The 55,177-nt window shown below is 50.0% G+C and carries 72 protein-coding genes and 4 pseudogenes (2 of these 76 cut by a window edge); 43 read left to right on the forward strand and 33 right to left on the reverse strand.

Going from position 1 to position 55,177, the window contains the following annotated elements; genetic code table 11:
* A protein-coding gene (locus MKQ70_RS34190) for a nucleotide exchange factor GrpE (protein WP_248079744.1) crosses the window boundary here: on the reverse strand, nt 1-462 show its 5' portion. Its footprint begins 18 nt before the window's first position; the window shows 462 of its 480 coding nt (coding positions 1-462); it begins with the start codon at nt 460-462; its stop codon lies off the left edge, out of view.
* Between the two features lie 125 nt (nt 463-587).
* Between MKQ70_RS34190 and MKQ70_RS34195 the strand changes: the two genes are divergently transcribed.
* The 3 genes from MKQ70_RS34195 to MKQ70_RS34205 are packed head-to-tail and all read left to right on the forward strand — an operon-like array spanning nt 588 to nt 1,758.
* Nucleotides 588-782 carry a hypothetical protein gene (locus tag MKQ70_RS34195; protein WP_248079746.1) on the forward strand — a complete coding sequence of 65 codons (195 nt, stop codon included), beginning with the start codon at nt 588-590 and terminating at the stop codon, nt 780-782.
* Nucleotides 770-1,537: a class I SAM-dependent rRNA methyltransferase gene (locus MKQ70_RS34200; RefSeq protein ID WP_248079748.1), complete on the forward strand. Its 768-nt coding sequence runs from the start codon at nt 770-772 to the stop codon at nt 1,535-1,537. The genes MKQ70_RS34195 and MKQ70_RS34200 overlap by 13 nt, the downstream gene beginning before the upstream one ends.
* 5 nt (nt 1,538-1,542) lie before the next feature.
* The gene (locus tag MKQ70_RS34205) at nt 1,543-1,758 is read left to right on the forward strand and encodes a hypothetical protein (protein ID WP_248079750.1); all 216 of its coding nucleotides are present in this window, start codon (nt 1,543-1,545) and stop codon (nt 1,756-1,758) included.
* A 65-nt stretch (nt 1,759-1,823) separates the two neighbouring features.
* Here MKQ70_RS34205 and MKQ70_RS34210 read toward each other — a convergent pair whose 3' ends face one another.
* The 7 genes from MKQ70_RS34210 to MKQ70_RS34235 form a co-directional block, all read right to left on the reverse strand.
* On the reverse strand, nt 1,824-2,177 hold the full coding sequence (locus MKQ70_RS34210; RefSeq protein WP_248079752.1) for a T9SS type A sorting domain-containing protein: 354 nt from the start codon (nt 2,175-2,177) through the stop codon (nt 1,824-1,826).
* 131 nt (nt 2,178-2,308) lie between these two features.
* The gene (locus tag MKQ70_RS43055) at nt 2,309-2,563 is read right to left on the reverse strand and encodes a redoxin domain-containing protein (RefSeq protein WP_372490168.1); all 255 of its coding nucleotides are present in this window, start codon (nt 2,561-2,563) and stop codon (nt 2,309-2,311) included.
* The gene (locus tag MKQ70_RS43060) at nt 2,493-2,777 is read right to left on the reverse strand and encodes a redoxin domain-containing protein (RefSeq protein ID WP_372490058.1); all 285 of its coding nucleotides are present in this window, start codon (nt 2,775-2,777) and stop codon (nt 2,493-2,495) included. Before MKQ70_RS43060 ends, MKQ70_RS43055 begins: the two co-directional genes overlap by 71 nt.
* Before the next feature lie 241 nt (nt 2,778-3,018).
* Nucleotides 3,019-3,858: a PorP/SprF family type IX secretion system membrane protein gene (locus MKQ70_RS34220; RefSeq protein ID WP_248079754.1), complete on the reverse strand. Its 840-nt coding sequence runs from the start codon at nt 3,856-3,858 to the stop codon at nt 3,019-3,021.
* A gap of 19 nt (nt 3,859-3,877) precedes the next feature.
* Nucleotides 3,878-5,356: a PKD domain-containing protein gene (locus tag MKQ70_RS34225; RefSeq protein ID WP_248079756.1), complete on the reverse strand. Its 1,479-nt coding sequence runs from the start codon at nt 5,354-5,356 to the stop codon at nt 3,878-3,880.
* Complete coding sequence (locus MKQ70_RS34230; RefSeq protein ID WP_308199589.1) at nt 5,302-6,546, reverse strand: PKD domain-containing protein; 1,245 nt, start codon at nt 6,544-6,546, stop codon at nt 5,302-5,304. The genes MKQ70_RS34225 and MKQ70_RS34230 overlap by 55 nt, the downstream gene beginning before the upstream one ends.
* Before the next feature lie 311 nt (nt 6,547-6,857).
* Nucleotides 6,858-11,702, reverse strand: coding sequence for a PKD domain-containing protein (locus MKQ70_RS34235; protein WP_248079760.1), 4,845 nt, complete (start codon nt 11,700-11,702; stop codon nt 6,858-6,860).
* Between the two features lie 182 nt (nt 11,703-11,884).
* On the opposite strand from MKQ70_RS34235, the gene MKQ70_RS40450 reads away from it, so the two are divergent.
* The 4 genes from MKQ70_RS40450 to MKQ70_RS34250 all read left to right on the forward strand — a co-directional run bounded on the left by MKQ70_RS40450 (nt 11,885) and on the right by MKQ70_RS34250 (nt 13,215).
* Nucleotides 11,885-12,223 carry a methyltransferase domain-containing protein gene (locus tag MKQ70_RS40450; RefSeq protein ID WP_282456949.1) on the forward strand — a complete coding sequence of 113 codons (339 nt, stop codon included), beginning with the start codon at nt 11,885-11,887 and terminating at the stop codon, nt 12,221-12,223.
* Between the two features lie 26 nt (nt 12,224-12,249).
* Complete coding sequence (locus MKQ70_RS40455) at nt 12,250-12,378, forward strand: hypothetical protein (RefSeq protein ID WP_282457874.1); 129 nt, start codon at nt 12,250-12,252, stop codon at nt 12,376-12,378.
* A gap of 158 nt (nt 12,379-12,536) precedes the next feature.
* The gene (locus MKQ70_RS34245) at nt 12,537-12,893 is read left to right on the forward strand and encodes a rhodanese-like domain-containing protein (RefSeq protein ID WP_248079762.1); all 357 of its coding nucleotides are present in this window, start codon (nt 12,537-12,539) and stop codon (nt 12,891-12,893) included.
* A 13-nt stretch (nt 12,894-12,906) separates the two neighbouring features.
* Nucleotides 12,907-13,215, forward strand: a complete 309-nt coding sequence (locus MKQ70_RS34250; RefSeq protein WP_248079764.1) for a thioredoxin family protein — start codon at nt 12,907-12,909, stop codon at nt 13,213-13,215.
* Between the two features lie 150 nt (nt 13,216-13,365).
* Here MKQ70_RS34250 and MKQ70_RS34255 read toward each other — a convergent pair.
* Nucleotides 13,366-14,861: pseudogene (locus tag MKQ70_RS34255) on the reverse strand (carboxypeptidase M32).
* 54 nt (nt 14,862-14,915) lie between these two features.
* On the opposite strand from MKQ70_RS34255, the gene MKQ70_RS34265 reads away from it, so the two are divergent.
* From MKQ70_RS34265 to MKQ70_RS34315, 11 genes are all read left to right on the forward strand, one after another.
* The gene (locus MKQ70_RS34265; RefSeq protein ID WP_248079769.1) at nt 14,916-15,674 is read left to right on the forward strand and encodes a Nif3-like dinuclear metal center hexameric protein; all 759 of its coding nucleotides are present in this window, start codon (nt 14,916-14,918) and stop codon (nt 15,672-15,674) included.
* The gene (locus tag MKQ70_RS34270; protein WP_443657983.1) at nt 15,565-16,014 is read left to right on the forward strand and encodes a Nif3-like dinuclear metal center hexameric protein; all 450 of its coding nucleotides are present in this window, start codon (nt 15,565-15,567) and stop codon (nt 16,012-16,014) included. Before MKQ70_RS34265 ends, MKQ70_RS34270 begins: the two co-directional genes overlap by 110 nt.
* Nucleotides 16,015-16,017: 3 nt before the next feature.
* Nucleotides 16,018-16,617: a zinc ribbon domain-containing protein gene (locus MKQ70_RS34275; RefSeq protein WP_248079773.1), complete on the forward strand. Its 600-nt coding sequence runs from the start codon at nt 16,018-16,020 to the stop codon at nt 16,615-16,617.
* An 8-nt stretch (nt 16,618-16,625) separates the two neighbouring features.
* Nucleotides 16,626-16,760 carry a zinc ribbon domain-containing protein gene (locus tag MKQ70_RS34280; protein WP_248079775.1) on the forward strand — a complete coding sequence of 45 codons (135 nt, stop codon included), beginning with the start codon at nt 16,626-16,628 and terminating at the stop codon, nt 16,758-16,760.
* 167 nt (nt 16,761-16,927) lie between these two features.
* Nucleotides 16,928-17,911, forward strand: coding sequence for a hypothetical protein (locus tag MKQ70_RS34285; RefSeq protein WP_248079776.1), 984 nt, complete (start codon nt 16,928-16,930; stop codon nt 17,909-17,911).
* Nucleotides 17,908-18,177 (forward strand): hypothetical protein, encoded by a 270-nt coding sequence (locus tag MKQ70_RS34290; RefSeq protein ID WP_248079777.1) that lies wholly within the window; start codon nt 17,908-17,910, stop codon nt 18,175-18,177. Before MKQ70_RS34285 ends, MKQ70_RS34290 begins: the two co-directional genes overlap by 4 nt.
* Entirely contained in the window at nt 18,135-18,413 is a 279-nt protein-coding gene (locus tag MKQ70_RS34295) for a hypothetical protein (protein WP_248079778.1), read from the forward strand. Before MKQ70_RS34290 ends, MKQ70_RS34295 begins: the two co-directional genes overlap by 43 nt.
* Before the next feature lie 77 nt (nt 18,414-18,490).
* Nucleotides 18,491-19,222 carry an AAA family ATPase gene (locus tag MKQ70_RS34300; RefSeq protein WP_248079780.1) on the forward strand — a complete coding sequence of 244 codons (732 nt, stop codon included), beginning with the start codon at nt 18,491-18,493 and terminating at the stop codon, nt 19,220-19,222.
* A complete protein-coding gene (locus MKQ70_RS34305) occupies nt 19,174-19,431 on the forward strand; it encodes a hypothetical protein (RefSeq protein WP_248079782.1) in 258 nt (85 codons plus the stop codon). The genes MKQ70_RS34300 and MKQ70_RS34305 overlap by 49 nt, the downstream gene beginning before the upstream one ends.
* Nucleotides 19,388-20,143, forward strand: coding sequence for an AAA family ATPase (locus MKQ70_RS34310; RefSeq protein ID WP_248079784.1), 756 nt, complete (start codon nt 19,388-19,390; stop codon nt 20,141-20,143). Before MKQ70_RS34305 ends, MKQ70_RS34310 begins: the two co-directional genes overlap by 44 nt.
* Before the next feature lie 156 nt (nt 20,144-20,299).
* Nucleotides 20,300-21,037 (forward strand): enoyl-ACP reductase FabI, encoded by a 738-nt coding sequence (locus MKQ70_RS34315; protein WP_248081822.1) that lies wholly within the window; start codon nt 20,300-20,302, stop codon nt 21,035-21,037.
* A 110-nt stretch (nt 21,038-21,147) separates the two neighbouring features.
* Here MKQ70_RS34315 and MKQ70_RS34320 read toward each other — a convergent pair whose 3' ends face one another.
* A complete protein-coding gene (locus MKQ70_RS34320) occupies nt 21,148-21,369 on the reverse strand; it encodes a DUF2795 domain-containing protein (protein ID WP_012794455.1) in 222 nt (73 codons plus the stop codon).
* Nucleotides 21,370-21,468: 99 nt separating this feature from the next.
* Here MKQ70_RS34320 and MKQ70_RS34325 point away from each other — a divergent pair, with 99 nt between their 5' ends.
* Nucleotides 21,469-22,125, forward strand: a complete 657-nt coding sequence (locus MKQ70_RS34325) for an ABC transporter ATP-binding protein (RefSeq protein WP_248079786.1) — start codon at nt 21,469-21,471, stop codon at nt 22,123-22,125.
* Nucleotides 22,126-22,159: 34 nt separating this feature from the next.
* Here MKQ70_RS34325 and MKQ70_RS40460 read toward each other — a convergent pair whose 3' ends face one another.
* The 13 genes and pseudogenes from MKQ70_RS40460 to MKQ70_RS41750 all read right to left on the reverse strand — a co-directional run bounded on the left by MKQ70_RS40460 (nt 22,160) and on the right by MKQ70_RS41750 (nt 28,143).
* Complete coding sequence (locus tag MKQ70_RS40460; protein WP_308199337.1) at nt 22,160-22,540, reverse strand: SDR family oxidoreductase; 381 nt, start codon at nt 22,538-22,540, stop codon at nt 22,160-22,162.
* Between the two features lie 16 nt (nt 22,541-22,556).
* Nucleotides 22,557-23,024, reverse strand: a complete 468-nt coding sequence (locus tag MKQ70_RS40465; protein ID WP_282456950.1) for an SDR family oxidoreductase — start codon at nt 23,022-23,024, stop codon at nt 22,557-22,559.
* A gap of 14 nt (nt 23,025-23,038) precedes the next feature.
* Complete coding sequence (gene rfbC, locus MKQ70_RS34335; RefSeq protein WP_308199590.1) at nt 23,039-23,545, reverse strand: dTDP-4-dehydrorhamnose 3,5-epimerase; 507 nt, start codon at nt 23,543-23,545, stop codon at nt 23,039-23,041.
* Between the two features lie 62 nt (nt 23,546-23,607).
* Nucleotides 23,608-24,402: a dTDP-glucose 4,6-dehydratase gene (locus tag MKQ70_RS34340; protein WP_443657864.1), complete on the reverse strand. Its 795-nt coding sequence runs from the start codon at nt 24,400-24,402 to the stop codon at nt 23,608-23,610.
* Nucleotides 24,403-24,430: 28 nt separating this feature from the next.
* A pseudogene (locus MKQ70_RS43555) lies at nt 24,431-24,664 on the reverse strand (GDP-mannose 4,6-dehydratase); the annotation flags it as partial.
* A 79-nt stretch (nt 24,665-24,743) separates the two neighbouring features.
* Nucleotides 24,744-24,977: a Rossmann-fold NAD(P)-binding domain-containing protein gene (locus MKQ70_RS34345; protein WP_248079788.1), complete on the reverse strand. Its 234-nt coding sequence runs from the start codon at nt 24,975-24,977 to the stop codon at nt 24,744-24,746.
* Nucleotides 24,978-25,018: 41 nt separating this feature from the next.
* Complete coding sequence (locus MKQ70_RS40470; protein ID WP_308199338.1) at nt 25,019-25,510, reverse strand: NAD-dependent epimerase/dehydratase family protein; 492 nt, start codon at nt 25,508-25,510, stop codon at nt 25,019-25,021.
* Nucleotide 25,511: 1 nt separating this feature from the next.
* A complete protein-coding gene (locus MKQ70_RS40475; RefSeq protein ID WP_282456951.1) occupies nt 25,512-25,667 on the reverse strand; it encodes an NAD-dependent epimerase/dehydratase family protein in 156 nt (51 codons plus the stop codon).
* Between the two features lie 31 nt (nt 25,668-25,698).
* Nucleotides 25,699-27,009 carry a UDP-glucose dehydrogenase family protein gene (locus tag MKQ70_RS34355; protein ID WP_248079790.1) on the reverse strand — a complete coding sequence of 437 codons (1,311 nt, stop codon included), beginning with the start codon at nt 27,007-27,009 and terminating at the stop codon, nt 25,699-25,701.
* Between the two features lie 7 nt (nt 27,010-27,016).
* Nucleotides 27,017-27,519, reverse strand: a pseudogene (locus tag MKQ70_RS41735) (DegT/DnrJ/EryC1/StrS family aminotransferase).
* Nucleotides 27,456-27,626, reverse strand: coding sequence for a hypothetical protein (locus tag MKQ70_RS41740; RefSeq protein ID WP_308199339.1), 171 nt, complete (start codon nt 27,624-27,626; stop codon nt 27,456-27,458). Before MKQ70_RS41740 ends, MKQ70_RS41735 begins: the two are co-directional and overlap by 64 nt.
* Nucleotides 27,623-27,991: a DegT/DnrJ/EryC1/StrS family aminotransferase gene (locus MKQ70_RS41745; protein ID WP_308199340.1), complete on the reverse strand. Its 369-nt coding sequence runs from the start codon at nt 27,989-27,991 to the stop codon at nt 27,623-27,625. The genes MKQ70_RS41740 and MKQ70_RS41745 overlap by 4 nt, the downstream gene beginning before the upstream one ends.
* Complete coding sequence (locus tag MKQ70_RS41750) at nt 27,988-28,143, reverse strand: hypothetical protein (RefSeq protein ID WP_308199341.1); 156 nt, start codon at nt 28,141-28,143, stop codon at nt 27,988-27,990. Before MKQ70_RS41750 ends, MKQ70_RS41745 begins: the two co-directional genes overlap by 4 nt.
* 106 nt (nt 28,144-28,249) lie before the next feature.
* Here MKQ70_RS41750 and MKQ70_RS34365 point away from each other — a divergent pair, with 106 nt between their 5' ends.
* Complete coding sequence (locus MKQ70_RS34365; protein ID WP_248079792.1) at nt 28,250-29,581, forward strand: 3-deoxy-D-manno-octulosonic acid transferase; 1,332 nt, start codon at nt 28,250-28,252, stop codon at nt 29,579-29,581.
* Here the strand turns inward: MKQ70_RS34365 and MKQ70_RS34370 are convergent.
* Entirely contained in the window at nt 29,574-29,957 is a 384-nt protein-coding gene (locus MKQ70_RS34370; RefSeq protein ID WP_248079794.1) for a DUF8457 domain-containing protein, read from the reverse strand. The genes MKQ70_RS34365 and MKQ70_RS34370 overlap by 8 nt on opposite strands.
* A 142-nt stretch (nt 29,958-30,099) precedes the next feature.
* Complete coding sequence (locus MKQ70_RS34375; RefSeq protein ID WP_248079796.1) at nt 30,100-30,396, reverse strand: hypothetical protein; 297 nt, start codon at nt 30,394-30,396, stop codon at nt 30,100-30,102.
* A 91-nt stretch (nt 30,397-30,487) separates the two neighbouring features.
* Here MKQ70_RS34375 and MKQ70_RS34380 point away from each other — a divergent pair, with 91 nt between their 5' ends.
* Entirely contained in the window at nt 30,488-31,057 is a 570-nt protein-coding gene (locus tag MKQ70_RS34380) for a thymidine kinase (protein WP_248079797.1), read from the forward strand.
* Here the strand turns inward: MKQ70_RS34380 and MKQ70_RS34385 are convergent.
* The 3 genes from MKQ70_RS34385 to MKQ70_RS34395 form a co-directional block, all read right to left on the reverse strand.
* A complete protein-coding gene (locus tag MKQ70_RS34385) occupies nt 31,039-31,572 on the reverse strand; it encodes a GtrA family protein (protein WP_248079799.1) in 534 nt (177 codons plus the stop codon). The genes MKQ70_RS34380 and MKQ70_RS34385 overlap by 19 nt on opposite strands.
* A 67-nt stretch (nt 31,573-31,639) precedes the next feature.
* Entirely contained in the window at nt 31,640-32,074 is a 435-nt protein-coding gene (locus tag MKQ70_RS34390; RefSeq protein ID WP_248079801.1) for a biotin carboxylase domain-containing protein, read from the reverse strand.
* Between the two features lie 59 nt (nt 32,075-32,133).
* Complete coding sequence (locus MKQ70_RS34395; protein ID WP_248079803.1) at nt 32,134-33,114, reverse strand: acetyl-CoA carboxylase biotin carboxylase subunit; 981 nt, start codon at nt 33,112-33,114, stop codon at nt 32,134-32,136.
* A 60-nt stretch (nt 33,115-33,174) separates the two neighbouring features.
* Between MKQ70_RS34395 and MKQ70_RS34400 the strand changes: the two genes are divergently transcribed.
* From MKQ70_RS34400 to MKQ70_RS41755, 9 genes are all read left to right on the forward strand, one after another.
* Entirely contained in the window at nt 33,175-33,837 is a 663-nt protein-coding gene (locus MKQ70_RS34400) for a heme exporter protein CcmB (RefSeq protein ID WP_248079805.1), read from the forward strand.
* A gap of 178 nt (nt 33,838-34,015) precedes the next feature.
* Nucleotides 34,016-34,681, forward strand: a complete 666-nt coding sequence (gene ccsA, locus MKQ70_RS34405; protein ID WP_248079808.1) for a cytochrome c biogenesis protein CcsA — start codon at nt 34,016-34,018, stop codon at nt 34,679-34,681.
* Complete coding sequence (locus tag MKQ70_RS34410; protein WP_248079809.1) at nt 34,674-34,904, forward strand: CcmD family protein; 231 nt, start codon at nt 34,674-34,676, stop codon at nt 34,902-34,904. Before ccsA ends, MKQ70_RS34410 begins: the two co-directional genes overlap by 8 nt.
* A gap of 39 nt (nt 34,905-34,943) precedes the next feature.
* On the forward strand, nt 34,944-35,507 hold the full coding sequence (locus tag MKQ70_RS34415) for a Glu/Leu/Phe/Val family dehydrogenase (protein WP_248079811.1): 564 nt from the start codon (nt 34,944-34,946) through the stop codon (nt 35,505-35,507).
* Between the two features lie 52 nt (nt 35,508-35,559).
* Nucleotides 35,560-35,916: a Rossmann-fold NAD(P)-binding domain-containing protein gene (locus tag MKQ70_RS40480; protein ID WP_308199343.1), complete on the forward strand. Its 357-nt coding sequence runs from the start codon at nt 35,560-35,562 to the stop codon at nt 35,914-35,916.
* Nucleotides 35,879-36,382: a Rossmann-fold NAD(P)-binding domain-containing protein gene (locus MKQ70_RS43560; RefSeq protein ID WP_504909816.1), complete on the forward strand. Its 504-nt coding sequence runs from the start codon at nt 35,879-35,881 to the stop codon at nt 36,380-36,382. Before MKQ70_RS40480 ends, MKQ70_RS43560 begins: the two co-directional genes overlap by 38 nt.
* Nucleotides 36,383-36,614: 232 nt before the next feature.
* Complete coding sequence (locus tag MKQ70_RS34430) at nt 36,615-38,366, forward strand: PKD domain-containing protein (protein WP_248079816.1); 1,752 nt, start codon at nt 36,615-36,617, stop codon at nt 38,364-38,366.
* A gap of 7 nt (nt 38,367-38,373) precedes the next feature.
* Nucleotides 38,374-39,456, forward strand: coding sequence for a PKD domain-containing protein (locus MKQ70_RS34435; RefSeq protein WP_248079818.1), 1,083 nt, complete (start codon nt 38,374-38,376; stop codon nt 39,454-39,456).
* Between the two features lie 5 nt (nt 39,457-39,461).
* Entirely contained in the window at nt 39,462-41,483 is a 2,022-nt protein-coding gene (locus MKQ70_RS41755) for a PKD domain-containing protein (protein ID WP_248079820.1), read from the forward strand.
* 55 nt (nt 41,484-41,538) lie between these two features.
* On the opposite strand, the gene MKQ70_RS34445 is transcribed toward MKQ70_RS41755, so the two are convergent.
* Nucleotides 41,539-41,982 carry a type I restriction enzyme HsdR N-terminal domain-containing protein gene (locus MKQ70_RS34445; RefSeq protein ID WP_248079822.1) on the reverse strand — a complete coding sequence of 148 codons (444 nt, stop codon included), beginning with the start codon at nt 41,980-41,982 and terminating at the stop codon, nt 41,539-41,541.
* 64 nt (nt 41,983-42,046) lie between these two features.
* Between MKQ70_RS34445 and MKQ70_RS34450 the strand changes: the two genes are divergently transcribed.
* The 5 genes from MKQ70_RS34450 to MKQ70_RS34465 all read left to right on the forward strand — a co-directional run bounded on the left by MKQ70_RS34450 (nt 42,047) and on the right by MKQ70_RS34465 (nt 46,429).
* Nucleotides 42,047-42,559: an AMP nucleosidase gene (locus MKQ70_RS34450; protein ID WP_282456952.1), complete on the forward strand. Its 513-nt coding sequence runs from the start codon at nt 42,047-42,049 to the stop codon at nt 42,557-42,559.
* A gap of 23 nt (nt 42,560-42,582) precedes the next feature.
* On the forward strand, nt 42,583-42,816 hold the full coding sequence (locus MKQ70_RS40500) for a phosphorylase family protein (protein WP_282456953.1): 234 nt from the start codon (nt 42,583-42,585) through the stop codon (nt 42,814-42,816).
* 39 nt (nt 42,817-42,855) lie between these two features.
* A complete protein-coding gene (locus tag MKQ70_RS34455; RefSeq protein ID WP_248079824.1) occupies nt 42,856-44,565 on the forward strand; it encodes an ABC transporter ATP-binding protein in 1,710 nt (569 codons plus the stop codon).
* A gap of 66 nt (nt 44,566-44,631) precedes the next feature.
* Nucleotides 44,632-45,681, forward strand: a complete 1,050-nt coding sequence (queA, locus tag MKQ70_RS34460; RefSeq protein ID WP_248079826.1) for a tRNA preQ1(34) S-adenosylmethionine ribosyltransferase-isomerase QueA — start codon at nt 44,632-44,634, stop codon at nt 45,679-45,681.
* Nucleotides 45,682-45,850: 169 nt separating this feature from the next.
* Nucleotides 45,851-46,429 carry an IspD/TarI family cytidylyltransferase gene (locus MKQ70_RS34465; RefSeq protein ID WP_248079828.1) on the forward strand — a complete coding sequence of 193 codons (579 nt, stop codon included), beginning with the start codon at nt 45,851-45,853 and terminating at the stop codon, nt 46,427-46,429.
* 4 nt (nt 46,430-46,433) lie between these two features.
* Here MKQ70_RS34465 and MKQ70_RS34470 read toward each other — a convergent pair whose 3' ends face one another.
* The 3 genes from MKQ70_RS34470 to MKQ70_RS34480 form a co-directional block, all read right to left on the reverse strand.
* Nucleotides 46,434-47,831: a glycoside hydrolase family 140 protein gene (locus MKQ70_RS34470; RefSeq protein ID WP_248079830.1), complete on the reverse strand. Its 1,398-nt coding sequence runs from the start codon at nt 47,829-47,831 to the stop codon at nt 46,434-46,436.
* A 376-nt stretch (nt 47,832-48,207) separates the two neighbouring features.
* Nucleotides 48,208-48,906, reverse strand: coding sequence for a Gfo/Idh/MocA family protein (locus MKQ70_RS34475; RefSeq protein ID WP_248079832.1), 699 nt, complete (start codon nt 48,904-48,906; stop codon nt 48,208-48,210).
* Nucleotides 48,907-49,100: 194 nt separating this feature from the next.
* On the reverse strand, nt 49,101-49,775 hold the full coding sequence (locus MKQ70_RS34480; RefSeq protein WP_248079834.1) for a JAB domain-containing protein: 675 nt from the start codon (nt 49,773-49,775) through the stop codon (nt 49,101-49,103).
* Between the two features lie 133 nt (nt 49,776-49,908).
* Here MKQ70_RS34480 and MKQ70_RS34485 point away from each other — a divergent pair, with 133 nt between their 5' ends.
* From MKQ70_RS34485 to MKQ70_RS40515, 6 genes and pseudogenes are all read left to right on the forward strand, one after another.
* Nucleotides 49,909-50,856 (forward strand): ribose-phosphate pyrophosphokinase, encoded by a 948-nt coding sequence (locus tag MKQ70_RS34485; protein ID WP_248079836.1) that lies wholly within the window; start codon nt 49,909-49,911, stop codon nt 50,854-50,856.
* A gap of 43 nt (nt 50,857-50,899) precedes the next feature.
* Nucleotides 50,900-51,244 (forward strand): hypothetical protein, encoded by a 345-nt coding sequence (locus MKQ70_RS34490; protein ID WP_248079839.1) that lies wholly within the window; start codon nt 50,900-50,902, stop codon nt 51,242-51,244.
* A complete protein-coding gene (locus MKQ70_RS34495) occupies nt 51,222-51,482 on the forward strand; it encodes a hypothetical protein (RefSeq protein ID WP_248079841.1) in 261 nt (86 codons plus the stop codon). The genes MKQ70_RS34490 and MKQ70_RS34495 overlap by 23 nt, the downstream gene beginning before the upstream one ends.
* A 71-nt stretch (nt 51,483-51,553) precedes the next feature.
* Nucleotides 51,554-52,123, forward strand: a complete 570-nt coding sequence (gene pth / locus MKQ70_RS34500; RefSeq protein ID WP_248079843.1) for an aminoacyl-tRNA hydrolase — start codon at nt 51,554-51,556, stop codon at nt 52,121-52,123.
* 200 nt (nt 52,124-52,323) lie between these two features.
* Nucleotides 52,324-52,790, forward strand: a pseudogene (locus MKQ70_RS43065) (fumarylacetoacetate hydrolase family protein).
* Nucleotides 52,736-52,933, forward strand: coding sequence for a fumarylacetoacetate hydrolase family protein (locus MKQ70_RS40515; protein ID WP_282457890.1), 198 nt, complete (start codon nt 52,736-52,738; stop codon nt 52,931-52,933). The pseudogene MKQ70_RS43065 and the gene MKQ70_RS40515 overlap by 55 nt, the downstream one beginning before the upstream one ends.
* Nucleotides 52,934-52,990: 57 nt before the next feature.
* Here the strand turns inward: MKQ70_RS40515 and MKQ70_RS34505 are convergent, their stop codons facing one another.
* A complete protein-coding gene (locus tag MKQ70_RS34505; protein ID WP_308199592.1) occupies nt 52,991-53,371 on the reverse strand; it encodes a MarR family winged helix-turn-helix transcriptional regulator in 381 nt (126 codons plus the stop codon).
* A 166-nt stretch (nt 53,372-53,537) separates the two neighbouring features.
* Here MKQ70_RS34505 and MKQ70_RS34510 point away from each other — a divergent pair, with 166 nt between their 5' ends.
* Complete coding sequence (locus MKQ70_RS34510) at nt 53,538-53,924, forward strand: thiamine pyrophosphate-dependent enzyme (protein ID WP_248079845.1); 387 nt, start codon at nt 53,538-53,540, stop codon at nt 53,922-53,924.
* A 49-nt stretch (nt 53,925-53,973) separates the two neighbouring features.
* Nucleotides 53,974-55,177 carry the 5' portion of a thiamine pyrophosphate-dependent enzyme gene (locus tag MKQ70_RS34515; RefSeq protein ID WP_248081842.1) on the forward strand. The gene runs 467 nt beyond the window's last position, so 1,204 of the gene's 1,671 nt are visible here — the first part of the coding sequence; the start codon lies at nt 53,974-53,976; its stop codon lies beyond the right edge, outside the window.

Raw genomic sequence — 55,177 nt, forward strand, 5'->3', positions numbered from 1 at the left:
AAATCCGCCGCAGGAGCGGGTTTCGGTGATTGCCTCATGTAAGTCGGCATCAAATTCTTTATGTATGGTCTCCATTGGTTTCAGGCCTTTGGAAGACATGGTGCTTTTCAGTTTATTGAACACCAGGTTTACGCCCTCTTTCACCGCGTTCACGTCAGCCGCCGTATCCAGCTGCTTCTGTGCCCGTTCCATATCATCCAGTACGTCCAGCATGGCGATGATTACCTCTTTGTTGGCAGTCTGGATCAGCTCCAGGCGCTCTTTTGCGTTCCTCTTTTTGAAGTTGTCGAACTCTGCTACCAGGCGCAGGTACTTGTCGCGCATTTCTGCCGCTTCTTTTTCTGCTTTTTCCAGGTTGCTTTCGTCTGTCAGCGCATCATTCAGGTGAGAAGTGCCACTCATATTCTCATCCGTGTTAATATCTGGAGTGTTATCCTGTATATCTTTGTCTTTGTCTGTCATAATCGGTAATAATTGTCTGCAAAGGTACGATGGACAATAATTTTGCCAAGCATACGGAGCAGACAATTTGACACGATACGCGAAGGACCTCATTTTTCTTACCTTTGCGCATCGAATTATCATACATGACGAAAGTTTTTTTAAAGAAGAAGATACAAAGCCGCGTACTGACCGGGCATCCGTGGATTTTCGGGAACGAAGTAGGGGAGATGGACGGTCCGGTAGAGCCCGGCGATATCGTATCTGTATTCACCCATAACGGTATTTTCGTGGGCAAGGGGTACATTAACCCTAAATCCCAGATCTGGTGCGCTTGCTGACGCGTGACAAGGATGAGGAAATTAATGACGACTTTTTCCTGCATCGCCTGCAAAAGGCCTGGGAATACCGCAAAAAGCTGGGGTATGTGGAGAATTGCCGCCTGGTGTTTGGTGAGGCCGACGAATTGCCCGCCCTCATCATCGACAAATTCAATGACTACCTGGTGATCCAGACACTCGCCCCGGGCATCGACCGCTGGAAAGATGCGATCAAACGCGCACTGGAAAAGATCTTTAACCCGAAAGGCATCTACGAGCGTAACGATGTTCCGGTACGCGAGCTCGAAGGCTTGGAACAGCAAAAAGGCTTTCTCAGCGATCCTTTCGACACCAATGTGATCATCAATGAAAATGGGCTGAAGTTCCATGTGGATATCGTAAATGGCCAGAAGACGGGTTATTTCCTGGACCAGCAGGACAACCGCCGGGAAATTAAACATATTGTACAGGGCGCCGACGTATTGGAAGCATTCTGTTATACCGGCACTTTCTCCTGCCATGCGGGTCACTATGGCGCTAAAAGCGTGCTCGGGCTCGATATCTCCGAGAAAGCCGTGGAAACAGCCCGCCGCAATGCGGAGTTGAATAACCTGCAGGACATCTGTAAGTTCCAGGCCGTAAACGCGTTCGACGTGCTGAAACAATGGAGCCGCGAAGAAAAGAAGTTCGATGTGGTGATCTGGACCCGCCGGCGTTCACAAAAAGCCGCGAGAACATCCAGAAAGCGATCACGGGTTACAAAGAGATCAATTTAAGGGGCATGAAATTGCTGAAGCCCGGTGGTTTCCTCGTAACAGCTTCGTGTACCAACCTCGTGCCGCCGTCCCTGTTCCTCGAAATCATCGATATGGCCGCTAAGGACGCCCGCAAAAAGATCCGCCAGGTAACGTTCCAGACCCAGGCGAAAGATCACCCGATCATGTGGAACATCGACAATACCACCTATCTCAAGTTCCTCATTGTAGAGGTATCCTGATAAAAACAAAAAGGCCTTCCGGAATGGAAGGCCTTTCTTTATCTATACTATGTTGTTTGCTGAAACTACTTTACTACGTTGAATTTACCCGATTCTATCAACCCACCCGTGACCTTGTCGCGCAGCTGGAAAATATAGATGCCACCATAGTAATTATCCAGTTGAACCTCGTTCTTGGGATTGAGGTTTTTAAAGTGGTCCATTTTCTTGCCCAGCATATTGAACACAATAAGTTCATATCCCTTGCCGTTATTATCCTGAATTTCAAAATTCACCTTGGAGGTAGCAGGGTTAGGATACAGCTTAACGACCTTCACCTTCTCTTCCGATCCGGTTGGGCCGCTTTTGATTTGTGACCAGGCCGGGGCGGCGATGGTACAAAGGATGAGTAAAAGTATAAGGGTAAAGTTTTTCAACATAGTATTTCAAAGATAATGATTTTTTTGAATATTTGACAAAATAATTCGAACCATAGTTCTATGTAAAAATAACAAACGGCGAGCCAATTTGATGGATCGCCGTCGGTTTTTTTATAAATTTTAACACGCTTTTAATTCAGTCCCTCAAGGGTTGTCTTAACTGCTTGAAAATTAGGAACATCGCTGGCTTTTTCCAGTACTTCCGCGTAGCGAATTACACCGTCTTTGTCCAACACGAAGGCAGAACGTTTTGAAACGCCTTTCAGGTCGAGCACAAAATTCTCGTAAATAGCGCCATAAGCAGTAGAGGCTTCTTTATTGAAGTCGGAGAGCAGGGTGAAGTTCAGGTTCTGCTCTGCCTTGAATTTGCGGGGTAAACGGAGAATCCACGGAAATGCCGAACACTTTGGCGTTCAGGCCATTGTATAAGGAAATGTTATCCCTTACTTCGCACAGCTCCGCGGTACAAACGCTGGTGAATGCCATCGGGAAGAATAGCAATACTACGTTCTGGCCCTGCAGATCGCTCAGGGAAACTTTATTTTTATCAGTATCGTACAGCGCAAATTCAGGTGCTTTAGAGCCAATTTCCAGTTTCATGATGAATGTTTTTGTAGAATTAACGAATGGCCATAAAAGTACAACATTCATGTTAAAACCTGGGGCAGTTGGTGGCGTCTAAAGTGGAATTGCGGCTATTCAGGAAGTTTTTGAACACAAATGACAGCTCGAACCCGCCAAAGAGCGGCTGGCGCTCCGCAGCGTAGATACGTTTATGTCGTAGCTCATCGCCAGTTCATAAGCACCCATATCTACTTTCACCACTGGCACCAGCGCATCGTTAACGGAAAAACATGCCGCCATATATACCGTGGTCCGATTCCAATCCCTCGTCATACAGGCTGTACCCGATCAGCGCTCCGCCGATGTATTCGTTGTAAGTGCCCTGGTGCATCTGGTTATACTGTGCGATCATCCTGAATTTTTCATCCAGTGGAATAGTGATACCCGCGTTAAACGACCATTTCTTGGCCAGCTCTACACCCTTGTCTCCATAAAAAGAAACTTTAGGGCTGGTTAAATGGTACAACGCTGCGCCTATATAGTACGGCACATCTTCGCCGATCGTGCTGTTGTAACTAAGGCCCACACCGGCATCGAAGTACGTGTACCCCTGTTTGGTCAGGCGGCCCTCCTCGCCCGTAGGCGCGGCGGCGTCAAAACGGCCATTGGTGTACTGGTTATTGAAAGTCAGGTGAGTAGGATCAAACTGTCGCTGTACAAAGCCGCCCATCACTCCCAAAGACAAATAGCTGCTCTTATCCGCACTCAGTGATTTATGATAGTTCACCGCCGGCAATGCTTGTACGGACTGCAATTGTGACTCGCCTGCACGGTCGAACGACATCTGCAAGCCAGTGGTTACATAGTCATAGTATTGCCCTACGGGGAACTTCAGTTCGCCACTGAGTGTGCCGGTCTGGTAGGCGGTGGTCATACTGTTCCACTGGTTGCGGTATACGGCCTGCACGCGCACATCCCCGTTAAAAATACCGATCAGCGCAGGATTTCGGAGAATAGGCGTTTCGTAGAACTGCGACATGTGAATGTCCTGTGCGCCTGCCCTTAGCGAAGCTGCAAGGCACATCGTTGCTGCCACTATATTCCTCAAGGTTTTCATCGGTGTCACTGGTTAAGATTTAGCGTATTAAGGATATGTTGCCTTTCATCTGGAAAATGTCGTTACTGTCGCAAATCGCCTCTATCATGTATATGTATACATCGTTCTGCAGCTCTTTTCCCTTCATCATGCCGTTCCAGCCGGCGTTAATATCGTCGATGTTAAAATGCTCACGTTTAAATACTTCCTGGCCCCAGCGGTTAAAGATGCGCAGGTAGCGGATTTGTTTTACGCCTTTGCCACGAATGTAAAAGATGTCGTTTTGTCCATCACCATTGGGCGTAAAGCCGGTGGGGATAAACACCACGCTCTGGTCGCACAGCAGGCGCACATCCAGTACATCAGTTTTCGTACAGCCTGCGGCGTTAGTCACCGTCATGCTGTACGTCATGTGCTCGCGCGGCGCGGCCGTGGTAACAGGGCAGGTCGCACAGTCGATATAGGTAGCCGGCGTCCATTGCCATTTTACTACATCGGGGCTGTAAGTAGCATTCAGGTTGATAGTGCTGCCTACGGTCACAAACTGGTTGCGCCCGGCATCCAGTGTGGGAACAGGCTTCACATCCACGATTATATCCGCCGTAACGGCCGGGCAGGATTGATCATTTCTTGCTGCCACGGTATACATTGTTTTTTGCGATGGTGTCACGATCGGTGTGGCAGCACTGGCGCCGTTGATCTCACCCTGGTCAGATGTCCAGGCGTAAAGGCTGGCGCCTGTAGCGCGCAGCTGCACAGAAGCACCGGCGCAAACCGCGGTGTCCGCATTCACCGTGAGTGTTACCGCGGGCACTACGGAGATCGCAACGGTATCTGCGGCAGTACAGCCCGCGGCATTGGTGGCGACCGCGATGTATTGTGTATCGCGCAGCGGTGTAATTACCGGGTTGGTACAGTTGGTGCAGCCGATGTTGTAGTTGGTGGTCCACTGTAACGGCGCGTCCGTTACTGCCGGGAGGTTAATGCTCGCGCCCTCACACACTTTGGTGCCGCCGGCGTATACCTGCAAAAACGGTACGGAGTTGATTGTTACCTGTTGTGTTACGGAGTCGCGGCAGTTGCGCGCATCGGTCACTATCAGTTTTACGGTAAATTGTCCGCTATTGTTGTACCTCGTTGCAGCAGGCGTTTCAAGTGCCGAAACGCTGCCATTGCCCAAATCCCATGACCAATTGGTAAAAGGAATGCTCGGCGAAGGTTGCGAGGTGTTGGTAAAGTTCACATTTTGTCCCTCGCAAGCCGGTGTATTCACTGTAAATGCAGCCACCGGCGCAATCACATTCACATGATTTCTTTTGATAACAGTGTCGGCGCAATAAGCCGCATCGTTGTAAGTAACAATCAGGGTATCGGTATAAGACCCGACAGCGTTAAAGGTTTTAATGATGTCTACCGCCGTGGTGGTGAGTTTGCCGCCATCGCCAAAGTGCCAGTTATAGGCCGTTACCAGCGACGAGGAACGTGCACCACGCCAAAAGGTACACTGGTGCCGCGACACACCGTACTCACACCGGTGTTGAAGTCGGCGATAAACACGCGCACGGTCTGGAATGTAGTGTTTACACAGCCGTTGCCCGCATTACGTACGCTGAGCCTTACTGTGTAAGTGCCTTCGGCAGTGTACACGTGTTGCGGACTGGCTATCGTTTCCAGCGGACTGCCATCTCCGAAATCCCATTCATAGGTATCGGTGGCATCGCCGATAGCGGTATTGTTAAAAAGGAACAGGCGGCGGTTATTACAGCTGCGCGTAAAACTGAAACTAGCGACCGATGGGCCTATCTGCACATTTACGGGAGCAGCGTTTACATAACAACCGTTGTTGCCTGCGCGGAGGTTCACCGTCAGGCTGCCTGTCTGCATAAAATTCCTTGTAATATCAAATTCCGCCCCCGTTCGGGTCACACCATCGCCGAAGTCCCAGCTGTAACTGTTTGCATTGGATGCGGAGGCCAGCAAGCGCACGGGTGTGGCTGCGCAGGTGTTGGAGGGCGTGGCAGTGAAGCTAACGCCGGTCGGTGGCGTGCCGGTACGGATATGTTGAGCGTAAGACCGTGTAGCCGTACAGCCCTGTTGGGTGGTCACGGTCAGGTTTACATTGTAGTTGCCGGAATTCGTGTATATATGACTTACGGTTGGCGTAGCGGTGTTTTGTGTCTGGCCATCGCCGAAAGTCCAGGCGTAATTGCTTACCGGGTCGCTGTCAATATTGGAAGAAACCGCTGTGAGCGTAGCGTTGAACGGAATGCAACCTTCGGTGAGGTTGTTCACCAGGCTCAATTGCGGGGCAGCGATCATGATGTACCCGTCTTTCCGTACTGTTTTCGTACATCCCGCTGCGTTAGCTGTCGTGAGTACCACATCGAAGGTATCAATACTGGTGTATTGATGCGTGACAGTGGCTGCAGCGGTGGTCGTACCGGTACCATCGCCAAAATCCCAGGTGCTTGAAGTGGCGCCGGGTGTGAGGTTGGTGAAGGTAACCGTGTAGGGGCCGCAGCCGGTGCGGTCGTTGGCGGAAAAGTCGGCGCTGGCCAGGCCATTTACCGTTACGGTAGAAGTGATATTGCTCGTCGTTGTCTGGTAATATGCCGTTAGCGTAATAGTATACGTGCCCGCCGTGTTGTAGGTAATCACCGGGTTCTTTTGCTTGGATGTGCGGCCATCCCCAAAGCTCCGGTATAAGATATGGGACTGCCGGTGCTGGTATTGTTAAACGTAAAAGTCGCCGGCGCACAATTGCTGGCTGGGCTTGCCGTATAGGTAAACCCGGCTTGCTGACTGAGGGCTTTAGATCCCAGCAGCGTAAATCCCAGCAGGGAAGTGACAACTTTACACATAACCATTAGGTTTCTCATAGGTATCCGAGGTTTTTCCGGTTCGGGATAGGTCTTACTGTAATATATGAATTATACAAATATATAATATCGTTACCTGATAACCTCTTTTTTAATAATGTTTATTGACAATCAATTTTTTAGGTTGATACATGCCGCCTTTTACCTTAGTAATGTCACATTGCCGCGCAGCAGGATCGATTCATTGTTATCACACACGGCCTGCACATAATACACGTACACATCGGGCGGCAACGGCTGCCCGCCGTGTTTGCCATCCCAGCCGTATGCAATATCATCGATGTTGAAATTTACTCTTTCAAATACCAGCTCGCCCCAACGGTTAAATACCCGGAAAGTACGGACGGATTTTACTCCCCGGCCGCGCACATAAAATACGTCGTTCTGCCCGTCGCCGTTCGGTGAGAACGTGTTGGGCAGGAATGTTACGCTATTTACACATTGCAGGCGGATGGCAATTTCTTCCGTGCTCGTACAACCATATACGTTAGTCGCCCTCACGTTGTAAGTAATATTTTCTCTCGGGGTAGAGGTGGGTTGCGCGCAGTCGTAGCAATCCAGGTATTTCGCCGGCGACCATTTCCAGGTGATGATATCCGGACTGCTCTGGATATTGAGCGGCACTACGGAACCTGCTGGCACGCTGCGGTCGCCGCCCGTTACCATTTTGGGTTTCGGATGTACTGTTACCGTGGCCCAGGCCGTGTCGGTGAAGCAGGCGTCTTTACCATATCCGACCACGCCATACACGGTCGTCTCGCGCGGATTTACCATCGGATTCAGTACGTCGGTCCGGTCAATTGTAGCCGAAGGCAGCCACTGGTAACGGGCTGCATTACCGGTAGCGCTCAGTTGCGTCACATTGCCCTCGCATATCGTGGCATCACCCGTACGCACTTCGTGGGGTTGTGTTACCGCTACGCGTACATAATCTTCGCTCATGCAGCCAAATTCGTTTACGGCCACTACACGGTACATGGTGTCGGTTACAGGGTCCACCACCGGCGTCTGGCTTTTGTTATTGGAGATGCGGTAGTTCGTCCAGGTAACATCGCTGCCCGGAACGTTCGCATTCAATTGCAGCGATTCGCCGAGGCATACTTTTGCATACTCGGGGGTAGCTGCCAGTGCTGGTTTCGGATTTACCCGCAAATTGACGATGGTGGTATCGCTACAGGTGTTTTCCTGGTTGTTGATCACTAATTTAATTTCAAACACGCCTGCTTCCGGGAAGTTAAGAGAGAGTTGTTGCTGGTTCGCATACGTGTTGTTGCGGTATAACCATTTCCAGCTGGTATTGGGCAAATTCTTCGCATCGCTGCCGGTAAATGTGATCGTGTCGCCCGGACAAATAGCCGTTCTCGAAGCTACATTGCCATCGGGTTTTTCATCTACCCGGATGGAAGTAGTAGTACTGTCCGTACAACCGTACACGCTCGTTACTTTCAGCTTCACTTCATAGGTACCGAATTTGTCGTACTTGAAAACAGCGTTTGGTGTGTTGGCCACGTCGTCTGTCCGGCCGGCTACACCAAAATCCCAGGCATATTTGAAAGTTTGTCCCAGCAGGTCTTTCGTAATACCGGTGCTTTTATCGCCCACCAATAAATTACCCGCATCACAAATCACAGACGGGGTGGCGGTAAAGGAGGCTTTCACCTGCTCCACGATTATCGTATCCGCAGGTCCCTGTGCTGTCACCTGGCACCCCTGCGCATCCTCCAGTACAACGCGCGGAAAGTAGAGTCCCTCGCGGGTATAATTGTGGCTGGAGGTAGGCGTGGTCGTAGTCACTACGGTGCCGTCATCATAATCCCAGATGTATTTCACGGCATTGGCCGAGGTAGCGGAGAAACTTACAGATTGCGGTGCACAGCCGGTTTTGTCGGTAATGGTGCGGGTGCCGCGCGGGCCTTTAATTTCTATTTGCTGACTGGTGCTGTCTACACAATTGCCTTCTGCATAAGCATATAGCTTAATCGTGTAGGTATCTGGCAGGGTGTAGATATGCGAGGCGCTGTCCACCACGGACCGGCTGCCATCGCCAAAATCCCATACCACGCGGTTATTGCCGGTGCTCTGGTTGTTCAGCTTTACCAATACGGGCGGACAATTCGGCAAATCAGGGGGCAGGCTGAATGCCGCTTTTGGGTTAGGAACCAGGATATAGTCTGATTCCACCTGGGTATCTGTGCAGCCAATCGCGTTGGTTACGGTGAGTGATACATCGAACAAACCAGCAGTATCATAACGTTTGCCAGGGTGGGCCTGCGTGGATGTGGTACCATCGCCGAAATTCCAAAGGTAGGTAAGTCCGCTGCCCTGGGATGCCGTACTGTTAAAGCCCATGGAAGAATGCAGGCAAACTGTCTGCGCATTACGGCCTATGACGGCTTTTACACCCGTAACAGCCACGTTCCTGTTGAGCGAGGTCGTACAACCGGCATTGTCAGTAACCGTGAGTTTTACCACGTAGCTGCCTGTGTTCGCAAAGGTGTGTCCGATGTCCACCGGCTTCGTGGTAAATGTGTCGGCCGGCGTACCGTCACCGTAATCGAAGATCCACCGGGTAATGGCGTTGCCATTGTTTACGGTGGAGTTATCGCTGAACTTCTGCTCGTCGCCGTTACAATTGCGGCCACTTACGGTGAAGTTCGGCGTGGCGCCATTTACGGTGATGATAAGCGTGTCTGACTCGGTGCGGCAGTTATTGCTGTCACGCACGGCGACTACCGCTTTATAGATGCCGGGCTGCGTGTAACGCTTGTCCACACTCAGGTTGCGGCTCATGGAATTGGTATTGTCGCCCCATGACCAGAATATATTAACGAGGTTATTGTCGTTGGTGTTGCTGCGCGTGAACCTTACTGTGCCGCCGGAGCAGATGGTGGTCACATTGGCGGCCAGTTTGGGCTGTTCGTCCATTACACGCACGCTGCCCGTAAAACTATGCTCACAACTGCCATTGCCAACCGTTAAGGTTACCCGGTAAAAGCCTACCGCGGCATAACGGTGTGCGGGCGATTGCTCGGTGGAGGTTTGCCCGTCACCGAAGTCCCAGCGCCAGTTTTGCGTGGTGGGTACGTCGCCAAAGTCGGAGTTGTCGGTAAACTGTACCAGCAGCTTATCTGTACAGCTTGTCGCACGTGTAAACGAGGCGATCGGCGGTTGTATTATAACAAAGTCTGTTTTGGTCAGCGATCGTATACAGCCATAGTTGTTCACGATCAGTGTTACGTCGTGCTGTGCTTCAGAATTAAACGTATATAACGGATTTTCTTCCGAACGTACGCCATTGTCTTCCGGGAAAATCCAGCTCCAGCTGGTGCCTCTCGGGGTAGAAAGATTCGTGAATTGAACAGGCGTAGCCGCACAGGTAATTTTGGGTGTAGCATCAAAATCAACCACCGGAATATTACCCGCCCTTACCGGGATCGATGCAGAGTCGATACAGCCGCCGGCAAAATGAATGATCAATTTGACATTAAAAGAGCCTTCGGTGGTGAACGTATGTTGAGGCGCTGCGCTTGCGGAGGTAGCGCCATCGCCAAAGTCCCATTGATAGGAGGTTACCGGGCCGCCGTTATCGATTTGTGCGGAAAAGGAGGTATTGAATGGCAGGCAGCCTTCCTGTGGCGCGGCCTGTACCCTTATTGAGGGGCGGTGCACTTTGATGTAAGCTGCTTTCGTCACGGAGTCCGCGCAACCGCTGGCATTTCCAGCCCACAGTTTTACGGTAAAATCGCCTTCCGTGGTGTAGGTGTGGGCGGGATTGGCAGTGGTGTTCGTGGCACTGTTGTCGCCGAACGTCCAGCGGAACAAGGTGGCGCCGGGGGCCTGCGCAGCAAATTGTGTCGTAAAAGGTACCGTACAGCCACTGGTGGGATTTGCGGTGAAGTTCACCGTGGGTTTGGCAGATACCCGTACCCGTTTGCTCACCGATTGTGTACATCCTGGTGTACCGGAAACCAGTGTGACCTGGTAATCACCATTGGCAGGAAATATTTTGCTCGCATTGATGCCGGTTTGCGAACTACCGTCCGGGAAGAACCAGGTAGCTATTGTGGGCGCCGGCAGGGTAGTGTTGGTAAACTGCACCGCGCTGCCCGCACAGGCTTCCGTAAATGTAAAATCCGCCACCGTGCTGCGTATTACAATGAGGTTGGCTTTGGTAACGGTGGTCGTGCAGCCCTCAGACGTGGTTACGGTAAGACTTACGGTGTAACTGCCTTCTGCGGTATAGGTATGCATCGGATTGGCTTCGGCGCTGGCGGAAGAGCCGTCGCCGAAGTTCCAGCTGTAGGTTACGCCCGCAGGTGCGTTCGCTGTGAAACTTACAATAAAAGGTGTGTTGCAGCCGGTGGTCTGACTGGCGGTAAAGTCGGCGACTGGTGTGGATTGTACACGAACCGGGGTCGGCAGTGTGTAGCCGGCGGTACAACCGAAGCTGTTGGTCACGATGTTACCCACGGTGTAGTTGCCAGGGAGGGTATAGGTATGGGATGGATTGACGGCTTCTGTAGTGGTGCCATCGCCCAGGTCCCATAATACGCGGGCAATGGTGCCGGAACCGGGAGTCGACTGATCCGTGAATTTTACTTGTAAAGGCGTGCAGCCGCTTAGAGGAGATGCAGTGAAAAGAGGAGTAGGTAGATCGTACACAGTAACGGTTTTAGTAGCGGTTTTTACTACGTTGCCCGGATAGGTAACTGTTAATACGACGTTATACGTCCCTGCCACGGTAAAGATCTTACCAGGGTCTTTCTCAGGTACGGAAGCGCCAAGTCCGAAGTTCCAGTTATAGCTTACAGCTCCCGGATCGGATAGGTTTGAAAAGCTGACGGTAAGCGGTACACATCCGGAGAACTTGTCTGCTGTAAAATCAACTGTCTGGCCAGCTGAACGTAGTGCACATAAGATGATCCACGATAGCAGGGATACTCGGTATATATAACGGTTACGCAGCAACGGCTGCTGGTTCTTCATCGGTTAGGTTTCTCAGGTAGGTATATAGAATTATAATGCCAAGTTAATGTTAATTACTTGTTAAAGAATATATTATGAAAACAATTATCTGTATGCGTTAACATCCCGTTTTCAAACCCTAAGGTGATTTAGTTGTTACTTGCTTCACAGAATGCCCTCTATGGAAGCAGCATGTATGAGTAATGCAACAGAAAAAATTTATGATGACGGATACACCTGCATTTGACAAAGAGTATTGGAACCAGCGCTACAGGAACGGGGAAACGCCGTGGGATATGGGCGAAGTGTCGCCGCCACTGAAAGCCTATATTGATCAATGTTCCAACAAACACCATCGTGTGCTGATACCGGGTGGTGGCAATAGTTATGAAGCCTGCTACTTGTGGGAGAATGGCTTTCGCGATATAACGGTGGTGGATATATCCAGTTTGATGATCAACAAACTGCGGAAGGAGCATGAGCAAACGGGCATCCGTTTCGTGGAAGGCGACTTTTTAAACATGAAGGCGAGTACGACCTGATTATTGAACAGACCTTTTTTTGTGCACTGGAGCCTGCACGAAGGGCTGATTATGCCCAGCATATGCATCACCTCCTGTGGGACGAAGGCCGTTTTGTAGGTGTGTTGTTTAACCGGGAATTTGAACAGGAGGGCCCCCGTTTGGCGGCAACGTAAAAGTATACCGGCGCCTGTTTGAACCGTACTTTACATTTAAAACTTTTGCGCCCTGCCATAACTCGCATCCCGCCAGGAAAGGAAAAGAACTTTTCTTTAATTTCCGGAAGCACGAAACGCCCATTCTCAACAAATGGAGTAAATAAGTACTTTTGGGTATGAAAAGGATGCTGTTACTCGCGGCGTTCGCGTGCCTGCAATTGGCTGCCCTGGCCCAAACGGTAGACGTGAACGCTTTCGAAAAAGGAATAAAAGAGAAAAACGCGCAGCTGTTCGACGTACGCACGTCCGCCGAATACAACAGCGGTCACCTCAAAGGTGCACTACAGGCCAATTATAATGACAAGGCCGAATTTCAGCAACGCGTAAAATACCTCGATAAAACCAGGCCTGTCTACGTCTACTGTCTCGTTGGCGGCCGTAGCGGCGCTGCGGCGGAATGGATGCGCAGCAACGGTTTTACAAAGGTCATCAATATGGAAGGTGGGATCAATGCCACGGAAAAAGGCCGGTAAACCACTCGAAGGGGTGTCTGACACCCCTCAGATGACCACATCCGCTTTTACGAAGGCGGTCGCCAACGGTACGGTGCTGGTAGATATAGGCGCTGAATGGTGTCCTCCCTGCCGGGCCATGGAGCCTGTACTTGCCCGGCTAAAAGCCAGTAAAGGGCTCTCTTATCATCTTTTGAAGGTAGATGGGGGAACAGATACCGATGTAATGAAAAGTGTCGGCGCTGCAGAACTGCCAACGTTTATCGTCTACAAAAACGGAAAAGAAACCTGGCGAAAAACCGGTCCGGCTACGCTGGAAGAACTGGAAAATGCCATCAAATAGTAAAAGCCTCCTTACCGGGAGGCTTTTTTAATATTAAGAGGATCGTTATACCATCTTTCGCTGATCCTTCGCTCATCCTAGGCTCAATCGGCCGTGGTAAAGGTTTTAGCGTAGGATGAGCGAAGGATCAGCGAAGGATGCAGCAAGGATCTACTTGAATTTGCGCTCTGCGTACTCCAGGAAATACTTGAACTGCAGTGGTTTACCCGTTACTTTTTCGCATAATTCGTTGGAAGTGTACTGCCGGCCATACTGGTGAATATGTTGCCGCAGCCAACCCAGCAGTTGCGTGAATTCGCCTTTGGATAGCTGGCTTTCCAGTCCGGGTAATTGCTTTTGCGCGGCCGCAAACAGCTGCGCTGCATAAAAGCTGCCCAGCGAATAGGTGGGGAAGTAGCCAAAGCTGCCGTGCGACCAGTGAATATCCTGCAGCACGCCCCGGATGTCGTCCGGCACGTCTACATGCAGGTACTGCTTATAATACTGGTTCCGGGTATCGCGCAGTCCGTCGGTGCCGATACTGCCGTCGATCAGGCCCTTTTCGATTTCGTAGCGGATCATTACATGGAAGTGATAGGTAAGTTCGTCGGCCTCCGTACGGATCAGCGAGGGTTGTACCAGGTTGATAGCGCGATAAAAGTCGGCCAGCGGCACGTTGCCCAGGTTTTCCGGGAAAAGGGATTGCAGTTCCCCGTAATAGTGTTGCCAGTAATCCAGGCTGCGGCCCACATTGTTCTCCCACAACCTCGACTGTGATTCATGGATCCCCAGGCTGGCCGCCTCGCCGAGGGGCAGACCATATTCGGCAGTCGGTAATCCCTGCTCGTACAGCGCATGTCCGCCCTCGTGAATGCAGCTCCGGGTCATGTTCCCGAAGTCGTTTTCGTCGATGCGGGTGGTAACGCGCACGTCTTCCGGGTTAAAGCTGGTGGTAAACGGGTGCTCGGAGACGTCCTGCCGGCCTGCCGCCATATCGTACCCCATATCTTTTAGCAGTTTCAGGCCAAAAGCCCACTGTTTGTCCTTGTTATAATGTTTAAAAAGGAAGCTCCGGTCCGGCTGCGTGCCCGCCGCTATTTTTTCCAGCAACGGCGACAGGGAGGCGCGCACGTCGGCGAAAATGGTGTCCAGCATAGTCGTGGTAGCGCCTTTCTCGTATTCGTTGAGCAAAGCGTTGTACGGATGTCCATGGTAGCCGAGTAATTCGGTTTCTGGCGCTTCAGCTGGATCATTTTGTTAAGCGGCGATTCAAAAGCCTCGTAGCTGTTCAGTTTACGGGCTTTGATCCAGGCGTGATAACAGGCGGAGGTGGTTTGCGCCATTTCGGCCACGAACGCCGCCGGGTATTTTTTGTTCTTCTCGTAATCTTCGAGGGAGAGAGCGACGTTTTTCATTTTACGCTCGTCCATGTCCGTACGGCTGGAAAGTTCGTGCAAGAGGATGCCCAGTGCTTCGTTGGTAAACATTTCATGGGCAATGGTACTCAGCGTGGTGATTTGCTGTCCCCGGAAGTTAGCCGCCTTTTCAGGCAGGTAGGTTTCCTGGTCCCAGCTCAGTACGGCAATAGCATTGCGTACATCGGCCACCTGTTCCATCTTTGTTTTATATTCTGCGTAAAGGTCCGCTGTGGCTTTTTTCACTAACATATGTGCTGATTTTTTACGTAACGGTCAGAAATCCTTAATTTCAGCCCCGAAGGCATGAAGATAACAATTAAAGACATCCTGCGGGTGATTGAGGCTTATGCGCCGCCCGCCTACCAGGAGAGCTACGACAATGCCGGCCTTATCTTTGGCGATGCGGGCCGGGAAGTGACGAATGTACTGCTCACCCTCGATACTACCGAGGCGGTGATAGATGAAGCTATTGCCAACAATTGCAACCTGGTGATCGCGCACCACCCGATCGTTTTTGGCGGGCTTAAAAAGATCAATGGCAAAAATTACGTGGAAAGGGTGGCGATCAAGGCTATTAAACACGATATAGCCATTTATGCGGCGCATACGAACCTGGACAATGTGCACAACGGGGTGAGCGCCATGATGGCCGAACGCCTGTCGCTGCAAAACAGCCGGGTGCTTCAACCTAAAAGCAATTACTCAGGAAACTTTACACTTTTGTTCCTACGGCCGATGCCGAAACCGTCCGTAACGGACTGTTTATGGCCGGCGCCGGGCATATCGGCAATTACAGTGAGTGTAGTTTCGGACAGGAGGGAACGGGCACGTTCAAAGGGCAGGATAACACCAACCCTTATGTGGGCGAGCCCGGCAGCCGGCACCGGAGCCGGAAACCAAGCTGGAAGTCGTTTTTCCCGCACATATCGAGGGAAAAGTAGTAGAGGCTTTGTTGAAATGTCATCCCTACGAAGAAGTAGCCTACGACATTATTGCGCTGGAAAACTATCACAACCGGGTAGGTTCGGGACTGGTTGGCAACCTGGCGCAGCCGATGGATGAAATGGAATTTCTTACATTCGTGAAACAGCAATTCGGTACAGGCTGTGTACGGTATACGTCTTTGCGGGGCCGGCCGGTGAGCCGGGTGGCGGTGTGCGGGGGAGCCGGCAGCTTCCTGCTAAAACATGCCATTGCTGCGGGGGCAGACGCGTATGTGTCGGCCGACTTTAAGTATCATGAGTTTTTTGATGCTGAAAATCAATTGATTATCGCAGATATCGGACATTTTGAAAGCGAACAGTTCGCAGTCGAATTATTTTATCTTATATTGACTGAAAATTTCCGTAATTTTGCGCCTCTTAAATCAGTCATTCGAACAAACCCGGTAAATTATTTATAATACATGGCTACAGTTAAAGAATACTCTGTTGAGGAAAAATTGGTATCTGTACTGAAGTTGCAGAAAATCGATTCCAAACTGGATGAAATCCAGATCCTGAAAGGGGAATTGCCTATCGAAGTAAAGGATTTGGAGGATGAGATCGAAGGACTTAACCACCGCCAGAATCATATTGAAGATGAGGTTCGTGGTATCCAGGACTTTGTAAACAACAAGAAAAACGCCATCAAGGATGCTGAAGCGCTCATCAAAAAATATGAGAAGCAGCAGAACAACGTAAAAAATAGCCGTGAATTTGAAGCTATCAGCAAAGAGATCGAAATGCAAACGCTCGAGATCCGCTTGTCTGAAAAGCACATCAAAGACGCGAGTGAAGAAATAAAAGAAAAAAGCCGCGTTCTCGAAACGGCCAAAAGAGGTGTAGCCGACAAAGAAACGAACCTGAAACACAAAAAAGGTGAGTTGGAAAAAATCATCGGTGAAACGGAGAAAGAGGAAAGCGGCTTCCGCAAGCTGAGCGAAGAGGCCCGCACTAAAGTGGATGCCCGTTTGCTGGCTGCGTACGAAAAATCCGTAACAACTACCGCAACGGTCTGGCTGTAGTTACGATCGTGCGCGACTCCTGCGGCGGATGCTTCAATGCCATTCCTCCTCAGCGCCAGGCAGAAATCCGCCAGCGTAAAAAAATCATCGTGTGCGAACACTGCGGCCGTGTGCTGGTTGACAACGACTGGACGCATCCGTAACGATCTAAGATCTCACTGGGTTTTTATACATGGAGAAAGGAAGGAGAGGAATAACCTTTTCTTCCTTTCTCCTTTTTTGTGCCGGTTATGTATTTTTGCCCGGCCGACGCCCGAATAAGGTATGTTATTTGCGGATAGTGGCCGATTTCATTAATCTTTGCGTTATTATGCGTTTCCTATTTGCGACCGTCCTGCTGTTAAATATATCCCTATCCGTATTTGCAGGGCAGAAGGTATACGACTTTAATCCCCGCTGCCAGCAGGCTTACGACGCTATCATGCAGCTGCGCATCAACGCCGGCTTGCAACTCCTTAACGACGAAAAACGCGAACACCCCGATAACCTCATTCCCTATTATCTCGATAACTACGCAGATTTTTTCCTGCTGTTTTTTAATGAAGACCCCGCCCTGTACAGCCAGCGTAAAAAGCTGCGTGGCGAACGACTGGATAAAATGGCGGAAGGGCCGGAGGATTCTCCTTACTATTTATACACCCAGGCGGCCATTAAATTCCAATGGGCGCTGGTGAAAGTGAAATTCGGCGAACGCTGGGATGCCGTTTGGGAAATTCGCAGGGCCTACGTGGCTTTCCGTGATAATCAGAAGAAGTTCCCGGACTTTGTGCCTAACAAGATGATGGTGGGTGCTTTGCAAACGGTGTTCGGCACTATTCCGGAGGGATATAAATGGATTACGAACATTCTCGGTTTGCGGGGCAGTATTAAGCAGGGGATGGCGAACGTGCAGCTGGCCGTGGAAAGTGCTGCTGCATCGGCGCAATTGTTCCGGGAAGAATCTTATTACTATTACTGTTATTTGAAACTGTTCATCGAAAATAAACCAGACCAGGTATGGCAGCTGATCCACGATAAACAACTCGATACTAAAAACAATTATCTTTTTGCGTTGATGGTCGCGCAATTGTCGATGAACAACCAGAAGGCGCAACAGGGCATTGCCGCACTCGCCGATCGGAATCATAGTCCCGAGTACGCGGATATCGTTTGGGAAAACTATTTGCTGGGCCAATTAAAACTTAACCGCCGGACGACGATGCCACCGCTTACCTCGAACGTTTCGTGTCCCGCTTTAAAGGCCGTTTCTTTATCAAAGAAGCCCTGCAGAAACTTAGTTGGGGTTATTACGTGAAAGGCAATACCGAAATGGCGGCTAAATACCGTGCGATGATTCTCACGCGGGGTGGTACAGATACCGATGCGGACAAGCAGGCATTGAAAGAAGCGAAGTCCGGTACCTGGCCTAATCCGTTATTGTTGCGCGTGCGATTGCTCACCGACGGCGGTTTTTACCATGAAGCGCTGCGCCTGTTGCATGGAAAAAATCGGCCGACTTTGCCACGGCGCCAGACCGGTTGGAGTTTGCCTATCGCCTGGGCCGCATTTATGACGAATTGAATGCCGATGATAATGCGATCGCCATGTACGAAGCTACGGCGAGACTGGGAGCCAACCGAACGGAGTATTTCGCGGCCCGTTCCTGTTTGCAGCTGGGATATATCTATGAAAAGCGGGGCGATAAGGCCACCGCAGAGGCCTGGTTTCAGAAGTGCCTGGACATGCAGGGACATGATTATAAAAATTCGCTCGATCAGCGCGCCAAAGCTGGCATTCTGCGCCTTGCCGGGAATTAATATTCCACAATTTTGGGCTTGTAGATTTTTTAGTTGAAATTTGATGTCGACTTTAAGTGAATGACGTTACTTCTTCTATGTTGCACCGTTTAATTATTCAGAACTACGCGATTATTGAGCACACGGAGATCGATTTCTCAGGGAGGCTGAATGTGATCACCGGCGAAACCGGTGCGGGTAAATCTATCCTGCTGGGCGCTTTGTCTATGATACTCGGCGAACGCGCCGATCCGGGAGTGCTGTTTAAAAAAGACAGCAAATGTGTGATCGAAGGCATTTTTAAAGTGAAAAAGCAACAGGTACAGCACTTCTTTGACCAGTACGAACTGGACATGGAAGATCAACTGATCATCCGTCGCGAGATCAGTGCGGCCGGCAAATCGCGCGCTTTTGTGAACGATACGCCCGTGAACCTGGGGCAGCTTAATGAACTGAGCCGCCTGCTGGTAGATCTGCACCAGCAGTTCGATACACTGGACCTAGGCCGTTCCGACTTCCAGCGCGAAGTGGTGGATGCCCTTGCCGCACAACCCGAGGCGTTACAACAGTATGCGCAGTTGTTCGCCCGCTATGTTGCCATCCAGAAGGAGCTGAAGGAGCTGGCAGACCAGCGCGACAATTCCAATAAAGAATACGACTATAACAAATTCCTGCTCGATGAGCTGGAAGAAGCTGCTTTCAGTGAAAATGAACTGGAAAGCGTGGATACTGAGCTCAAAGGATTGAGTCATGCCGAAGAGATCAAGAATTCTCTGTCCGGGTGTACTATCAACTTAAGGAAGATGAGCAACCGGTGTTGCAGGTGTTGAAGCAAATGCAATCATCCCTGTCGGCGCTGGCTAATTTTCATAAAGAGATTCCCGGTATTGCGCAACGTTTACAGTCCAGTTACGTAGAGCTGCAGGATATTGCCGGCGATGTAGAGCGGGTGAACGACCAGCTGCAGTACGACGGCGCACGGATGGAATTGCTGAATGAGCGGTTGGCATTGGGTTACAGATTGTATAAAAAAACATAATGTAACCTCCACCAATGAACTGATCGCGATTCACAAGACGCTGAGCGAAAAGCTGGAAAATGTACAAAACCTCGATGAGCGCATCAGCGGACTGGAAAACGAAGGCAAACAGTTGCTGGAGCAGCTGCAGAAGGCGGCCGATCACATTACGAAACAACGCAAAGCCCAGCTGCCGGCTTTCGAGCAGAAAGTAAACGCACTGCTGGCGCAGGTGGGTATGCCGAATGCACGCCTGAAAGTAGCCGTGGCCACCGTTGCATTGAACGCTTTCGGCCAGGACCATATTGAGTTCCTGTTCGATGCGAACAAGAGCGACCAATTTGCACCTATCCGCAAAGTGGCATCCGGAGGAGAGCTGAGCAGGTTGATGTTATGTATTAAATCGCTGGTCGCCCGTTCGGTGGCGCTGCCTACGCTTATATTTGACGAGATCGACACCGGTATTTCCGGCGAAGCGGCCCGGCAGGTGGGGGCTATTATGAAGGAACTGGCAAATGGCATCCAGGTGATCTGTATCACGCACCAGCCACAGATAGCCGGTAAAGCGGACGCACATTACTTCGTGTATAAAACGGAGCAGGCCGGCAAAGTGACCACCAGCGTGCGTTTGCTGGAACAGGAAGAGCGTATTAACAAGATAGCGCAGATGCTGGGTGGTGAAAAACCGACAGCAGCCGCATTGGAAAATGCCCGTGAAATGGTGACCAACTAAGGACGTCAGGACTTAACGTATGATTAATTTTTAGCTTTAGATATTCAACTATTATACTATTTTTGGCAAAATTTAGAATTAAATGGCTCATAACTTATTACAAGGAAAAAAGGTATCATCTTCGGCGCGCTGGACGCGAACTCCATTGCATGGAAAATAGCGGAACGCTGTGTTGCACAGGGCGCGCAGATTGTGCTGACCAATGCTCCTATTGCCATGCGGATGGGTGAGATCAAGAAACTGGCGGAAGCCTGCAACGCGCCGATCATCCCGGCCGACGTTACCAGCAACGACGACATCAACAACCTCATCACCAAATCCATGGAGCACTTTGGAGGCAAAATTGATTTTATCCTTCACTCCGTAGGTATGAGTATGAATATCCGTAAAGGCAGGAACTATATGGACCTGGACTACGACTTCAACCATAAAACAAACGATATTTCTGCTACTTCCCTTCACCGCGTGCTGCAAACCTGCTACAAAATGGATGCGCTGAACGAGTGGGGCTCTGTAGTGGCGCTCACTTACATCGCTGCACAACGTGTATTTCCTGACTATGGTGAAATGGCCGATGCCAAATCCCTGCTGGAATCTATCGCACGCAGCTTCGGTTACCACTATGGTAAAAAGAACAAGGTGCGTGTTAACACCATCTCCCAATCGCCGACCCGCACCACTGCCGGAAGCGGCGTAAAAGGCTTCGATGGCTTTATCTCTTATGCAGAAAAAATGAGCCCGCTGGGTAATGCTACCGCTGACCAGTGCGCTGATTATGCAGTAACCCTGTTCTCCGACCTTACCAAAATGGTAACGATGCAGAACCTGTTCCACGACGGCGGCTTCTCCTTCACCGGTGTTTCTGCGGAAGTGATCGAACAAATGGAAAAATAATACACCCGGAACACCCGGTAAAAAATAAAGCCGTTCCAATTGGAACGGCTAATTTTTTTGCGGTAATGGCTACCAATAGGGGGTGGTAAACAACAGTACAACTTAAGTAATCAATACTCGTCTTCGTTGAAGAAGAAGTCGTCCTGTGAGGGATAGTCGGACCAGATGTCTTCTATGCCTTCGTAAATTTCCCCTTCATCTTCCAGCTCCTGCAGGTTCTCGATCACTTCGATAGGTGCACCGGAACGGATGGCGTAGTCAATGAGTTCGTCCTTGGTAGCGGGCCATGGAGCGTCCTCCAGGTAAGATGCTAATTCGAGAGTCCAGTACATATGAAAAATTTTACTTTCTCTAAATTTTCGCAAAAGTATTATTTAATTTGAAATAAACAACTTTATCTATTTTAACGGAGAAAATTGTTTTCTTTGGGTATGCTTACCGCTCGCAATCTTACCAAAAATTATTCCAACTTACAGGTGTTGAAGGGTGTTGACGTAACTGTTAACAAAGGTGAAATAGTGACCATCGTTGGCTCTTCGGGGGCGGGCAAAAGTACGCTGCTACACCTGCTGGGCACCTCGGATACGCCTACCAGCGGCGACGTATTCCTGCACAATATGAACATTACCCAGTTGGAGGGAAGGGCCCTGGCCGATTTCCGTAACCAGCACATGGGGTTCATTTTCCAGTTCCACCACCTGTTGCCGGAGTTCTCCGCGCTGGAAAACGTGTGCATCCCGGGCTTTATAAGGGGCAACAAGAAGGCCGAGGTAAAGGAGCGGGCACTTTTTCTACTGGAAACCCTCGGGCTTAAAAATCGCCTGGATCACCGCCCTAATCAACTTTCGGGCGGAGAGCAGCAGCGTGTGGCCGTGGCCAGGGCGCTCATTAACAATCCCTCGGTAGTGATGGCAGACGAGCCTACGGGCAACCTGGACTCTCACAACGCGCGGGAGCTGCACCAGTTGTTCTTTACCCTGCGGGAGCAATTCGGGCAAACGTTCATCATCGTTACACACAATGAAGAACTTGCTCCCCTCAGCGACCGTCAGCTGGTCATGAAAGATGGCAAAATTGTATCTGCATAAAAAAGCCGTTCTGTAGAAGAACGGCTTTTTCATTTTATCCTTTCAGACAGGCCTGCAGGCTGTTTCGCCAGTAGGGAATCTCCAGCCCGAAGGTGGTTTTTATCTTTTCCTTGTTCAGCACACTGTAAGCTGGGCGCGCCGCCGGGGCGGGAAACTGCTCAGAGGTTACCGGCAATATTGCGCAACTGGCGCCGCTGATGTCGCGGATAGCCATGGCAAAGTCGAACCAGCTGGCAACACCTTCGTTGCTGTAGTGGTATACGCCACCAAAGTCGGTTTCCGGCGTTTCGAATACTTTGGAAACGATGCTGATCAGCGCGGCTGCAAGGTCCGGAGCATAGGTAGGCGTACCCACCTGGTCCATTACCACGGTCAGTTGCGGCTTATCCTGCATCAGCTGAAGTATCTTGTTCACGAAGTTGACGCCTTCTTTAGCGTATACCCGTGGAGGTGCGTACCACGATAGATTTCGGGTTTACATCCGTGGCAGCGGCTTCGCCTTTCAGTTTGGAGCTGCCGTAGATAGTGCGTGGGCCGGTTTCGTCCGTTTCGCGGTAAGGACGGTTGCTGTACCCGTCAAACACATAATCGGTGGAAATGTGCACCAGTTGTGTGTTGTGCTGGAGACTCGCTTCAGCGAGGTACATTACGGCCAGGAAGTTTTGGGTGAATGCATTGTCTTCGTCGGCTTCCGCTTTGTCAACCGCCGTGTAGGCGGCGCAGTTGATGCAGGCGGCCGGCTGATGCTCCGCGAAATAACGGTTCACCGCATCCTGGTCGGCAATGTCTAGTACACTGCGGTCGGCAAACAGGAATTCGTATTGACCATACTGCGGGGCCAGTGCCTGCAGGCTTTTTCCCAATTGTCCGTTTGCTCCGGTAACAAGAATTTTCTTCATAATAAATCAGCGGATTAAGGCTGGTAAACAAAATTGTGCTGGCAATTCGCCAGGGTAGGCAGTACCAGGTCTTTGTCCGACACTAACGCGTCTTTCAGGTCAAAGCCCCAGTCGATCTTGAGAGCCGGATCATTATAAATGATGCCGCCTTCGCTGGCCTTATGATAAAAATTATCGCATTTGTACATTACTTCCGCGGTTTCGCTCAGTACGGAATAGCCGTGGGCAAAGCCTTTGGGTACCAGCAACTGCTTTTTATTTTCGGCGGAAAGCTCGATGGTATATACTTTTCCGTAGGTAGGTGATCCTTTACGGATATCAACAACCACGTCGAGAATGCTGCCTTCCAGTGCGCGGATCAATTTCGTTTGCGCGTAGGGCTCCTGCTGGTAGTGCAGTCCGCGCAGCACACCATACGAAGAGCGGGCCTGGTTATCCTGCACAAAATTATATTCGGTGCCACATTCTTTAAAAGTATTGGCGTTGTAGCTTTCAAAAAATATCCCCTGCTGTCTGGAAATACCTTTGGTTCAAACACCAGCAAGCCGGGAATTCCTGTTTCCGTGAATGGCATCTTCTTTAATTATCTTTTCTGATATTGTGTTTCGTAGTATTGCTGATAAGCGCCGCTGGTTACATGATCCAGCCATTCTTCGTTTGCGAGATACCAATCTACGGTTTTCTCCAGGCCTTCCTCGAATTGCAGGGAAGGTGCCCAGCCCAGTTCCTTATTCAGTTTGGTGGCATCTATCGCATAACGAAGATCGTGACCTGCGCGGTCTTTCACGAAAGTGATCAACTTAGCGGATTCGCCTTCGGCACGACCGAGTTTTTTATCCATCACTTTGCACAGCAATTGGATCAGGTCGATGTTTTTCCACTCGTTGAACCCGCCGATGTTGTAGGTTTCGCCAATGCGGCCTTTGTGGAAAATAACGTCGATCGCACGTGCATGGTCTTCCACGAACAGCCAGTCGCGCACATTTTCTCCTTTACCGTATACGGGTACCGGTTTATTGTTTTTGATATTATGAATGGCCAGCGGGATCAGCTTCTCAGGGAAGTGATTGGAGCCATAGTTATTCGAGCAGTTGGACAATACCACCGGCAGGTGATAAGTGTGGTAGTAAGCCTTCACGAAGTGGTCGGAGCTGGCTTTGGACGCGGAATACGGCGAGCGGGGATCGTAAGGTGTTTCTTCTGTGAAAAGGCCTTCTTCGCCCAGGGAGCCATATACCTCGTCGGTAGAAACATGGTAGAACAATTTGCCTTCGCTGTTGTCTTTCCAGTGTTTGCGGGCGGTGTTCAGCAGTACCGCAGTGCCAAGCACGTTGGTTTTGATGAACGCCAGTGGATCCGAGGATGGAGCGGTCAACATGGCTTTCTGCGGCCAGGTGAATCACGCCGTCGAACTGGTATTTGGAAAACAGGGAGTCCACGAGCGCTTCGTCCATGATATCTCCTTTTTCAAAAACATAATTGGGCTTGTCTTTGATATCATTCAGGTTTTCCAGGTTGCCTGCATAGGTCAGCGCGTCCAGGTTCACCATGAGGTAATCGGGATATTTGTTGACAAAAAGCCTGATAACGTGTGAGCCGATGAAGCCGGCAGCGCCTGTAACAAGTATTTTCCTTTTCATGTGGTAAAATTACGATATGGTATTAAGACAAAAACAGCACCTCCGTTACGGAAGCGCTGTTTTTGCGATTTATCAGGTTTTATTTTCCAAGTGCTTGTTTAAAGTACTCGTAAGTTATTTTTAAACCTTCTTTACGGTCTACTTTCGGCTCCCAGCCCAGGATTTGTTTTGCTTTGGTGATGTCCGGCTGACGTTGTTTCGGATCATCTTTCGGCAATGGATGGTACACGATTTTCTGGTTAGTGCCGGTAAGTGCGATAATCTCTTCTGCAAACTCTTTCAGCGTGATCTCGGACGGGTTGCCGATGTTCACGGGCAGGTGATAATCGCTCAGCAGCAGGCGGTAAATGCCTTCTAGAGATCATCAACATAACAGAAAGAGCGGGTTTGAGAACCATCGCCAAACACGGTGAGGTCCTGGCCGGTAAGGGCCTGGCTCATGAATGCAGGCAGCGCACGGCCGTCATCGAGTCGCATACGGGGGCCGTACGTGTTAAAGATGCGGATGATGCGTGTTTCCAGTCCATGGAAGTTGTGATAAGCCATGGTAATAGCTTCCTGGAAACGTTTTGCCTCGTCGTATACGCCACGGGGACCGATCGGGTTTACGTTACCCCAATATTCCTCCGGTTGCGGGTGCACGTTCGGGTCACCGTAAACTTCAGAAGTAGAAGCGATGAGCATCCGCGCATTTTTCGACTTGGCCAGACCCAGCAGGTTGTGGGTACCCAGCGAGCCAACTTTCAATGTCTGGATCGGCATTTTCAGGTAGTCGATGGGACTTGCAGGCGAAGCGAAGTGGAGGATGTAATCCAGGTGGCCGGGCACGTGCACGAACTTGGACACATCATGGTGGATATTCGAACTCTTTCAATTTGAAGAGGTGTTCGATGTTTTTCAGGTTACCAGTGATCAGGTTGTCCATCCCGATTACATGATAGCCTTCTTTTATGAACCGGTCGCACAGATGCGATCCGAGGAAGCCGGCGGCGCCGGTAATCAATATTCTTTTTTGTCGCTCATGTCCACTGGGTTTATTTGGCAGCGAGGCGGCCAACGCTTTCGTAATAAAATCCGAGTTCTTTCATGCGCGGCACTTCAAACAAGTTGCGGCCGTCGAAAATCGCTTTTTGTTTCAGCGTAGCGGCAATCTGGTCAAAGTCCGGCGTTCTGAACACGCTCCATTCAGTAGCGATGATCAGTGCGTCGGCGTTTTTCAGGCACTCATACTGATGCTCTGCGTAGGTTACTTTATCGCCCACCACACCGCGAACGTTGTTCATGGCTTCAGGATCGAATACCGTAACGGTGGCGCCGGCTTTGGTCAGTTCCTCGATGAGGTACAAGGCCGGAGCTTCCCGGATATCGTCGGTGTTAGGTTTAAAGGCCAGGCCCCACAGTGCAAAGTGTTTGCCTTTGAGGTCGTTATTAAAGTAAGCATTGATTTTGGGCATGAGGAACAGCTTTTGCTTTTCGTTCACGTCCATCACCGCGTTCAGGATGCGGAATTCATATGCTACTTCTTCTGATGATTTCACCAGCGCCTGCACGTCTTTCGGGAAACAGCTGCCCCCGTAACCGATACCCGGGAACAGGAAGCGTTTGCCGATGCGGTCATCGCTGCCGATACCACGGCGTACCATGTCGACATCCGCACCCAGTTTCTCGCACAGGATCGCAATTTCGTTCATGAACGAAATTTTGGTGGCGAGGAAAGAGTTGGCGGCGTATTTAGTAAGCTCTGCGGATTTTTCATCCATATATATAACCGGGTTACCCTGACGAACGTATGGTGCGTACAGGTCTCCCATTACTTTGCGGGCGCGTTCGGAACTGGTACCGATGACTACGCGGTCGGGTTTCATGAAGTCTTCCACGGCTACGCCTTCGCGCAGGAACTCGGGGTTAGACACTACATCAAACTCCACTTTCGCATTTTTGGCAATAGCCGCCGTTACTTTTTCGGCGGTGCCTACAGGTACGGTACTTTTGTCTACGATCACCTTGTAGTCCTTCATGATTTTGCCAAGATGCTCGGCAACACCAAGAACGTAAGAAAGATCTGCAGAACCATCTTCACCGGGAGGGGTCGGCAGGGCCAGGAATATTACCTGTGCGCCTTCGATACCTTCTTCCAGGTTAGTGGTGAAATGCAGGCGTCCTTCTTTCAGGTTACGCTCAAATAACTTTTCCAGACCTGGTTCGTAAATCGTAACCTCGCCTTTAGACAGTTTGTTTACTTTGTTAACGTCGATGTCTACACAAGTGACGTTGTTGCCTGTTTCGGCGAAACATGTACCGGATACCAATCCTACGTAGCCGGTGCCTACTACGGTAATTTTCATGTGGGGCTTATTTAATTAAAAATGATTTTACAGATTCAATGATGTGCTGAAGCTGGTCATCATCCATTTCCGTGTGGATAGGCAGAGAAATTACCTTTCCTGTAAGCGTATCGGTAACTGGCAAATCAAACTCACTGCTTCCAAAGGAAGCGAACATCTTTGACGATGCGCGGGTACGGGATAATAGATCATGGCAGGTACGTTACGGGCTGCAAGGTGTGCTTGCAGTTCATTCCTGTCGGCGCCTTCCAGTTGCAGGGTGTATTGGTGAAATACATGGTAGCTGTAAGGAGCGCGGTACGGCGTAACGATCTGCGGAACGTCGGCGAAGGCTTTGTCATAGGCGTCGGCTACTGCGCGGCGGGCGTTAATGTACTCGTCCAGCAGCGGCAGCTTAATTTTCAGTACGGCGGCCTGCACGGTATCCAGCCTGGAGTTTACCCCCACTACATCATGGTAGTAACGGGCGCTTTGTCCATGGTTAGCCACCATACGGATTTGTGCGGCCATGGCGTCGTCATTGGTAAAAATGGCGCCGCCATCACCATAGCACCCCAGGTTTTGGAAGGGAAGAAGGAAGTACAGCCAATGTGGCCGATACCGCCCGCTTTTTTCACGGAGCCATCTTTAGCGGTGTAGTTGGCGCCGATGGCTGGGCATTATCTTCAATTACAATCAGGTTATGTTTGTTGGCCACTTCCATAATTGCTTCCATATCAGCAACATGGCCGTACAGGTGTACGGGAACGATGGCTTTTGTTTTAGGGGTGATCGCTGCTTCCAGTTTAGTAGCGTCGATGCAGTAAGTCTGCGGGTCCACGTCTACAAATACCGGCTTCAGGTGCAGCAGGGCGATTACTTCCGCGGTAGCGATGAAGGTAAAAGATGCTGTAATTACTTCATCCCCAGGCTGTAAGCCGGCGGCCATCATGGCAATCTGCAATGCATCGGTGCCGTTGGCGCAGGGAATTACGTGCTTCACATCCGGTAACTTTCCAGGTCTTTGGCAAACTGCTGAACGGGCCCACCATTGATGAATGCGGAACTTTCCAGTACTTCTGTAATAGCAACATCTACCTGTGACTTGATTTTCGCATACTGGCGTTTAAGATCCACCATCTGAATAGGAACCATCTGGATATATATTTTTATTTTTTAAGCTCGCAAATTTACAAAAATTGAGATTGGGAGGCGATTATCTTTGTGAGATATTCAATTTATCCTATAAAGTGACAATTTCGTGGGATTATCGGTAATTATTTATAATATGGGGATCGGGTTGTACCGGTTGGGGGTAGGCGTGGCCGCCCTGGCGGGCAACAAGAAGGCGAGGAAGTGGATTGAGGGACGGAAACCGGTCTGGGCGCAGCTAGGTTCGCTCGGAGCCACGGGCGCTGTATGGGTTCACGCCGCGTCACTTGGAGAGTTTGAGCAGGGCAGGCCGGTTTTGGAGGCCATCCGGGAACAGTACCCGGGCCGAAAAATAGTACTTACCTTCTTTTCTCCTTCGGGATACGAGGTGCGCAAAAACTATCCGGGTGCCGACCTGATTTGTTATCTCCCGCTGGATACGGCTGCCAATGCACGCCGTTTCGTGGAAACGCTCCGGCCTTCAGTGGCTATTTTCATCAAGTACGAATTCTGGTATCATTATATAAAGGCGCTAAACGTGCCCCTGCTGCTCATTTCCGGAATTTTCAGGCCCGATCAGCTGTTTTTCAGGTGGCATGGAGGTCTTTACCGGGAGCTGCTGCGCGATATGGTGCATATCTTCCTGCAAAACCAGGAATCCGTCGATTTATTAAAAGGTATTGGCATACAACACGTTAGCCTGTCCGGCGACACCCGCTTCGATCGCGTCTGGGAACTCCGGCAACACCCGGCACACCTGCCCGTGATTGCCCGCTTTTGCGGGGACAACAAGCGGGTCTTGGTCGCAGGCAGCACCTGGGAGGCAGATGAGGCTTTATTGGCCGGGTGGTGGACGACCCAATCGGGAACTGGTCGGCAATTGATCATCGCACCACACGAAATCGGGGAAAGCCATATTAACAAGATAAGGCAGCAATTTCCGTCAGCGATGCTGTACTCAGAGTTGGCCGCGGATGAAAACGCTCCCCGGCCGGATGTGCTGATCATCAATAATGTAGGTATGCTCTCGGCCATGTACCGCTATGGCGACATTGCCTATGTTGGCGGTGGTTTTGGGAAAGATGGAATCCATAACCTGCTGGAGCCGGCAGCCTATAGCAAACCCGTGATCATCGGCCCGGTTTACGAGAAGTACTATGAAGCAGTGCAGCTGGTTTCGCTTGGTGGGGCTATATCTATAGATGGCTTGAAGGGCTTTTCGGATGCGATGGCCGCCCTGGAGGAGCCACACATCTACCTGAATAAAGCCAGTATTGCCGGCGACTTTATCCGGGATAACCGGGGGCCACGGGGAAGATCATGGAATATATTAAGGAGAAGGCACTCCTTTAAGATCAATAATATCAACCTAAAAGAAAATAGCCATGTGGAGCAACACCCACATGGTACTAATTACGCACGATTGCGCTATATCAGGTAAAACGTTTCTTTACGATCGCACAAAACTGCTGCACCAGCGGATTGTCTTCCAGCCAGCCCTCTTTGACCTTAAGCTCGCGCTCGATCCAATTATTGGCCTCCTGCAATGAGGTACATTCGTTAATGGTCTTAATCGAGCGCTCGTACATATTTTTCTCACCGCGGAATAATTCTTCAATAAACCGGAAGCGGTCATTGATGCCGATGGCGTTCTTTAAATCCTGTATGCCCATTTCACCCAGCCGTTGACCCACTTCTATGTTAGACTGGCGTAACTGATCGTTCAGCGAATTGCCGTTTACCAGTTCGTTGATGTCTTTCCGTATATTGGTCGCCGCCGGTTCCGTATGACCGTTATAATGCGGCTTTTCAGGCATATCGAACAGGGTGGGGCGTTTAGGCTCTTCCTGTTGTTTGGTTTTGATGGGGACACGTCGGGATGATAACCGTTATCGCGACGTTCAGGCACAACCGGTTCCGGCGCGGGGGCTTCTGCAGGCGGCGGTGGTGTGGGTTGAATCATTTGTGCGGCAACAGGGGGAGATAAGGTTCATGATTGGTTGGAGGAGCCGGAGCGGTGGCGACAGGTTTTTCTTCTTCCACGACAACAGCTTCTACCACAGCAGCCTGTACGGGCAAAATTACCGCAACGTGGCCGTGTGAACCGGAGTTTAAATCACGCTCTCTCTGCAAAATATTACGCTGATGTAATATTTCTGCCTGCAGTAGCTGTGAATAGTAGGATATAGTTTGCAGGTTAGCCCGGGCAGCTTTTAATTCCTGTAACTTATCAATTAAGGCATTAATTTTTTCCATGCGTTAATTGTTTAACGTACTGACGGTAAAATTATTTTATTTGCATAAAGTTAGCCAATTTCTAATTAATTGATGATCAAAATACTATCATATGTTTATTGAGCCGGTGATGGCAGGTCGAAAAAACGGATGGATTGAAGTGATATGTGGTTCGATGTTCTCCGGTAAAACCGAAGAGCTGATCCGCCGGTTGAAACGTGCGCGTATAGCCAACCTGGGTGTCGAGATTTTTAAGCCGGGAATAGATATACGTTACGACGAAACAAATATTGTTTCGCATGATACCAATAGAATTTTGTCCACACCCGTAGATAGTTCGCAACAGATTTTGCTGCTCGGACAGGGAGTGGATGTAGTGGGCATAGACGAAGCGCAGTTTTTTGATGCGGGATTACCTGAAGTTTGTGAGGCGTTGGCGCTAAAGGGCATTCGGGTAATTGTAGCCGGGCTGGATATGGATTTTCAGTGCAGGCCTTTTGGCCCTATCCCGGACTTGCTGGCAAAGGCTGATTACATCACGAAACTTCATGCGATCTGCGTAAAATGCGGCAGCATCGCCAATTATTCTTACCGCAAATCTGCCGATAAAGGAAAGGTATTGTTAGGGGAAAAAGACGTTTACGAGCCGCGTTGCCGGGTTTGTTACAACCTGCCCGACTGATCCTCGGCCATCACTTCAATGGCCTGTGGTTCGGAAACGGGCACAGGCTGCTCTTTAAAAGTGAAGCGCTTCTGCGTTACATAACTGAATGATACCACGATAATAGTGGTCAGTATTTTAGAAATAGTAGGGTAAAAGCCGCAGTACTCCACAAACACTTTCAGGAACACATAGTTAAAAAGGATACAAAACGCCACCAGCAGAAAATACCGGAACAGCTGTACGCGCCCGCGGAGGTTCGATTCCGTAAAAGTGATGTATTTGCTGAGCAGGAAGCCCGATGGGAACGTGATGCAGAAGGAAATGATAAACGCCATGATGTGTGGCGATACCACCATAAAGCCGAGGTCTGTATTAGCTTTTCCCAGGATGAAGTTGTAGCTGATGAAAAAGATGACGATGTCGAGCAACGTATTGCCGCCTCCGCAAACCACGTATTTGAAGGTTTGGAAGGGGATTATCTTCTCAAATGGCTTATGGAAGAATTGCAGAATATTTAAAATCAGCTGTTGCATAGTCCGACGCAAATTTAGCTGGTTTTTTGCAGGCTTCACCCCGATTAACAATTATTTTAATGCTTTTTTAACGCAGGTTTCTCCGCAGTTTCCAGTTAGAAGGCTGAGGTACAGGTTGTTGTGCAGCCGTAACGCGCTGCCAGAGCTGCACGGCTAAGATCGCCGCCGCTTGTGCCGCTTCGCTGTTTTCTGCCCGCAGTGACTGGGGCGTAAAATATTTTCCGATGAAGTTGGTATCGAACTGGCCGGTAATAAACGCTGGTTGCTGCAGCGCCCACTTACCAAACGGGAGGGTGGTGCGGATACCTTTCACCCGGTATTCGTTGATCGCGCGGATCAGCCGCTCGCGGGCCTCTTCGCGGGTTTGTCCCCAGGCGATGAGTTTGGCGATCATGGGATCATAGAAGATCGGGATATCCATACCCTGCTCATAACCATCGTCGACCCGCACGTTATTGCCCTGCGGACGGATGTAGGTTTCCAGTTTGCCGGTGTCCGGCAAAAAGTTGTTGGCGGGATCTTCGGCGCAGATGCGTAACTCGATCGCATGGCCGTTTATCTTTAAGTCTTCTGGCTAAAAGAAAGTTTTTCTCCTCTTGCTATGTGGATTTGCTCCTTAACCAGGTCGAGGCCGGTAATCATTTCCGTTACGGGATGCTCTACCTGCAAACGGGTATTCATCTCCAGGAAATAAAAATTAAGCTGCTCATCTACCAGGAACTCCACTGTGCCCGCACCATAATAATCACATGCCCGGGCTACGTCCACCGCACATTTGCCCATGGCGGAGCGGATGTCCGGGGTCAGACAGCTGGATGGTGCTTCCTCGATCAATTTCTGGTGACGGCGCTGTATGCTGCACTCTCTTTCAAAAAGATATACATAATTGCCATGTTGGTCGCCCAGCAACTGGATTTCAATATGCCGCGGGGAGCCTACATACTTTTCAATGAATACGGCATCGTCGCCAAACGCGTTGAGTGCTTCACTTTTCGCCATACCAATCTGTTCTTCCAGCTCGCCTTCGTGCTGCACCACGCGCATACCCTTGCCACCGCCGCCTGCAGAGGCTTTGATCAGGATCGGGAACCCGGTGCGTTTTACCACCTCGCGCGCTTCTTCCAGGCTGCGCAACGGCGTTTCGGTTCCGGGCACCATCGGTACGCCGAACTTCTGTGCGGCTTGTTTCGCGGCCAGTTTACTGCCCATGACGCTGATAGAAGCGGGAGAGGGGCCAATGAAGATGAGTCCTGCGTATTTTACCGCCTGTGAAAAAGCGGCATTCTCGCTTAAAAAGCCATAACCGGGATGAATGCCTTCTGCGCCTGTCTGTTTGGCGGCCGCAATAATTTTATCGGCTACGAGGTATGACTGGTTCGAAGGGGCGGGACCAATGCACACGGCCTCATCGGCGTACTGCACAAAGGGCATTTCACGATCGGCTTCCGAATAAACGGCTACTGTAGCTATTCCCATTTCTTTGGCCGACCGCATGATGCGGAGGGCAATTTCGCCCCGGTTGGCAACGAGTATTTTCTTCATTGAACAATTGTAAAGGGATAAAGATAAGGTATTTGGCTTTTAGCCGTTACCTTTGCAGCCGTGAAAACATACCTGTCACAAATCATCACCCTGGTGAAAAAGGACCTGGTGCTCGAATGGCGCCAGAAGCATGCGTTTTTCGGCATTGTGCTCTACATTTTTGCGACGGTGTTCGTGATTAACCTGATGATCATGAAACCGGAAGACAAAATCTGGAATGCCTTGTTCTGGATCGTGCAGCTGTTTGTGTGCGTAAATGCGGTAGCAAAAAGTTTCATGCAGGAAAGCCGGGGCAGGATGTTATACTTCGCCTCGCTGGTGCATCCACGGCAGTTTATCATTGCCAAACTCATTTATAATGTGATCCTGATGTTGTTTATGAGTATCATGTCGCTGGTATGCTGTACCATGCTGCTCGGCAACCCGATTATTTCTCCTTATTACTTTATAGGAGTGGTGATGCTCGGCGGGCTTAGTCTGTCGCTGATATTCACCATGTTGGCCGCTATTGCCTCACAGGCGAGTCAGAACGCAGCGCTTATGGCTATTATGGGGTTCCCGCTGATTATGCCTTTCCTGATGCTGCTTGGAAACATTTCCCGCACTGCATTTGAGCCAGTGCTGCAGCCCGGGCTGGTGTATATGTTTTGCCTCCTCGGTGGACTAGACGTGTTAGTTATCGGGCTGGCGCTCATTTTGTTCCCTTACCTCTGGAAGGAATAAAAGTGTTAAAGTATTACTAATTAACCCCTTTCATTTTATCTTTTTCAATAAACTTATTGTTTGATTGGAGGATTGATTAACAAAATTCTTCCCTTTTGCATGATTGCGAAAATCACCGAAAGTCTTTGTCGTTACCTATAAAACCTGTAGGTTTGCCCCCACATTTAGCATCGGAATAATGGCAAAACATTGGTGGAAAATTTTAAGCGTAGTAATCATTCTTTACACGATCATCGCCGGGTTGAGCGTAAAGATCCCGATCATCGCCAATAACGAGGAAACATCCCGTAATCTTTTCTATCATGTGCCGATGTGGATAGCGATGTATACCCAGTTTGGTATATCTGTGGTTGCATCCATTATGTATCTGGCTTCCAACGATTTGAAGAAAGATATTTGGGCATCGAGCGCTGGTAGTGTAGGGGTATTATTCGGGTTGATGGGATTTGCCACCGGTTCTCTCTGGGCAACGTACACCTGGGGCGGCACCATTACGGACGATCCGAAACAGATCAGCACTGCGCTGGCACTGTTGATTTACCTGGCGTACCTCGTGCTGCGCTCTTCTTTCTCCGATCTTGACAAAAGGGCCCGCGTTTCGGCGATCTTCAATGTATTTGCCTTTGCGCTGCTCATCCCGCTTACTTATATTATTCCGAGAATGGTAGACTCGTTGCATCCGGGCAGCACCAGCAGTCCTGGCTTCAAATCTGCTGACACAGACGGTACCATGATGCGCCTGTTTTATCCTGCCATGATCGGTTGGGCGCTCTTCAGCGTTTGGTTATACACCATCAGGGTAAGATATAGAAAACTCGCGCTTAAAAAGATTATACATGCGTAATAGAACCTTCTCCTTTTTTCTGCTGACGATATTTTCGCTGTTCATCAGCACTATGACTTTTGCGCAGCAACAGAACACAGAAACCGGCGCTATCAATGAAATGATGCGTTCCAATGGAAAGATCAATGTCGTGATTGGCGTATTGGTAATCATTTTTGTCGGAATTGTGTTATACCTGGTGAGGATCGAGCGCAAGCTCCATAAACTGGAACAGGAAAAATAACCATCGAAATAACCAAAACAACATCTTAAACAACTTTTTATGGCAACAGCTACAGCACCCGTGCAGGAAGCTCACTACAGCTTTTTTAAGAGCGTAGAAGAGAGCTTCGATAAGGCGGCCAAATTCACCAAATGGGAGAAGGGCATCCTGGAGCAGATTAAGGCGTGCAATGCGGTATACCGCATGAAATTCCCCGTTAGAATGGAGGGCAACCGCATCGAAGTTATCGAGGCTTACCGCGTGCAGCACTCTCACCACAAACTCCCCTGTAAAGGCGGTATCCGCTTCAGCGATGAAGTGAACCAGGACGAAGTAATGGCCCTGGCCGCCCTGATGACCTACAAATGTGCGATCGTGAACGTTCCGTTCGGTGGTGCAAAAGGTGGTATCAAAATTAATCCCCGTCACTATACGCCTTTCCAGCTGGAAAGCATTACCCGTCGTTATACCGCGGAACTGGTGAAGAAAAACTTCATTGGCCCCGGCGTTGACGTACCTGCTCCCGATTATGGAACAGGCGAACGGGAAATGAGCTGGATCCCCGGATACCTATACGAGCCTCCGTCCCGGCGAAATCGACGGCGCAGGTTGCGTTACCGGTAAGCCAGTAGCACTCGGCGGCGTACGCGGCCGTAAAGAAGCCACCGGTCTTGGTGTGTTCTATGGTCTGCGCGAGCTGTGCAACGTAAAAGAAGATATGGAGAAACTGGGTCTGAACCCGGGTATCGAAGGTAAAAGGGTAATCGTGCAGGGTATGGGTAACGTAGGCTACCATGCTGCTAAATATTTCCACGAAGCAGGCGCTATCGTAGTTTGCCTCATCGAATGGGATGGCGCTATCTACAATGAAAAAGGCCTCAACCCGGACGAGGTGCTGAAGCACCGCAACGAAACCGGTTCTATCATCAACTTCCCCGGCGCTAAAAACCTGGAAAAAAAATACAGACGGCCTGGAGCAGGAGTGCGATATCCTGATCCCCGCTGCGCTGGAAAACGTGATCCACGGTGGTAACGCCGACCGCGTAAAGGCAAAAATCATCGGTGAAGCCGCTAACGGCCCGCTGACGCCTGAAGCCGACGAAATCCTGAACGCCAAAGGCGTGATCGTTGCCGGACATGTTCCTGAACGCCGGTGGTGTAACCGTTTCATACTTCGAATGGTTAAAAACCTCAGCCACGTACGTTATGGTCGTCTCGGAAAACGTTTCGACGAAAATATGAACATCCACATCCTGAGCGTTATTGAAGAAATGACCGGCAGGAAAGTAAACGAGCAGGAGCGCAAATTCATCGCGCATGGCGCCGATGAAGTGGATTTAGTATACTCTGGTCTGGAAGAAACCATGATCGCTGCCCTCCATGAGGTGCGCGACGTCATGAATCAGAACAAAGACATCAAAGATATGCGTACCGCAGCTTATGTTTGCGCCATCAACAAAGTAGGCGTTGCATACGAATCACTCGGTATTTTTCCTTGATATACTGTATATCGTTATAAACGGGCCGGCTTTATGCCGGCCTTTTTATGGATTGCTTTCCAGTGAGCTGGATAACTTTGTTCCCTGCGCTATTGATACCGTGCCAAAAGTTAACCTCCTGACCCTCAATACCCCTCCCCGATAACATTATATTAATCACTTCTATTATGTTAATAAAATTATCATATGATAGCTAAATGCTATTTTTGTGGGCATTTTATCCCGAAACACCGTGAAATTTATACTGACCCTATTTAACCTGTCCGGCAAACTCTTATTCCTGCTAGTGCTCGGCCTGTTGCTCACAGGCAGCGCCTCAGCCCAGGTAAATGCGGCATTTGTTGCCGACGGTCCGGCGACCGGCTGTAATCCCCTGATCGTCAAGTTCAGGAATCAGTCGACCGGCGCCACCACCTATACCTGGGACCTCGGCAATGGTACTACTTCCACGGAGGTGAATCCCAGCGCCAGTTATACCACTCCCGGCACCTACACCATCAAATTGATCGCCAAAGGCGCCTCTGGCACCGACGAAGAAGTGAAGTCCGCGTATGTAACCGTGTATAAAGACCCTGTAGCCGATTTCTCCGTCGATGTGACCAAAGGTTGCGTGCCTATGGGCGTGAAGTTCTCTACCGCTAACGCTACTGCAGGCGATGGGTCATTGTCTGGCTACTCCTGGGATTTTGGCGATGGGGCGCCTGGTTCCGGTGCCAGTCCATCGCATACGTATACGGATGCGATGGCGTACACGGTAACGCTCACCGTGAAAAACAGTTACGGCTGTTCCAATACAAAAACGATTACTAACGCGGTAACGGTGGCGCCTAAACTGACCGCGGAATTTGTGGCTTCCGGCAATATATTCTGTGCCGCACCCGCCACGGTGCCGATCGTGAATGCCTCCAGCGCCGGTGCGGATGTGGTGTACGCCTGGGACTTCGGCGACGGCACCACCAGCGCCGATATTCAGCCTGTTAATCACGTGTATCAGCATAAAGGGCTTTATACCATTAAACTGGACGTAAGTAATTCGGCAGGTTGTAAAAGCACGAAATCGTCTACGCCGATCAACGTCGCCAACTTCAATGTGGACTTTACTATTCCGGCTATTATTTGCCAGAATACTACTTTATCGTCTACCGCCGTCACCACACCAGCAGCGTCGTCGGTGTCATGGTACCAGGATGCGTTCCTGCTTTCCAACTCCAGTTCGTTATACACCACGATGGTGAAAACGGGTAAACAAAACATCATGCTAAGTGCGATGTTTGGCGCCTGTGAATCGAAAGTGCAGAAGGAAATTGAGGTGAAAGTGGCGCCGGTAGCAAGTTTTACGATGGAAGACAAACCTTATTGTACCCTGCCCATCGACATTAAATTTACGGATAACACGGTAGGAGCGGTGAAGTGGGACTGGCGTTCCGGCGCCGGCACCAGTGCCACGGATGCGACTCCAACGTTTACTTATACTTCGCAGGGATATTTCAGCCCGTCTTTAACAGTTACGAATGTGGACGGATGTTCGTCTACCGCGTACCGCAGTCTGTATGTTTCGATGCCGGTGGTGGATATCTTTTATACGACCGCCGATACCCGCCTTTGCGAAAACACCACGCTCGATTTTTACGCCTACGGCAATCCGCTCGATACGTACGAATGGGATTTTGGCGATGGCTCACCGGTATCCACGGATGCGCGGCCCAGTCATACTTTTCCGGCCGCCGGCACGTATCCTGTTTCCCTGAAATATAAAACGAAAGACGGTTGTGAAGGCAAAGTGGCCATTCGCTCCAACGTGGTGATTTACAAGAAACCGATTCCCGCGTTTGATGGTCCGGCAACCGTGTGCGGCTACAATGCGGCGCTCTTCAACGACCTCACGCCGGATCCTACGACCGACCGTTCCCTGGTCATGGGGCGATGGTACGGCACCCACGGCCGGCCGGAATGTTTCGCACCGGTTCGAAGACGGGCCGGCTGAATTTACCGTGCAACTGACGGTGTTTAACGGTACCTGCTACGATATCACTAGCAAAACAATAAAAGTATTGGCGCCTTACCCGAAGTTCGTGTTAAGTCCGGTAGATTGTAACGATCGTATGCGCGTACGTATTACCGACAATTCTGTGGGATCTACGACCACTACCTGGGATTTTGGCGATGGATCAACTCCTGAAGTTTATACCGGTGCAGCACCGAAAGATATAACACACGTTTATGCGAAAGACGGTACCTACGTTATTACGATTACCGTGTCGGATGGCAGCTGTACCAGCTCCCGTACCCAAAATGTGCGCATCATCAATAACAGCCCGATCGTAATTGCGTCCGATAAATCCACGCTGTGCCGTAACGATTTCGCACTCGTGAAAACAACCACAAACGATGCCACAGTGCACAGCGAATACAGCTGGTGGTACAATGATATTCCTTACAGGTGGTCGTTCCAGGACGCGTCCATGGCGTATTCCGGGTTGTTGCCCGGCAAAGCGGCATTTCATGTGCGTAGCCGCAACGCGCTTGGCTGCATGGATGAATCCAACAAAATAATTGTAGACGTTACCGGCCCGGTCGCGAAGTTCGATTTCGCCGGCAGCCTGGTGTGTCATGGCGCCAGCATGTTTTTTACCGATCAGACGGATACGCAGTTCAGTGCGCCGCTTAAAACCTGGAAGTTTGATTATGGTGACGGTAAAAGCGAAACATACGATAAGAACGGGCCGTTCAGCCATCAATATGATAAAGCCGGATACTATTATGCCACGATGACTGTAACGGACGAAACAGGTTGTCACGACAGCTATTCCGGTGGCCGGCAGGTAATGATCGTTGGGCCCAATGCGGATTTTACCATACCATCTTTGGTAGGGCCGAATGACGCCGCGGTTATTTACAATAATACAGATACCTGGCTGAGCACCGGCCCGCAAACGTATAAATGGGATTTCGGCGATGGCACTACTTCCAACCTTCAGTATCCCGGTACAAAACGTTACGCAACCAAAGGTGCTTACACCGTCACGCTTACTGTAAAAGACGCCAACGGCTGTACTGATACGGTGAAAAAGTGATTAAGGTGTCGGACGTGAGCGCGGATTATTCTTACGTGGCGGATAAGGTGGATGTATGTCCGCCGGTGACGCTACAGTTCACCAATAAATCCGTAAACGCAAAATCGGTGTTGTGGGATTTCGGCGATGGAAGTACCTCGCGCATCCTCCATCCTTCGCATACCTACGCGTACGCCGGCACTTACAAAGTAAAACTGACGGTGATAGGCGAAGCCGATAACAAGGATGAAAAAATAGAAATTATAGAATTTAAAGGGCCTAAAGGAAAGATCAGTGCATCGGCGCCGGGAGGCTGTTTAACGAAAGAAATTTCTTTCCAGGTAGATGCGCAGGACGTAACGAGCTATTCGTGGGACTTTACCGATGGACAGGTAAAAGAAACAACGGAGAAAACGATCACCCATACTTATAAGAATGCCGGCATTTACAACCCACGCCTCATCATGGGCGACGGCAGCACCTGCAAAGGTGTGGCGTTCCTCGACGATCCGATCGTGATCGATAAACTGGACCTGAAGCTGGTTACTTCCCCACTGGTAGCCTGCGATAGCGGTATGTTTAACCCGGAGGTAGCTTACAATAGTTTTTCTATTGATGAAAGAGAAACCCCTGGCACATACACCTGGACGCTGGCCAACGGATTAAAAATGACGGACGCGGATACCGGGACGCCCGGCATTTACGCGAATCAACTGGGCTCGCACGAAGTGAAACTGCACGTGCTTACAGCTTACGGCTGTGAACAAACGGTGTCGCAGCCATTAACCGTTGCACAGAAACCGGTCGTAGGTGTAACCGGCCCGCTGGAGGCCTGCGCCAATTCCGATGTGCTGTTCCAGTACACACTCGCAAAAGGAGACGCATCCACCACCAAATGGAAATGGGATTTCGGTGGCAGCGGCGGCAGCACCGAAGGCACGCCGGATGCAAAGCAATTCAATACCGCCGGTACCTACGACATCAGCCTGATCGCCACAGCGGATAATGGTTGCTCGGATACCGCTAACCACGCCCTTCATATTCTGCCATTGCCCATTCCTAACGCCAAAGCATCCGCCGCCACGCTTTGTCTCGGCGAAAACACGGCCCTGAGTGCCGAAGGCGGGGGTACTTATGTATGGGATAACGGCATTTCGCTGACCGATGCCACCAGCGCCAATCCTGTAGCAAGCCCGGAGTACAGCACCACCTATAAAGTAAAAGTAGTGGACGCCAAAGGTTGTACCGCCAGCGATGAAGTAAGCGTGCGCGTCGTGCGGCCGTTAATGGTAGCCATTGCGCCGATTACGGATTTTTGTCTCGGTGATCCATTGTCGCTGCACGCCACCGGCGCCGATCTTTACCAATGGACCGGAGAAGGCCTGAACGATTTTACTATTGCCAGTCCGGTGGCCAAACCCCCGGCGATTGGGGTATATTCCTACAAAGTAACCGGCTCCGATAAAGAAGGTTGTTTCAGCGACGAAGCCGAGGTGTCGGTGAGTGTGCAACCCGCGCCCACTGTAGATGCCGGCATGGACCGCGTCACACCGGGCGGTACGGCCATCACCTTAACGCCAAGTATCAGTAACGATGTGGTGCATCTTACATGGTCACCGGACAGCTACCTGAATTGCAGCGATTGCCCCAACCCATTGGCATTGCTGAACAAATCCACCACGTATAAAATCATGGTAGAAAATCAATATGGCTGTAAAGCGGAAGACGAGGTGAAGGTGCAACTCGTGTGTAACCAGGGCGCAGTATTTATCCCAACCGGTTTTTCTCCGAACGCCGATGGTAAAAACGATCGCTTTTTCCCGCTGGGTAGCGGTATCCGGGAAATTAAGTCTATGCGTATCTATAATCGCTGGGGTAACCTGGTATTCCAGCGTAGTGGCTTCCAGGTAAACGATCGCAGTGCCGGATGGGATGGTACGGTGCTGGGTAAAAAAGGGCAGGCGGGTACATATCTTTATTTCATTGAAGCGGAATGTGAAGAGAAGACAGTCTTCGAGTATAAGGGCTTTATTACGCTGATCAGGTAAACTTTCTGCTGTTATTTATATTGATAAGAAGCGCGGGTCAAAGGCCTGCGCTTTTTTATTCGAAGTCGGGCAGTTGCTGCAGGAACTCCGGCGCATCGTTCGCACCTTTCAGTTTGCAGCAAAAGGTATTGGTGCCATTGGTGATTACCAGGAAAGAAACCGGCAGTGCCATGTTGTAGCGCACGATCTGTTCCAGTACGTTCATGTTAAGCGGCACGTCCATTTCTTTACATTCAACGATCATCCAGGGTTTGGCTTCACGGTTGTAAATGATGATGTCGCAGCGTTTTTTCAATTCACCCAGGAACACTTCTTTTTCCACGCCCATCAGCGACGCAGGGTAGTTTTTTGTTTTCGAAAGGAAGTTCAGGAAATTCTGCCTTACCCATTCCTCGGGCGTCAATACCACATACTTTTTGCGGTATGCGTCAAATATCAGCTGGTTGCCGGCTTCAGTGACGATTTTAAAGTCTGGTGGCGGAAATTCGATGAGGATCATGCCGCAAAACTACTCAACCAGACCCTTATTCACCAAAAAACCTTATATTCACTTGTCAAAAGCTATGAAAACAAAAGAAGAAATTGTAGCTAACTGGCTTCCTCGCTACACGGGTCAAAAACTGGAAGACTTCGGCTCGCACATCCTGCTCACCAATTTCAGCAACTATGTTGAACTGTTTGCCAAGTGGAACAACGCACCTGTCGTGGGCTCTGACCGCCCCATGCAATCGGTGACCGCCAACGATATTACCCTTATCAATTTTGGGATGGGAAGTCCTGGCGCCGCTACGGTAATGGATTTGCTCAGCGCCATCTCGCCTAAAGCGGTATTGTTCCTCGGTAAATGTGGCGGATTAAAAAAGAAGACCAACATTGGCGACCTGATATTGCCTATTGCGGCGATCCGCGGCGAAGGTACTTCCAATGATTACTTTCCACCCGAAGTGCCTGCGTTGCCTGCGTTCGCATTACAGAAAGCTATTTCTACCACCATTCGTGAATATGGATGCGACTACTGGACGGGTACGTGTTACAGCACCAACCGCCGCGTATGGGAACATGACCACGGAATTTAAAAAATACGGAGAAAATTCGTGCCATGGCCATCGATATGGAAACGGCCACTATTTTTTCTGTTGGATTCTATAACAAGATCCCTACCGGCGCGTTATTACTGGTATCCGATCAACCCATGATACCAGAAGGCGTAAAAACGGAGGACAGCGATAAAAAAGTGACGAAGGATTATGTGGAACGTCACCTGAAAGTGGGCATCGAATCGCTCAATAATCTGATTAACAATCACATTACCGTTAAGCATCTTCTCTTTTAGCGAATGTCATCAGCTTTAGCCGTTATTAAAGATCTGCGTGTGGAATTTACCGGGGAATCCGGTACAGTCACTGCTGTGAATAATATTTCCATCAACATTAATAAAGGGGAGATATTGGGCATTGTAGGGGAGAGCGGTTCGGGCAAATCCGTGACAGCGCTTACCTTGATGCGTCTGATACAATCGCCCGGCCGCGTACCGGGGGAGTATTGCCTGGATGGGCGGACTGGCCCCCGTGGATTTGCTGGCGCTTTCAGAAAAAGAAATGCGTCATTTCCGGGGAACGAAATCGGGATGATCTTCCGGGAGCCGATGACCTCACTCAATCCGCTGTTTACCTGCGGTTCCCAGGTAGCAGAAGCGATTCGTCTGCATAAGAAGGTTACTGACAAAGAGGCGAAAGCCCAAACCATTGCCCTGTTCGATAAAGTGAAACTGCCGAACCCGGAGCAAATCTGGGGGCGTTATCCGCATGAGTTGTCAGGTGGACAAAAGCAGCGGGTGATGATCGCGATGGCGATCAGTTGTAAGCCCAAACTGCTGATAGCGGACGAACCTACGACCGCGCTGGATGTTACGGTACAAAAGACCATCCTGGAATTGCTGAAAGAATTGCAGGCGGAAATGGATATGAGCGTAGTGTTCATTACGCACGATCTGGCAGTGATAGCGGAATTGGCAGACAGGGTAACGGTCATGTATAAAGGAAATGTGGTGGAAGAAGGAGCGGTGAAAGATGTGTTTAACCATCCGCAGCATCCGTATACGAAAGGTTTGCTGGCCTGCAGGCCGCCGCTGGCGCTGCGTTTACGCCGGCTGCCCATGATCCGCGACTTCATGGAAATAACGCCCAACGGCGCTATTACTGAAAAGGCGACGGACGTGGATGCGTTTGTACGATCGTTGGAAATGGCGCCCGGCGAGCGCGGGCTGCGGGAGCAGGAACTGCTGCAGCACCCGCCACTGCTGGAAGTCAAAGGACTAAAGACCTGGTTTCCCGTTAAGAAAAATATATTCGGCAAAGTGGAGACCTGGGCCAAAGCTGTAGACGATGTAAGCTTTGACGTGCGTGAAGGCGAAACCACGGGTTTGGTTGGGGAGTCGGGCTGTGGCAAAACCACGCTCAGCCGCACTTTGCTGCGACTGGTAGAACCAACGGATGGCAGTATTCTCTACAAAGGCCGCGATCTCTGCGGGTTTTCGGCCAGCGAACTGCGCGATGCCCGGCGCAATATCCAGATCATTTTCCAGGATCCTTATTCCTCGCTCAATCCACGATTAACAGTGGGGCAGGCCATTATGGAGCCGATGCAGGTACATGGTTTGCATGGGAGCGACCGGGCGCGCAAAGAGCAGGTCAGGTTGCTGCTGGACAAAGTGCAACTGCGGCCGGAACACTTTGATCGTTATCCACATGAGTTTTCGGGCGGTCAGCGGCAGCGTGTCGTAATAGCGCGTACGCTGGCGTTGCATCCGGAGTTTATTATCTGTGATGAATCCGTATCCGCCCTGGACGTGAGCATTCAGGCGCAGGTGTTGAACCTGCTGATGGAGTTGCGGGAGGAATTCAATTTCACCTATATTTTTATCTCGCATAACCTGTCGGTGGTCAACTTTATGAGCGACCGCATGATGGTGATGAACCGGGGGAAAATAGAGGAAATAGGGCCGGCGGAACAGGTGTACCACTCGCCACGCTCTGCTTATACGCAAAAGCTGATCGCGTCCATACCCGGTATGGCCTCGTGATATTTTTTGCTGGTGTTAATATTATACGTACCTTCGCCCACTTAAAATTCTTATTCATACCGTAATATGAAACTATCACAGTTCAAATTCGACCTCCCTTTAAATCTGATTGCCCAACATCCATCCAAAACCAGGGACGAGTCTCGTCTGATGGTGGTAAACCGCGCAACCGGCAAAATTGAGCACAAACTTTTTAAGGACATCATCAATTACTTTAACGACAAAGACGTAATGGTCGTTAATAACACCAAGGTTTTTCCCGCAAGACTTTATGGCCGTAAGGAAAAGACCGGTGCTAAGATTGAAGTGTTCCTGTTGCGTGAGCTCAACAAGCAGAACCGCCTGTGGGATGTGATCGTTGATCCCGCAAGAAAGATCAGGGTAGGTAACAAATTGTATTTTGGAGATGATGAGAGCCTGGTGGCGGAAGTGATCGACAACACTACTTCCCGCGGCCGTACCATCCGTTTCCTGTTCGAAGGCAACGACGAAGAGTTTAAGCAGGTACTGGACAGCCTTGGCGAAACACCGCTTCCTAAATACATCAAGCGTAAGCCTGAAGAGGAAGATAAAGAGCGTTACCAGACTGTTTACGCTAAGTACGAAGGCGCTGTGGCTGCTCCTACTGCAGGTTTGCACTTTAGCCGCGAGCTGATCAAACGCACGGAGATCAAAGGTGTGAAATTTGCCGAGGTTACTTTGCACACCGGTTTAGGTACTTTCCGTCCCATCGAAGTAGAAGATCTGAGCAAGCATAAGATGGATGCGGAATACTTCCACATCGATGAGTACGCGGTGAAAATCGTTAACAAAGCGAAAGAAGAAAACCGCAAGGTTTGTGCTATCGGTACCACTACCGTTCGCGCCGTGGAATCCTCCACTACCGCACAGGACCACCTGAAAGCGGCAGAAGGCTGGACCAACACCTTCATTCACCCGCCGTACGATTTCTCGATCCCTAACGCACTGGTGACTAACTTCCACCTGCCTAAAACAAGTTTGCTGATCATGGTATGTGCTTTTGCCGGTTACGACCTGGTAATGGAGGCCTACCAGCAGGCAATTAAAGAGAAATACCGTTTCTTCAGCTACGGCGATGCCATGCTGATTCTCTAATAAAATATTTTTCCAAGGAAAGTCCCGCAGCCGCGGGACTTTTTTATCCCGATATTCGTCGAATGACAGCAACATCATATCAGAAAATAGCTATTGTAGTGGCCGGCGGTTCCGGTCAGCGGATGGGCACATCGTTACCCAAACAGTTCCGGAACTGGGTGGCAAACCCGTGTTGCTGCACGCAATCATGGCTTTTTACCAGGCTTATGACGATATGAAGGTGGTGCTGGTATTGCCGGATGCGCACCGGGCTTATGCAGAACGCGAATTGCGGTTGTCTGATCATTTTCCGCAGCTTACAGTGGTTCCCGGTGGTGAAACCCGTTTTCATTCGGTGAAAAATGGGCTGGCAGAAGTCAAAGGTCCCTCGGTGGTATTTGTACACGACGGCGTACGACCGCTGGCATCCACCAGTCTTATTCACCGTTGTTATGAAGCGGCGCTGGAACATGGTAGTGCTATTCCGGCTATCGATCTGAAAGATAGTATCCGGGAGCTGCGTGCCGACGGTAATGCGGCGGCAGATCGTTCCCGGTTTAAAATTATACAAACGCCGCAAACGTTTTTATCAGATGTGTTGCTGCCGGCGTTCGACCTCCCCTACGATTCGCTGTTTACCGATGAAGCTACTGTTGTGGAGCGGCTTGGTCATAAGGTGCACCTGGTGCAGGGGGAAGAGCGAAACCTGAAAATTACGCGGCCCGAAGACACGGTAATTGCGGAAGCGTTGCTGGACAGGGGCGCCTGAGGCGTTAAGGCCGCTGCGTATCGATGATTAATACCCAATCTCGTCCCCCGGTTGGCGGTGTAAAGGTTTGTTGCTCCGTATTTCCTATAGTCAGGGTTTTACCAAGTTTACCAGTAACGGGATTAAACCAGGTGGCTGTTTTTTTCTTCTTCTTTAAAATTGACAGGTTGATCGTGACTGGAATAGCTTCCGGCAGATGAATAAAGGCGTAACGGCCCTCTGCATCGCGGGTGGCGGATATGTAATTGGTCCAGTCGTGGCCGTTATTCATTACCAGTTGCTGATCTGGTATGCGTGAAAAATAAGGCCGGCTGAGCATCAGCGTTTTCAGGTGCTGTATTTGTGATGCCGCCGGAGCTGCCAGCGCCTTTTTCCAGCCGATGATCGTATCTCCGATGTTTATTGCTTTGTAACGCGCTGTATCCAGGAACTGCCACACCTGGTGATGCCCGTACGTGACGCCGCAGGCGCCGGCGAATACGCTTCTGTACATTCTGACCCGCACATCGTACGCGTCGAAGTAGCCCCTGGCGCGCGTCCATTTACCGTCCCAGGGATTAACCGGGTGGTCTTCGTAACAGGGCTCAAGATCGGCCGTGGGCTTGGTGGGTTGCGTGGCAAGGTCGCGTGCGATGAAATCCCACACTTTGATATCACGTGCGCCGTGGCCGGATTGCAAGGTGTTCATATCTATCCAGGTTTCACTGGCGAGTTGTTGCGAGGTAGTTTGCTGAATGTTGCCCCAGGTGTGATAGGTCATAAAGTGGTGCTGTTTGCCTTCGCCCTCGCGAATGCCTTGCGCCATGGCCCGCCAGATGGGGCGATCGTCGTATTGCTTTTTGTCGTTGCCCTGGTAAACGGCAGGGCGGTCGCCGCCGAGTATCCAGATGATATTGTTGTAGTGGCCGAAGCGCCGCGAAAGCAGATGACCATAAGCGCCGGCATTATCCACGGTAAATATGCGCGGGCCGATGCCCCAGAGTTGCGCAACTTTATCGCCCCAGGTAGGTAGAAGTGCGATGTAGAGGTTTTTTTCAGCCGCGCGGCGGATGGTATAGTCAATGAGTTGCCAGTAGTTGTTGAGGGCAGGTAGTGTGTCCCAGCGAAGTGGATCATCGTTGATCAGTGGGCGGCGGTTATAACGGTTGGGTTGGTGCAGACCGTCTTCTTCGGCCAGGATCACACATTGCAGGATGTTAAATCCCTGCCTCGCACGGGTATCGATCACCTGGTCAATCTCTTCGCGGGTAAGGCGATGAAACAATTCCCAGTCGGTATCGGCAAGCCAGAAGAACGGTTGTCCGTTCGAGGTTTGCAGGTAGCGCAGGCCCGGGTGCACAGAAAGCTGCGCGCGAACGACCAATGGGAGGCTGAACAGGATGAGCAGAAAACATTTTTTCATGAACGTGGATATTGGGCTAAATAAGATAGGGCGATTGGTTGAAATAAAAAAGCGGCGTTGGTACGCCGCTAAAAGAGTTATGTTTCGTTGATTCCTAGTTCTCCGTCTGTCCCTTCCCGATCTTCTGCAAAATCTGGTGTGCCACCTCCACTGCCGGAACCCGTCAATCACATTCACATGCACGGGTTTGTTTTGTAGAATACTGTCGCGGAACAACTCAAGTTCCATCCGGATCGCATTTACCTGTTTTATTTCCGGGTTCTGGATCGCGATGGTTTTTTTACCGGAATTAGTTTCTATGTCCAGCGTAAACAACCCTTCATCAGCGGGAGTTTTCAGCTTTATGATTTCAGATTTTTTGTCCAGAAGTCGATGCCTATATAGGCGTCTTTCTGGAACAGGCGCATCTTACGCATTTTTTCAGCGAGATGCGGCTGGAGGTCAGGTTGGCCACGCAGCCGTTGTGAAACTCGATACGTACGTTCGCAATGTCCGGCGTATCGCTCATTACCGCTACACCACTGGCTGAAATACGGCTGATGGATGATTTCACGATGCTCAGCACGATATCGATGTCGTGGATCATCAGGTCCAGGATCACGCTTACATCGGTGCCGCGGGGATTAAATTCCGCCAGGCGATGCACTTCAATGAACATTGGCTTCAGGTCGTAGCCTTTCAGGGCCAGGAAGGCAGGGTTGAAGCGTTCAACGTGTCCCACCTGGAACTTAATATTAGCCTCTTCTACCAGCTTTACCAGGGTTTTGCCTTCGTCGATGGTATTGGTCATCGGTTTTTCCACAAATACGTGTTTACCGTTGCGGATGGCCAGCTGGCATAACTCAAAATGCAGGGTAGTAGGTGCAACAATGTCAATGGCGTCTACCGCCATGATTAACTCTTCCGCACTTTCGTAGCGGCGGAGTTGTGGGTATAACTCGTGTACACCGGAAGCATTTTTGTCGCTGGGGTCATAGAAGCCTGTCACTTCCACGTTCAACATCGTGGAAAGCTGGGAAAGGTGGATTTTGCCTAAGTGCCCTACGCCAAACAAGCCTATTTTGAGCGTTGTCATTGGATCTGTTTTGAAAAATATTCCCGGATACTATTCTTATAATAGTTTGCAAAGTAATGGTGTTCTTACTAAACAATAAAGAAAAATATATAATACAGGAATATCATTTCGAAGCTGCCGTTTCCACGTGCAGTAAAAACGCCATTATAGCGCGCCGCTTTCAGAAAAGCTGTAGTAGCTGCCGCCCGAAATAATTATATGATCCAGCAATTCAATTTCCAGTAATTCGCCCGCAGCCTTGATTTTTGGGTAACGACCACGTCGGCTTTGCTGGGTTTGGGATTACCCGACGGATGGTTATGCCCGAGCATAATTTTCCTGGCTTTCTGCAGCAGTGCCTGTTCGAAAATTACTTTGGGATCTACGAGCGTGTTGCTGGTGCTGCCATGGCTTACGCAGGAATGCCCCAGCAGTTTGTTGGCGCGGTTCAGGAACAATACATAGAGATGCTCGGTATGTTGGTCGCCTATTAGCGGCCGCAGTACTTCTACTGCATCCTGGCTGCATTGCAGCGAAGGTGGCTCGGAACGGTTGCCCGCATCGCGCCGGCGGCCCAGTTCCAGAGCGGCGGCAATGGTAATGGCCCGTACGCTGCCGATGCCGCTCTTTTTTTGTAACGCCCGTACATCTTTGCGCCCTAGTTCGTAAAGGCTGTTACTCGATAAATTCATCAGCTCGCGGCCAATATCCACGGCCGACCGTTTGGAGCGACCGCCACTTGCCAGTAATATGGCCAGTAACTCGGCATCGCTCAATGCATGTGCACCCTTGGCCAGCAGCTTCTCGCGCGGGCGGTCGTCAATTGCCCAATCCTTGATGGGGGCGGTTAAAGGATGGATAGATTGGGAAGGTAGGTTAACAACTTTCATATTTCTTCTCCAGATTTCCTCAAATATACGATTGCTAATTTTTTTAGTAATGCATCTCCCCGTCTTTTTTCCACATAAAAAAATTAGGAGAGATGCCCCGAAAAGTCATAATTTCGCAACTTCTTTTCCGATTATGAATCCATCTGTCAAAATCTTTACAGGTAACAGCAATCCGGCGCTGGCCGCGAAAATTGCCGCCAGGTACGGAAACGGTCTTGGTAAAGTAAATATTCAGAAGTTCAGCGACGGCGAATTTCAGCCGGTGTTTCTGGAGAGCATCAGGGGCGATTATGTTTTCCTGGTGCAGAGCACAAATGCCCCCACAGATAACCTGATGGAGCTGCTGATGATGATCGACGCTGCCAAGCGCGCTTCTGCCGGCTACATTACTGCGGTAATCCCTTATTTCGGGTTTGCGCGCCAGGACAGGAAAGACAAACCCCGCGTGGCGATCGGCTCTAAGCTGGTGGCCAACTTGCTGACTACGGCAGGTGCTAACAGGGTGATTACCATGGACTTGCATGCTCCACAGATTCAAGGCTTCTTCGATATCCCGGTGGATCACCCGGATAGTTCGGCGATTTTTATCCCTTATATAGAGAATTTGAAGCTGGAAAATCTTACCTTTGCGTCCCCCGACGTGGGCAGCACAAACAGGGTGAGAGAAGTGGCCTCCTACTTCAATGCCGAAATGGTGATCTGCGACAAACACCGTAAACGGGCGAATGAAATCGCTTCTATGGTGGTTATCGGGGATGTGAAAGGAAAGGATATTGTGCTGATCGACGATATCGTGGACACAGCAGGAACCCTTACTAAATCGGCAGGTTTGCTGATGGAAAAGGGAGCCAGAAGCGTAAGAGCTTTCTGTACGCACCCGGTGCTCAGCGGCAAGGCTTACGAAAATATTCAGAATTCCGTGCTGGACGAACTGGTGGTATGTGATACCATTGCGATCAGGGAAGACTGTCCGAAGATCAAAGCGATCAGTGTGGCAGAACTTTTCGCAGTAGCGATCCGCAACATGCACGAAAACAAATCGATCACCAGCCTGTTCGTTCACAGCCACAGGAAAGGTTGATCCGCAACAAAGGATTTATTTTAAAAACATAAATGTTTAAACAATGAAAACAATAACCATCGAAGGAACTCTCAGGAGCGAGCTCGGCAAAAAAGCCACCCGCCAAATTCGTTCTGAGGGACAAGTGCCTTGCGTTATTTATGGGGGTGCAGAAACCGTTAGCTTCCACGCTGCGGCGACCGCGTTCAAACCATTGGTATACACTGCTGATTTCCAGCAGGCCGAAATCAACGTAAACGGTAAAGTATACAAAGCGATCATTAAAGATATGCAGTTCGACGTAGTTACCGACGAACTGGCTCACATCGATTTCCTGGAACTGGTTCCTGGTAAAGCTGTTGTAGCTACCCTGCCGCTGAAATTGGTTGGTCAGTCTCCACGGTGTTAAAGCAGGTGGTAAACTGGTAACCAAAATGGCTGCTGTTAAAGTGAAAGCTACTCCGGAAAACCTCCGCGAGAACCTCGAAGTAAGTATCGACGGTCTGGAGCTGAACGAAAACATCCGTGTGGAAGACATCAAAGCGGAAGGCATAGAAATCCTCAACTCTCCCCGTATTCCAGTAGCATCTGTGGTAATGACCCGTCAGCTGCGTCAGGAAGAAGCGGCAGATGCCAAGAAAAAATAAATAAGAAGAATATTTATATTTAAAGCCCGGCTGTATTGTTCGCCGGGCTTTTTATTTTTGGAAGGAGTTTTATGAAGTATTTGATCGTCGGTTTAGGCAATATTGGCACGGAGTATGCGCAAACACGTCACAACATTGGGTTTGATGTGGTAGATGCATTTGCGCGCAAACACAATGTTTCTTTCAGCTTAGACAGGCTGGCCGATGTAGCGGAATGTAAATGGAAGGGCAAAACATTTTTCCTGTTAAAACCAACCACTTACATGAACCTTAGCGGTAAAGCCGTTAAATACTGGATGGACAAAGAAAAGATTCCCCTGGAGAATATTTTTGTAATCGTAGATGACCCGGCGTTACCGCTGGAGGTCATTCGTATCCGCCCCGGCGGCAGCGATGCCGGACATAACGGGCTTAAAAGCATCCGGGAAGTACTGGGCACCAACCAGTATGCGCGTTTGCGCTTTGGTATCGGCAACAATTATCCCAAAGGACGACAAGTAGATTTTGTACTTGGAAAATGGAAAGGAGAAGAGCTGCCGGTCGTTTTACAGAAAATCGATAAGAGTTGCGAAATCATTGAAAGCTTTGCAACCCTTGGAACACAACGTACTATGAATAATTATAATAACCTGACTTTTTGATTCGTACAGGAAATTGTATATTTCATGCTTGAAGGTTCCCCAACCTTAACCACTATAGACCATGATAGATGTTTCATTGATTGCTGAATGATCCCGGCCACGCTATTGCGACACAGGATATATCAGGCACAGAATATGGTACGTCACAGATGGACTATGGATTTAACCATAGGCTTTATTAACCTTACAAAATACGCATTATGAAAATTATCTGCGTTGGAAGAAACTATGCCAAACATGCAGAAGAATTAAAGAACGAAGTGCCCTCCGAGCCCGTGATTTTCATGAAACCTAAGAATGCTTTATTGCAAAATAACCATCCATTTTATTATCCGGAGTTTACGGACAACTTGCATTTTGAGTGTGAACTGGTATTACGTGTTTCAAAAACGGTAAACATATCCAGGAGAAGTTTGCGTCCCGTTACTACGATGCGATTTCTGTAGGAATTGATTTTACCGCACGCGATCTGCAGGAGAAGCAGAAAGCAAAAGGATTGCCTTGGGAGATTGCAAAAGCGTTCGACAATTCGGCCGTTGTAGGCAAGTTTATACCCCTGGCCCCCGAAACTGAAAAAGCGATATTAACTTTTGCCTCTACAAAAACAAGGAGCTGGCGCAGCAGGGAAATACGAAAGACCTTCTTTTTTCTTTTGATCAGCTGGTAGCGTACATTTCAAGGTTTTTTACGCTCAATATCGGCGACCTCATTTTTACCGGCACCCCCGAAGGTGTTGGCCCCGTGGAAATTGGTGATAAGCTGGAAGCATTCATTGAAGATGATAGCCTCCTCGAATTTATGATCAAATAGCATCATATAGAAAGGGAGAGAAAACATGAAACATGCTCTCTCCCTTTTTAACTTTCTTTATTTTGATGGAACGTTCGCGTAAATCGCGTCCAGTATCCGGGTAAGTTCCTTGTAGTCAGTTTCAGACAGGTCTTTCCAGCCCACTTTACGCATCTCCAGCACTACCGGCCTCACGTCTTTATATTTTTTTACCCCTTCCTCCGTAAGTGTCAAAAACACTTTCCGCCGGTCATCTTTCGATACTTCCCGCTCTACCAACTCCTTTTTTACCAGCAATTCGATAATGCGGGACACCGTTGTAATGTCCTTGGCCGCTTCTTTGGCCAGCTCATTATGGGTGATCTTCTTAAACTTATAAATGTTTTCCAGCAGCAGCCATTGGTCTACCGTAATGTCCTTCTTCAGGTCATCGAATGTTTTCTGCCAATAATTGCGCAGTTTTTGAGTGTCGCATCCAACTTAAAAAAGAGGGATTACTGACGAAAGTATCGGGCATAAATCTTATATTTGTAATAGCAATAGTTGTTATAGCAACTATTTTAAGTACTGCTGATTCCACCAAAACAGTCTTACCGTGATTAAAGATAGTATAAGCACTCCAACTTTGAAAGCGGCCGACCGCCGTCACGACCGTGAGAACGCTTTATTACTCGAGGCCTACCGGCTGATGTGCTTGTCTATGGCCATGACCGACAAGTACGAAGCCAATCGCCAGCTCTGCAAATACGTGCATTCCACCTCCCGCGGGCACGAAGCCGTTCAACTGGCCACAGGCCTGCTCCTGAAATCCTGCGACTATGTAAGTCCCTATTACCGCGACGACAGCATGATGCTTGCCATGGGTTTTACGCCTTACGAGTTGATGTTGCAGTTGCTGGCAAAAAGGACGATCCTTTCAGTGGCGGCCGTTCGTATTACTGCCATCCTTCGAGCCGCCGTTCTGACCGGCCCACTATTCCCCATCAAAGCAGTGCTACAGGCATGCAGGTAATTCCGGCAACGGGAATGGCCCAGGGCGTGCAGTACCGGAGGAACAGGGCCTGCTAACAGGGGAGGAGCGCCCGGTTGTACTCTGTTCCCTCGGCGACGGCAGCGTAACAGAAGGCGAGGTCAGCGAAGCCTGGCAGTTTGCCGTGTTAAAGCAGTTGCCGATCATTTACCTTGTACAGGACAATGAATGGGGTATTTCTGTCAGCTCCGATGAGGCCCGTGCGATGGATGCCTATGAGTATGCCGCAGGTTTTAAGGGGATGGAGCGCCTGCGTACCGATGGCAGCGATTTTGAGGAGAGTTATCATGCCATGCAAACCGCCATCGACTATGTGCGTACCGAAAGGAAGCCGATCCTGGTGCACGCGAAAGTACCACTGCTTGGTCATCATACGTCCGGAGTAAGAAAAGAATGGTACCGTTCTCCGGAGGATCTGGCAAAACATGCGCAACAAGACCCGTTTGTACGCCTGCATCAGCGTTTGGTGGAACGAGGTGTAAAAGAGGATGCATTAGCAGATATACAGCAGGAAACCACTAAATATATTTCATCCCAGTTCGAAATGGCCCGTTTGGCCGACGATCCCGATACCGAAACGGTACGTGAACATGTGTTTGCGCCCACCCCTGTAACGGAAGAACGGGGAGTGCGGAGTCCGCGTGGCGGCGCCAAAGTGGTAATGGTGGATGCCGCATTGCATGCCATAGAGGAGGTGATGCAGCAATACCCGGAAGCACTGTTATACGGACAGGATGTAGGCGGCAGGCTGGGCGGCGTGTTTCGCGAAGCAGCTACACTGGCGAACAAGTTTGGTGATAAGAGGGTGTACAATACCGCGATACAGGAGGCTTATATCATCGGCAGCACGGTCGGATTATCGGCCGCAGGCGTGAAACCCATCGTAGAGGTGCAGTTCGCAGATTACATCTATCCGGGTTTCAACCAGCTGGTGTGCGAAATTTCGAAATCGTGTTATCTGACCGGTGGCAAGTTCCCGATACAAACTTTAATTCGCGTGCCAATAGGGGCGTACGGAGGCGGAGGTCCTTATCACTCAGGTAGTGTGGAAACAACGCTGCTGAGCATTAAAGGCATCAAGATCGTATATCCCTCCAATGCCGCCGATATGAAAGGTTTAATGAAAGCCGCATTCCTCGATCCCAACCCGGTGGTGATGCTGGAACATAAAGGTCTTTACTGGAGTAAAGTGCCCGGTACCCAGGATGCCATGACGATAGAGCCAGATGCAGATT

The organism is Chitinophaga sedimenti, assembly GCF_023156195.1.
GTDB classification, from domain to species: domain Bacteria; phylum Bacteroidota; class Bacteroidia; order Chitinophagales; family Chitinophagaceae; genus Chitinophaga; species Chitinophaga sedimenti.

Coding starts and splice junctions, on each gene's coding strand:
- MKQ70_RS34195 (WP_248079746.1), top strand. CDS start 588: ATGACGAAAGTTTTTTTAAAGAAGAAGATACAAAGCCGCGTACTGACC.
- MKQ70_RS34205 (WP_248079750.1), top strand. CDS start 1,543: ATGAAATTGCTGAAGCCCGGTGGTTTCCTCGTAACAGCTTCGTGTACC.
- MKQ70_RS34210 (WP_248079752.1), bottom strand. CDS start 2,177: ATGTTGAAAAACTTTACCCTTATACTTTTACTCATCCTTTGTACCATC.
- MKQ70_RS43060 (WP_372490058.1), bottom strand. CDS start 2,777: ATGAAACTGGAAATTGGCTCTAAAGCACCTGAATTTGCGCTGTACGAT.
- MKQ70_RS34220 (WP_248079754.1), bottom strand. CDS start 3,858: ATGAAAACCTTGAGGAATATAGTGGCAGCAACGATGTGCCTTGCAGCT.
- MKQ70_RS34235 (WP_248079760.1), bottom strand. CDS start 11,702: ATGAAGAACCAGCAGCCGTTGCTGCGTAACCGTTATATATACCGAGTA.
- MKQ70_RS40450 (WP_282456949.1), top strand. CDS start 11,885: ATGCAACAGAAAAAATTTATGATGACGGATACACCTGCATTTGACAAA.
- MKQ70_RS34245 (WP_248079762.1), top strand. CDS start 12,537: ATGAAAAGGATGCTGTTACTCGCGGCGTTCGCGTGCCTGCAATTGGCT.
- MKQ70_RS34265 (WP_248079769.1), top strand. CDS start 14,916: ATGAAGATAACAATTAAAGACATCCTGCGGGTGATTGAGGCTTATGCG.
- MKQ70_RS34275 (WP_248079773.1), top strand. CDS start 16,018: ATGGCTACAGTTAAAGAATACTCTGTTGAGGAAAAATTGGTATCTGTA.
- MKQ70_RS34285 (WP_248079776.1), top strand. CDS start 16,928: ATGCGTTTCCTATTTGCGACCGTCCTGCTGTTAAATATATCCCTATCC.
- MKQ70_RS34300 (WP_248079780.1), top strand. CDS start 18,491: ATGTTGCACCGTTTAATTATTCAGAACTACGCGATTATTGAGCACACG.
- MKQ70_RS34310 (WP_248079784.1), top strand. CDS start 19,388: ATGAGCGGTTGGCATTGGGTTACAGATTGTATAAAAAAACATAATGTA.
- MKQ70_RS34320 (WP_012794455.1), bottom strand. CDS start 21,369: ATGTACTGGACTCTCGAATTAGCATCTTACCTGGAGGACGCTCCATGG.
- MKQ70_RS34325 (WP_248079786.1), top strand. CDS start 21,469: ATGCTTACCGCTCGCAATCTTACCAAAAATTATTCCAACTTACAGGTG.
- MKQ70_RS40465 (WP_282456950.1), bottom strand. CDS start 23,024: ATGAAGAAAATTCTTGTTACCGGAGCAAACGGACAATTGGGAAAAAGC.
- MKQ70_RS34340 (WP_443657864.1), bottom strand. CDS start 24,402: ATGTTGACCGCTCCATCCTCGGATCCACTGGCGTTCATCAAAACCAAC.
- MKQ70_RS34355 (WP_248079790.1), bottom strand. CDS start 27,009: ATGAAAATTACCGTAGTAGGCACCGGCTACGTAGGATTGGTATCCGGT.
- MKQ70_RS41750 (WP_308199341.1), bottom strand. CDS start 28,143: ATGGTTCCTATTCAGATGGTGGATCTTAAACGCCAGTATGCGAAAATC.
- MKQ70_RS34370 (WP_248079794.1), bottom strand. CDS start 29,957: ATGCCTGAAAAGCCGCATTATAACGGTCATACGGAACCGGCGGCGACC.
- MKQ70_RS34375 (WP_248079796.1), bottom strand. CDS start 30,396: ATGGAAAAAATTAATGCCTTAATTGATAAGTTACAGGAATTAAAAGCT.
- MKQ70_RS34380 (WP_248079797.1), top strand. CDS start 30,488: ATGTTTATTGAGCCGGTGATGGCAGGTCGAAAAAACGGATGGATTGAA.
- MKQ70_RS34385 (WP_248079799.1), bottom strand. CDS start 31,572: ATGCAACAGCTGATTTTAAATATTCTGCAATTCTTCCATAAGCCATTT.
- MKQ70_RS34395 (WP_248079803.1), bottom strand. CDS start 33,114: ATGAAGAAAATACTCGTTGCCAACCGGGGCGAAATTGCCCTCCGCATC.
- ccsA (WP_248079808.1), top strand. CDS start 34,016: ATGGCAAAACATTGGTGGAAAATTTTAAGCGTAGTAATCATTCTTTAC.
- MKQ70_RS34410 (WP_248079809.1), top strand. CDS start 34,674: ATGCGTAATAGAACCTTCTCCTTTTTTCTGCTGACGATATTTTCGCTG.
- MKQ70_RS34415 (WP_248079811.1), top strand. CDS start 34,944: ATGGCAACAGCTACAGCACCCGTGCAGGAAGCTCACTACAGCTTTTTT.
- MKQ70_RS34445 (WP_248079822.1), bottom strand. CDS start 41,982: ATGATCCTCATCGAATTTCCGCCACCAGACTTTAAAATCGTCACTGAA.
- MKQ70_RS34450 (WP_282456952.1), top strand. CDS start 42,047: ATGAAAACAAAAGAAGAAATTGTAGCTAACTGGCTTCCTCGCTACACG.
- MKQ70_RS40500 (WP_282456953.1), top strand. CDS start 42,583: ATGGCCATCGATATGGAAACGGCCACTATTTTTTCTGTTGGATTCTAT.
- queA (WP_248079826.1), top strand. CDS start 44,632: ATGAAACTATCACAGTTCAAATTCGACCTCCCTTTAAATCTGATTGCC.
- MKQ70_RS34470 (WP_248079830.1), bottom strand. CDS start 47,831: ATGAAAAAATGTTTTCTGCTCATCCTGTTCAGCCTCCCATTGGTCGTT.
- MKQ70_RS34475 (WP_248079832.1), bottom strand. CDS start 48,906: ATGACAACGCTCAAAATAGGCTTGTTTGGCGTAGGGCACTTAGGCAAA.
- MKQ70_RS34480 (WP_248079834.1), bottom strand. CDS start 49,775: ATGAAAGTTGTTAACCTACCTTCCCAATCTATCCATCCTTTAACCGCC.
- MKQ70_RS34485 (WP_248079836.1), top strand. CDS start 49,909: ATGAATCCATCTGTCAAAATCTTTACAGGTAACAGCAATCCGGCGCTG.
- MKQ70_RS34490 (WP_248079839.1), top strand. CDS start 50,900: ATGAAAACAATAACCATCGAAGGAACTCTCAGGAGCGAGCTCGGCAAA.
- pth (WP_248079843.1), top strand. CDS start 51,554: ATGAAGTATTTGATCGTCGGTTTAGGCAATATTGGCACGGAGTATGCG.